The organism is Blautia sp. MCC270, assembly GCF_018785605.1.
Lineage (GTDB): Bacteria > Bacillota > Clostridia > Lachnospirales > Lachnospiraceae > Blautia_A > Blautia_A fusiformis.
Window position 1 is genome coordinate 57,672 of record NZ_WQQD01000016.1, and the last position, 57,671, is coordinate 115,342.

Annotated in this window: 50 protein-coding genes and 1 other annotated feature (2 of these 51 cut by a window edge); of the genes, 42 read left to right on the top strand and 8 right to left on the bottom strand. The window is 45.3% G+C overall.

From position 1 onward, the window contains the following. On the top strand, positions 1–994 hold the 3' portion of the coding sequence (ftsH, locus tag GPK58_RS05680) for an ATP-dependent zinc metalloprotease FtsH (protein ID WP_118369181.1). The gene continues 872 nt to the left of window position 1, outside the view; 994 of the gene's 1,866 nt are visible here — the last part of the coding sequence; the start codon falls outside the window, past its left edge; it ends in the stop codon at positions 992–994. Positions 995–1,261: 267 nt separating this feature from the next. On the opposite strand, the gene GPK58_RS05685 is transcribed toward ftsH, so the two are convergent. After that, entirely contained in the window at positions 1,262–2,131 is an 870-nt protein-coding gene (locus tag GPK58_RS05685) for a DegV family protein (protein ID WP_215638340.1), read from the bottom strand. A 194-nt stretch (positions 2,132–2,325) separates the two neighbouring features. Here GPK58_RS05685 and GPK58_RS05690 point away from each other — a divergent pair, with 194 nt between their 5' ends. The 10 genes from GPK58_RS05690 to GPK58_RS05735 all read left to right on the top strand — a co-directional run bounded on the left by GPK58_RS05690 (position 2,326) and on the right by GPK58_RS05735 (position 13,078). Then, positions 2,326–2,709: an anti-sigma factor family protein gene (locus GPK58_RS05690; protein WP_022427101.1), complete on the top strand. Its 384-nt coding sequence runs from the start codon at positions 2,326–2,328 to the stop codon at positions 2,707–2,709. A gap of 2 nt (positions 2,710–2,711) precedes the next feature. After that, positions 2,712–5,351: a DNA polymerase I gene (gene polA / locus GPK58_RS05695; RefSeq protein WP_215638341.1), complete on the top strand. Its 2,640-nt coding sequence runs from the start codon at positions 2,712–2,714 to the stop codon at positions 5,349–5,351. Then, the gene (gene coaE / locus GPK58_RS05700) at positions 5,352–5,951 is read left to right on the top strand and encodes a dephospho-CoA kinase (RefSeq protein WP_015525251.1); all 600 of its coding nucleotides are present in this window, start codon (positions 5,352–5,354) and stop codon (positions 5,949–5,951) included. Beyond that, positions 5,938–6,735, top strand: coding sequence for an MBL fold metallo-hydrolase (locus GPK58_RS05705; RefSeq protein WP_015525250.1), 798 nt, complete (start codon positions 5,938–5,940; stop codon positions 6,733–6,735). Before coaE ends, GPK58_RS05705 begins: the two co-directional genes overlap by 14 nt. A 13-nt stretch (positions 6,736–6,748) precedes the next feature. Continuing rightward, positions 6,749–7,021 (top strand): ACT domain-containing protein, encoded by a 273-nt coding sequence (locus GPK58_RS05710; RefSeq protein ID WP_015525249.1) that lies wholly within the window; start codon positions 6,749–6,751, stop codon positions 7,019–7,021. A gap of 70 nt (positions 7,022–7,091) precedes the next feature. Continuing rightward, positions 7,092–8,456 (top strand): PFL family protein, encoded by a 1,365-nt coding sequence (locus GPK58_RS05715; RefSeq protein WP_015525248.1) that lies wholly within the window; start codon positions 7,092–7,094, stop codon positions 8,454–8,456. A gap of 58 nt (positions 8,457–8,514) precedes the next feature. Continuing rightward, positions 8,515–8,765, top strand: a binding site (T-box leader). A gap of 132 nt (positions 8,766–8,897) precedes the next feature. Further along, positions 8,898–9,923, top strand: a complete 1,026-nt coding sequence (locus GPK58_RS05720; RefSeq protein WP_215638342.1) for an ABC transporter substrate-binding protein — start codon at positions 8,898–8,900, stop codon at positions 9,921–9,923. Between the two features lie 72 nt (positions 9,924–9,995). Continuing rightward, complete coding sequence (locus tag GPK58_RS05725) at positions 9,996–10,907, top strand: ABC transporter permease (RefSeq protein WP_092070086.1); 912 nt, start codon at positions 9,996–9,998, stop codon at positions 10,905–10,907. Positions 10,908–10,910: 3 nt separating this feature from the next. After that, positions 10,911–11,699 (top strand): ABC transporter ATP-binding protein, encoded by a 789-nt coding sequence (locus tag GPK58_RS05730; RefSeq protein ID WP_015525247.1) that lies wholly within the window; start codon positions 10,911–10,913, stop codon positions 11,697–11,699. Positions 11,700–11,917: 218 nt separating this feature from the next. Then, entirely contained in the window at positions 11,918–13,078 is a 1,161-nt protein-coding gene (locus GPK58_RS05735; RefSeq protein WP_015525246.1) for a pyridoxal phosphate-dependent aminotransferase, read from the top strand. A 75-nt stretch (positions 13,079–13,153) separates the two neighbouring features. Here the strand turns inward: GPK58_RS05735 and GPK58_RS05740 are convergent, their stop codons facing one another. Beyond that, the gene (locus GPK58_RS05740) at positions 13,154–14,428 is read right to left on the bottom strand and encodes a tRNA(Met) cytidine acetate ligase (RefSeq protein ID WP_215638343.1); all 1,275 of its coding nucleotides are present in this window, start codon (positions 14,426–14,428) and stop codon (positions 13,154–13,156) included. A gap of 399 nt (positions 14,429–14,827) precedes the next feature. On the opposite strand from GPK58_RS05740, the gene pta reads away from it, so the two are divergent. The 7 genes from pta (at position 14,828) to GPK58_RS05775 (ending at position 22,229) form a co-directional block, all read left to right on the top strand. Further along, positions 14,828–15,835 carry a phosphate acetyltransferase gene (pta, locus tag GPK58_RS05745; protein ID WP_015525244.1) on the top strand — a complete coding sequence of 336 codons (1,008 nt, stop codon included), beginning with the start codon at positions 14,828–14,830 and terminating at the stop codon, positions 15,833–15,835. 27 nt (positions 15,836–15,862) lie between these two features. After that, on the top strand, positions 15,863–17,053 hold the full coding sequence (locus GPK58_RS05750; protein WP_118369303.1) for an acetate/propionate family kinase: 1,191 nt from the start codon (positions 15,863–15,865) through the stop codon (positions 17,051–17,053). A gap of 251 nt (positions 17,054–17,304) precedes the next feature. Beyond that, the gene (locus GPK58_RS05755) at positions 17,305–17,832 is read left to right on the top strand and encodes a YceD family protein (RefSeq protein WP_021652543.1); all 528 of its coding nucleotides are present in this window, start codon (positions 17,305–17,307) and stop codon (positions 17,830–17,832) included. 3 nt (positions 17,833–17,835) lie between these two features. Continuing rightward, the gene (rpmF, locus tag GPK58_RS05760) at positions 17,836–18,018 is read left to right on the top strand and encodes a 50S ribosomal protein L32 (RefSeq protein WP_015525241.1); all 183 of its coding nucleotides are present in this window, start codon (positions 17,836–17,838) and stop codon (positions 18,016–18,018) included. Between the two features lie 96 nt (positions 18,019–18,114). Then, positions 18,115–19,482: an MATE family efflux transporter gene (locus tag GPK58_RS05765; protein ID WP_021652545.1), complete on the top strand. Its 1,368-nt coding sequence runs from the start codon at positions 18,115–18,117 to the stop codon at positions 19,480–19,482. A 235-nt stretch (positions 19,483–19,717) separates the two neighbouring features. Next, entirely contained in the window at positions 19,718–20,320 is a 603-nt protein-coding gene (locus GPK58_RS05770; protein WP_129975058.1) for a hypothetical protein, read from the top strand. Between the two features lie 40 nt (positions 20,321–20,360). Further along, complete coding sequence (locus GPK58_RS05775; RefSeq protein WP_173741176.1) at positions 20,361–22,229, top strand: GHKL domain-containing protein; 1,869 nt, start codon at positions 20,361–20,363, stop codon at positions 22,227–22,229. Here the strand turns inward: GPK58_RS05775 and GPK58_RS05780 are convergent. After that, positions 22,168–22,896 (bottom strand): LytR/AlgR family response regulator transcription factor, encoded by a 729-nt coding sequence (locus tag GPK58_RS05780; protein WP_114002550.1) that lies wholly within the window; start codon positions 22,894–22,896, stop codon positions 22,168–22,170. The genes GPK58_RS05775 and GPK58_RS05780 overlap by 62 nt on opposite strands. A gap of 455 nt (positions 22,897–23,351) precedes the next feature. On the opposite strand from GPK58_RS05780, the gene GPK58_RS05785 reads away from it, so the two are divergent. The 12 genes from GPK58_RS05785 (at position 23,352) to GPK58_RS05840 (ending at position 41,502) form a co-directional block, all read left to right on the top strand. Beyond that, complete coding sequence (locus GPK58_RS05785; protein ID WP_022427037.1) at positions 23,352–25,187, top strand: ABC-F family ATP-binding cassette domain-containing protein; 1,836 nt, start codon at positions 23,352–23,354, stop codon at positions 25,185–25,187. A gap of 230 nt (positions 25,188–25,417) precedes the next feature. Beyond that, positions 25,418–26,464, top strand: coding sequence for a phosphate acyltransferase PlsX (gene plsX, locus GPK58_RS05790; RefSeq protein WP_173739437.1), 1,047 nt, complete (start codon positions 25,418–25,420; stop codon positions 26,462–26,464). Between the two features lie 48 nt (positions 26,465–26,512). Next, a complete protein-coding gene (locus GPK58_RS05795; protein WP_021652554.1) occupies positions 26,513–26,761 on the top strand; it encodes an acyl carrier protein in 249 nt (82 codons plus the stop codon). Further along, positions 26,751–27,431 (top strand): ribonuclease III, encoded by a 681-nt coding sequence (rnc, locus tag GPK58_RS05800; RefSeq protein ID WP_114002548.1) that lies wholly within the window; start codon positions 26,751–26,753, stop codon positions 27,429–27,431. The genes GPK58_RS05795 and rnc overlap by 11 nt, the downstream gene beginning before the upstream one ends. Before the next feature lie 13 nt (positions 27,432–27,444). Continuing rightward, positions 27,445–31,005, top strand: a complete 3,561-nt coding sequence (smc, locus tag GPK58_RS05805; RefSeq protein WP_173760451.1) for a chromosome segregation protein SMC — start codon at positions 27,445–27,447, stop codon at positions 31,003–31,005. Between the two features lie 18 nt (positions 31,006–31,023). Beyond that, positions 31,024–31,962: a signal recognition particle-docking protein FtsY gene (ftsY, locus tag GPK58_RS05810; RefSeq protein WP_015525230.1), complete on the top strand. Its 939-nt coding sequence runs from the start codon at positions 31,024–31,026 to the stop codon at positions 31,960–31,962. 6 nt (positions 31,963–31,968) lie between these two features. Continuing rightward, complete coding sequence (gene ilvA, locus GPK58_RS05815) at positions 31,969–33,180, top strand: threonine ammonia-lyase (RefSeq protein ID WP_015525229.1); 1,212 nt, start codon at positions 31,969–31,971, stop codon at positions 33,178–33,180. A gap of 107 nt (positions 33,181–33,287) precedes the next feature. Further along, on the top strand, positions 33,288–35,126 hold the full coding sequence (gene glmS / locus GPK58_RS05820) for a glutamine--fructose-6-phosphate transaminase (isomerizing) (RefSeq protein ID WP_022427034.1): 1,839 nt from the start codon (positions 33,288–33,290) through the stop codon (positions 35,124–35,126). Between the two features lie 383 nt (positions 35,127–35,509). Beyond that, the gene (locus tag GPK58_RS05825; RefSeq protein WP_110103255.1) at positions 35,510–37,363 is read left to right on the top strand and encodes a DNA cytosine methyltransferase; all 1,854 of its coding nucleotides are present in this window, start codon (positions 35,510–35,512) and stop codon (positions 37,361–37,363) included. 252 nt (positions 37,364–37,615) lie between these two features. Then, a complete protein-coding gene (locus GPK58_RS05830) occupies positions 37,616–39,424 on the top strand; it encodes a Na/Pi cotransporter family protein (protein ID WP_044962146.1) in 1,809 nt (602 codons plus the stop codon). A gap of 315 nt (positions 39,425–39,739) precedes the next feature. Next, complete coding sequence (locus tag GPK58_RS05835) at positions 39,740–40,546, top strand: alpha/beta hydrolase (protein ID WP_015525224.1); 807 nt, start codon at positions 39,740–39,742, stop codon at positions 40,544–40,546. A 131-nt stretch (positions 40,547–40,677) separates the two neighbouring features. Further along, positions 40,678–41,502: a TrmH family RNA methyltransferase gene (locus GPK58_RS05840; RefSeq protein ID WP_114002543.1), complete on the top strand. Its 825-nt coding sequence runs from the start codon at positions 40,678–40,680 to the stop codon at positions 41,500–41,502. Positions 41,503–41,525: 23 nt separating this feature from the next. On the opposite strand, the gene GPK58_RS05845 is transcribed toward GPK58_RS05840, so the two are convergent. Then, the gene (locus GPK58_RS05845) at positions 41,526–42,863 is read right to left on the bottom strand and encodes a PucR family transcriptional regulator (protein ID WP_215638344.1); all 1,338 of its coding nucleotides are present in this window, start codon (positions 42,861–42,863) and stop codon (positions 41,526–41,528) included. Positions 42,864–43,031: 168 nt separating this feature from the next. Between GPK58_RS05845 and GPK58_RS05850 the strand changes: the two genes are divergently transcribed. From GPK58_RS05850 to queA, 8 genes are read left to right on the top strand one after another with little or no spacing between them, the layout of a single operon-like run. After that, positions 43,032–43,331, top strand: coding sequence for a hypothetical protein (locus GPK58_RS05850; protein WP_215638345.1), 300 nt, complete (start codon positions 43,032–43,034; stop codon positions 43,329–43,331). Then, positions 43,297–43,620 (top strand): YlxM family DNA-binding protein, encoded by a 324-nt coding sequence (gene ylxM / locus GPK58_RS05855; protein WP_015525222.1) that lies wholly within the window; start codon positions 43,297–43,299, stop codon positions 43,618–43,620. The genes GPK58_RS05850 and ylxM overlap by 35 nt, the downstream gene beginning before the upstream one ends. Positions 43,621–43,623: 3 nt before the next feature. Continuing rightward, positions 43,624–44,976 carry a signal recognition particle protein gene (gene ffh / locus GPK58_RS05860; RefSeq protein WP_015525221.1) on the top strand — a complete coding sequence of 451 codons (1,353 nt, stop codon included), beginning with the start codon at positions 43,624–43,626 and terminating at the stop codon, positions 44,974–44,976. 45 nt (positions 44,977–45,021) lie between these two features. Next, entirely contained in the window at positions 45,022–45,267 is a 246-nt protein-coding gene (rpsP, locus tag GPK58_RS05865; protein ID WP_015525220.1) for a 30S ribosomal protein S16, read from the top strand. 55 nt (positions 45,268–45,322) lie between these two features. Beyond that, a complete protein-coding gene (locus GPK58_RS05870; protein ID WP_015525219.1) occupies positions 45,323–45,553 on the top strand; it encodes a KH domain-containing protein in 231 nt (76 codons plus the stop codon). Positions 45,554–45,612: 59 nt separating this feature from the next. Continuing rightward, positions 45,613–46,119: a ribosome maturation factor RimM gene (gene rimM / locus GPK58_RS05875; RefSeq protein ID WP_059085894.1), complete on the top strand. Its 507-nt coding sequence runs from the start codon at positions 45,613–45,615 to the stop codon at positions 46,117–46,119. Then, positions 46,120–46,872, top strand: a complete 753-nt coding sequence (gene trmD / locus GPK58_RS05880) for a tRNA (guanosine(37)-N1)-methyltransferase TrmD (protein WP_015525216.1) — start codon at positions 46,120–46,122, stop codon at positions 46,870–46,872. A 2-nt stretch (positions 46,873–46,874) separates the two neighbouring features. Further along, the gene (gene queA / locus GPK58_RS05885) at positions 46,875–47,900 is read left to right on the top strand and encodes a tRNA preQ1(34) S-adenosylmethionine ribosyltransferase-isomerase QueA (protein WP_015525215.1); all 1,026 of its coding nucleotides are present in this window, start codon (positions 46,875–46,877) and stop codon (positions 47,898–47,900) included. A gap of 99 nt (positions 47,901–47,999) precedes the next feature. Here queA and GPK58_RS05890 read toward each other — a convergent pair whose 3' ends face one another. Continuing rightward, positions 48,000–49,319: a CapA family protein gene (locus GPK58_RS05890; RefSeq protein ID WP_215638346.1), complete on the bottom strand. Its 1,320-nt coding sequence runs from the start codon at positions 49,317–49,319 to the stop codon at positions 48,000–48,002. A 153-nt stretch (positions 49,320–49,472) separates the two neighbouring features. Here GPK58_RS05890 and GPK58_RS05895 point away from each other — a divergent pair, with 153 nt between their 5' ends. Further along, positions 49,473–50,318, top strand: a complete 846-nt coding sequence (locus GPK58_RS05895) for a deoxyribonuclease IV (protein ID WP_092069943.1) — start codon at positions 49,473–49,475, stop codon at positions 50,316–50,318. Between the two features lie 3 nt (positions 50,319–50,321). Further along, a complete protein-coding gene (locus tag GPK58_RS05900; protein ID WP_215638347.1) occupies positions 50,322–50,858 on the top strand; it encodes a ribonuclease domain-containing protein in 537 nt (178 codons plus the stop codon). Positions 50,859–50,939: 81 nt separating this feature from the next. On the opposite strand, the gene GPK58_RS05905 is transcribed toward GPK58_RS05900, so the two are convergent. From GPK58_RS05905 to GPK58_RS05915, 3 genes are all read right to left on the bottom strand, one after another. Then, on the bottom strand, positions 50,940–51,926 hold the full coding sequence (locus GPK58_RS05905; RefSeq protein ID WP_015525211.1) for a 2-hydroxyacid dehydrogenase: 987 nt from the start codon (positions 51,924–51,926) through the stop codon (positions 50,940–50,942). 240 nt (positions 51,927–52,166) lie between these two features. Beyond that, a complete protein-coding gene (aroA, locus tag GPK58_RS05910; RefSeq protein WP_215638348.1) occupies positions 52,167–53,441 on the bottom strand; it encodes a 3-phosphoshikimate 1-carboxyvinyltransferase in 1,275 nt (424 codons plus the stop codon). A gap of 71 nt (positions 53,442–53,512) precedes the next feature. After that, the gene (locus GPK58_RS05915; protein ID WP_173722148.1) at positions 53,513–54,604 is read right to left on the bottom strand and encodes a prephenate dehydrogenase; all 1,092 of its coding nucleotides are present in this window, start codon (positions 54,602–54,604) and stop codon (positions 53,513–53,515) included. Between the two features lie 404 nt (positions 54,605–55,008). Here GPK58_RS05915 and GPK58_RS05920 point away from each other — a divergent pair, with 404 nt between their 5' ends. After that, positions 55,009–55,731 (top strand): phosphatase, encoded by a 723-nt coding sequence (locus GPK58_RS05920; RefSeq protein WP_215638349.1) that lies wholly within the window; start codon positions 55,009–55,011, stop codon positions 55,729–55,731. A 149-nt stretch (positions 55,732–55,880) separates the two neighbouring features. Then, positions 55,881–57,671 carry the 5' portion of an elongation factor G gene (locus GPK58_RS05925; protein ID WP_022426499.1) on the top strand. Its footprint extends 300 nt past the window's final position, so only the first 1,791 of its 2,091 coding nucleotides appear in the window; the start codon lies at positions 55,881–55,883; its stop codon lies off the right edge, out of view.

The following is a 57,671-nucleotide window of genomic DNA, read 5'->3' on the forward strand; positions in this document are numbered from 1 at the left end:
GCAGACACTGAACCAGCTTTTGACAGAGATGGACGGTTTTGACGGTTCCAAGGGTGTTGTGATCCTGGCAGCTACCAACCGACCGGATTCCCTTGACCCTGCACTTCTTCGTCCGGGACGTTTTGACAGAAGGATCCCGGTTGAGCTTCCGGATCTTCAGGGGCGTGAGGAAATCCTGAAGGTTCATGCCAAGAAGATCAAAATTGCGGATACAGTCCGGTTTGATGAAATTGCCAAGGCGGCAGTCGGTGCCTCCGGTGCGGAGCTTGCCAATATTGTCAACGAGGCAGCTCTCCGTGCAGTCCGCGACGGACGGAAATTTGCCACACAGGCGGATTTTGAAGAAAGCATCGAAGTTGTTATTGCCGGATATCAGAAAAAGAACCGTGTACTTTCCAATAAGGAAAAGCTGATCGTTTCCTATCATGAGGTTGGTCATGCACTGGTTGCTGCCAAGCAGACAGATTCTGCACCGGTCCATAAGATCACGATCATTCCACGTACCTCCGGTGCACTGGGATATACCATGCAGGTAGATGAGCAGGAACATTTCCTGATGACTAAGGAAGAACTGGAGAATAAGATCGCTACATTTACAGGCGGCCGTGCAGCGGAAGAGCTGATCTTCCATTCCATTACTACCGGTGCCTCCAATGATATTGAGCAGGCGACTAAGATTGCCAGAGCGATGATCAGCAGGTATGGTATGAGTGATGATTTTGACATGGTTGCCATGGAAAATGTAAGCAATCAGTATCTTGGCGGAGATGCAAGTCTAACCTGTTCCTTTGAGACGCAGACGCTTTTGGATAAGAAGGTTGTGGAGCTTGTAAGACGGGAGCATGAAAAGGCTACGAAGATCCTGACAGATAACATCGGAAAGCTCCATGAGATTGCCAAGTATCTGTATGAGCATGAGACGATCACCGGTGAGGAGTTTATGAAGATCTTGAATGAAGCGCCGGTGGAGATTGAGAATACACAGGAAAATTAAATATGTTGGCGGGAGGGACGCCGAAGGGAATACTTCTGTAAGGTCTTCGGCTTCCGTTGGGCGTTAGTTCTAAGGCCCTGAAAATCTGCTAAAACCATTAAAAAAAGTTCGGAACTCGCGGCTTGTTGCCGCTCAGACAGCCGAACTTTTTTTTATAACGCAGATTTCCAGAACCTAAGGACTAGCAGCCCTCCTCCAGAGACAGAGCCATACAGAAGTATTCCCTCCGGCTGTGCTCTGGCCATGTGGATTGCTTCTGACTAGTCTTTACCATATTTCCGGGTGTACCTTGGAACAGGTGAGTGCCAGACTTCCGGGGCCGATGTGGCAGGAGACGCTCAGGGAGAGAGGGAAGATGTTGACTTCACCGATATTCGGGAAGGTGGTGAGGACTTCTTTTCGGAATTCTTCGGCTGCTTCCAGGTTGTGGGAGTGGATGACATCCAGGTTGATCTTTTCTCCAAAGCGGTCTGCAATGTCATCTTTGATGGCTTTAGTCATAGTGTTTTTTGCCTGGGTCATGGTGCGGGCCTTGGAGAAGGCGTCCAGCTTTTCGCCCTGGATCTGCAGAACCGGTTTCAGACGGAGCATGGTTCCGATGGCTGCAGCTGCAGGAGTGATGCGGCCGCCCTGTTTCAGGTACTTCAGAGTAGCTACAGTGATATAGATGCTGGAGTCGAAGCGGGTTTCTTCCAGCCAAGTTCCAATCTCATCGGCAGAGAGACCGTTTTTAGCCTGCTGGATAGCCTCGATGGCAGAGTAACGTAAGGTTCCGGAGATCCTCTGGTTGTTTACGACACGTACACGGCCATCATAGTCTTCTGCAAGCATGCGGGCAGTCTGCATGGAACTGGAGAGACCGCTGGACATGGGGATATGTACGATCTCGTCGTAGTCTTTGAGCAGCTTGTCCCAGAGGGTAGTGACGGATTCCGGTGTGGGCTGGGATGTGGAAACTTTGCAGCCTGGATTTTGTTCAAGATGCTGAAAGAACTCTGATTGGTTCATGTCAATGTCTTCCAGATATTCCTTATCATCTATAAAAAACGGCATTGGAAGCATGTAGATGCCAAGGTCTTTTACCTGAGCGGGAGACATGCCGCAGTTACTGTCTGTAACGATTGCTATAGATTTCATAATGGTGATCCTCCTTGCCTGGATTTTCATATTTGGTCAGTTTTTCTGTTTTCTGACCGGGACATCTCAAGTATACCACAGGAAACCGCCCTTGTCATTCAACGTTTAATTCGCTATAATGATATAATATTCTGGGAAATATTTCCCCAGTCTGGGGCAAATTGTGAAGCGGGATCTCAGAAGAGGCTTATCATATGGGAGAATCCGCTGCTTTGAAAGAGAGGGAAAATATGAACTGTCGTATTGCAGAGGGAATGGTTAATAAATATATCGATCATACGTTGCCGTTGAATGATCTGGAGGATTTTCTGGAGCATATTGAGAAGTGTTCCTCCTGCTACGATGAGCTTGCCACATATTTCATTGTACATAAGGCCATGCAGCAGCTGGATGAGAAACAGGAAGATACTGTTCTGGATTTTAAGGAGCTTCTGGAAGAGGATATCCGAAAATCCAGAAGGTATATCCGAAAAAAGAAATTTCACAGAGCGATCGCTGCAGTGGCAGTCTGCGTTCTGATCGCGGCACTGGTGGTCTTTCTTGTTTTTGTGATCCTGGAACTGAAGGAGGGAATTTGATTTTGAGTGAAAAAATATTACTGATCGATGGTCACAGCATCCTGAACCGTGCGTTTTATGGTCTGCCGGATCTTACCAATGCAGAAGGACGTCATACAGGAGCGGTATATGGATTTCTGAATATTATGTTCAGGATCATGGAGGAAGAGAAGCCGGAGTATCTTACCGTTGCATTTGATCTGAGTGCACCTACGTTCCGGCATAAGAGATATGAAGCCTATAAAGGCACCCGAAAACCCATGCCGGAGGAGCTTCGGGAACAGGTTCCGCTGATTAAGGAGATGCTTTCTGCCATGGGAATCAACATCATGTCTCTGGAAGGCTATGAAGCAGATGATCTTCTTGGTACGGTCGCCAGAAGAAGTGAAGCAAAGGGGATGGATGTTACCATTCTTTCCGGAGACCGTGATCTTCTTCAGCTTGCCACAGATAAGGTGCTGATCCGGCTTCCGAAGACTGTCCGGGGAAAGACAACCATTGAAAACTACCATACAGCGGAAGTTCTTGAGAAATATCAGGTAACGCCGCCGCAGATCATAGAACTGAAAGCACTGATGGGTGACAGCTCCGATAATATTCCGGGAATCCCGGGTGTTGGAGAGAAAACCGCGACCAAGATGGTCGTGCAGTTCGGTTCCATTGAGAATGCTCATGAGCATCTGGAAGAGGTAAAGCCTAATAAGGCGAAAGAATCTCTCCGCGAGCATTATGATCTGGCACAGCTTTCCAAAGAGCTTGCAACCATCAACACAGATAGTCCGCTGGAATTTTCCTACGAAAAAGCGAAAGTGGAAAATCCCTATACTCCGGAGGCATATGAATTGTGTAAACGCCTGGAATTTAAGAACATGCTGAACCGTTTTGATCCGGCTACGACAGCAGATTCCTCCATGGAACTGGAATTTTTTACCTGTAATGATCTTTCCGGTGTGGAGGCACTGTTTGAAAAAGCAGCGCAGAAAGATCAGGTGGGTATTTCTGTTCTTGCAGATCTGGATCAGGTGTATACCGTGGGACTGGTCCTGGATGAAAAAGAAATCTATCAGATTCCGGTGGGAGGACTTCTCACAGGGGATTACCTTTGCGGAAAACTGAAAACTCTGGCGGACAGTACGGTGCTCTGTGCTATGGATATTAAATCAGTTCTCAAGCATGTTTCCCTTGATGATCCGAAGAAGGTTTTTGATGCGGGGGTTGCTGCATATCTTCTGAACCCGCTGAAATCTTCCTATTCCCATGATGACATCGCCAGAGAATATCTGGATGGTATGATGCTCCCCTCAAAGGAAGACCTTCTTGGAAAGACTTCTCTGAAAAAGGCCTGGGAAGAGGAACTGGAATGCCTTGGAAATTATGCCTGCTATCAGGCGTTTGTGCCCTGCATGGCCCGAAAGGTTCTTCTTGAAAAATTGGATGAAACAGGCATGCGTAAGGTTTATGATGAGATCGAGCTTCCTCTTGTCTTTACCCTGGATTCCATGGAAAAATGGGGGATTTCCGTTAAGGGTGAAGAGCTTAAGAGCTATGGTGAAAAACTTAAAGTCCGTATCCAGGAGCTGGAAAAAACCATCTGGCAGGAAGCAGGGGAGGAGTTTAATATCAATTCCCCGAAACAGCTGGGTGTGATCCTTTTTGAAAAGCTGGGACTTCCAGGTGGAAAGAAGACCAAGACTGGCTATTCCACAGCGGCGGATATCCTGGATAAGCTGGCGCCGGATCATGCCATCGTAAAAGATATCCTGGAGTACCGTCAGCTGACCAAGCTGAAATCCACTTATGCAGATGGTCTCGGAAATGTGATCGGAGAAGATGGAAGGATCCACTCTACTTTTAATCAGACGATCACAGCAACCGGTCGTATCAGCAGTACAGATCCAAATCTTCAGAACATACCGGTCCGTATGGAGCTGGGCAGGCTGATCCGTAAGGTTTTTGTGCCGGAGGAGGGATTTGTATTTCTGGATGCTGATTATTCCCAGATCGAGCTTCGTGTGCTGGCACATATGTCCGGTGATGAAAAACTGATCCAGGCTTATCGTGAGGCGGAGGATATCCACCGGCTCACCGCATCCCAGGTGTTTCATGTGCCGCTGGATGAAGTGACATCTCTTCAGCGAAGAAATGCCAAGGCGGTAAATTTCGGAATCGTTTATGGGATCAGTTCCTTTGGACTGAGCCAGGATCTAAGTATTACCAGAAAAGAGGCAGCTGCCTATATTGAGAAATATTTCGAGACCTATCCGAAGATCAAGGGCTTTCTGGACGGTCTGGTAAAGGATGGCAAGGAACACGGTTATGTGACAACTATGTTCGGCAGACGAAGGCCCGTGCCGGAGCTGAGATCCAGTAATTTCATGCAGCGCTCCTTCGGAGAACGTGTAGCCATGAACTCTCCGATCCAGGGTACTGCAGCAGATATCATCAAAATAGCCATGAACCATGTTTATGAACGAATGAAAAAAGAGGGATTGCGTTCAAGACTGGTGCTGCAGGTTCATGATGAGCTTCTGATCGAGACAAAGAAAGAAGAGATCGAGGAAGTTTCTCGTATTCTGGAAGAAGAGATGAAGGGAGCTGCAGACCTTGCAGTGGAACTTGACGTAGATATGCACCAGGGTGACAGCTGGTATGAGGCGAAATAAATGAGAGTGATCGGAGTAACCGGCGGAGTAGGGGCCGGAAAAAGTACAGTACTTGGAATCCTGGAAGAAGATTTCCAGGCATATGTGATCCAGGCAGACCAGCTTGGTCACATTCTGATGGAACCGGGGGAAGAATGTTACGATGCGGTGATCGCATTGTTTGGAAAAGAAATCATAAAAAAAGATAAAACTATTGACCGGAGACGGATTTCTGATGTAGTATTCACAGATAAGGATATGCTTTTGAAATTAAACGGGATCATCCATCCGGCTGTAAAGCAGAGAATCCTAGATCTTCTTGGAGAACAGAAGGAAGCCGGAAGAGAGATCTGTGTTGTGGAAGCTGCTCTTTTTCTGGAAGAGAATTATCAGGAATTCTGTGACGAAGTCTGGTATGTGTATACAGAGGAGGAAATCCGGATCCGTCGTCTGATGGAAAGCCGTGGCTATTCCAGAGAGAAATCTCTTGGCATTATCCGAAACCAGGTATCTGACCAGGTTTTCAGAGAACATACGGATTATGTGATCGAGAATAATGGAGATCTGAAGGGTACCCGGAGACAGATCAGAGAAGGGATAGAGAGAAATGAGACTTTGTAGTATTGCCAGCGGAAGCAGCGGCAACTGTATTTATGTGGGATCTGAGGAGGCACATGTTCTGGTAGATGTGGGGATCAGCGGGAAGAGTATCGAAAAAGGCCTGAATTCCCTGGATCTTACCGGGAAAGATGTGGACGGTATCCTGATCACACATGAACATTCCGACCATATCAAGGGACTGGGAGTGATCTCCAGAAAATACGGAATTCCCATCTATACCACAGGTGGAACCGCAGATGCCATGCTTCGTATGAAATCCCTTGGAAAAATGCCGGAGGGACTGATCCACGAGATCCGGGAGGATGAGCCTTTTGGGATCAAGGACCTGACGGTAAATCCTTTTACCATTCCCCATGATGCTGCACAGCCGGTGGGTTACCGCCTGGAATGTGGAGAGCATTCTGTGGGCATTGCCACGGACCTTGGAAAATATAATGATTACATTGTAAAAAATCTGGAGAATCTGGATGCGGTGCTTTTGGAAGCAAATCATGACATCCGCATGCTTCAGGTTGGAAAATACCCTTATTATCTCAAACAGAGGATTCTGGGAGACCGTGGACATCTCTCCAATGAGAATGCAGGACGTCTGCTCTGTCGGATCCTCCATGATAATTTGAAGGCGGTTTTTCTTGGCCATTTAAGCAGAGAAAACAACTATGAAGAACTTGCCTACGAGACTGTGTGCTCGGAGGTGACACTTGGTGACAACCCGTACCGTTCCAGGGATTTTAAGATCCAGGTAGCGAAGAGGGATCACATATCAGAAATAATCACAGTGTAGAAAGGAAAAAACGATGAAGAAGACAATTATCACAGTAGTAGGAAATGACACAGTAGGAATTATTGCAAAGGTTTGTACATATCTTGCAGAGAATCAGGTTAATATTCTGGATATTTCTCAGACCATCGTTCAGGGTTACTTCAACATGATGATGATCGCAGACACAGCAAAATGTGAAAAGGATGGCGGTGAACTTGCAAAAGAGCTTGAGAATCTGGGTAAGGAGATCGGTGTTGTGATCCACTGCCAGCATGAAGATATTTTTAACATGATGCATCGAGTATGATCAAGCAGCGAATGCGGATTGCGAATGCATATGATATCTACTTTACATCAATCATCAGGGAGAAAATAAAATGATCAATATTTTTGAGGTAAACGAGACAAATAAAATGATCGAGCAGGAGAATCTGGATGTGCGTACCATCACCATGGGGATCAGCCTTCTGGACTGTATCGATCCTGACCTGGATGCACTGAATCAGAAAATATACGAAAAGATCACCACAAAGGCCAGAAATCTGGTAGCTACCGGTGATGAGATCGCAACCGAGTACGGTATCCCGGTTGTAAATAAACGAATTTCCGTAACACCCATTGCTCTGGTTGGCGGGGCTGCATGTAAGAAACCGGAGGATTTTGTGACCATCGCAAGAACGCTGGATAAATGTGCCAAGGAAGTTGGCGTTAACTTTATCGGCGGATATTCTGCACTGGTAAGCAAAGGAATGACTCCGGCAGAGGAGCTTCTTATCCGCTCCATTCCTCAGGCAATGGCAGAAACAGAGCGCGTCTGCAGTTCTGTAAACGTTGGTTCCACCAAGACCGGTATCAACATGGATGCCGTAAAGCTGATGGGCGAGATCATCCTCGCAACAGCAGAGGCTACTAAGGACCAGGATTCTCTTGGATGTGCCAAGCTGGTAGTATTCTGTAACGCACCGGATGATAACCCGTTTATGGCAGGCGCGTTCCACGGTGTCACAGAGGCGGACTGCATCATCAACGTAGGTGTCAGTGGCCCTGGCGTTGTAAAGAAAGCTCTGGAGCAGGTTCGTGGCGAGGACTTCGGAACTCTCTGCGAGATGATCAAACGTACCGCATTCAAAGTTACACGAGTTGGACAGCTGGTTGCACGTGAGGCATCCAAGCGTCTTGACGTGCCGTTTGGTATTGTGGATCTTTCTCTTGCACCGACACCGGCTATCGGTGATTCCGTAGCTGAGATCCTGGAAGAGATCGGCCTTGAGAGAGCCGGTGCACCTGGAACAACTGCAGCGCTTGCACTTCTCAACGACCAGGTGAAGAAAGGCGGCGTTATGGCAGCAGCTGCTGTGGGCGGATTAAGTGGTGCCTTTATTCCTGTCAGCGAGGATCAGGGAATGATCGATGCGGTAAACGAGGGAGCGCTTACTCTGGAGAAGCTGGAAGCCATGACCTGTGTATGCTCTGTTGGTCTGGACATGATCGCAGTTCCGGGAGATACCAAGGCGACTACACTGGCAGGTATCATTGCAGATGAGTCTGCTATCGGTATGGTAAATCAGAAGACAACTGCAGTACGTCTCATCCCGGTTATCGGTAAGGGTGTGGGCGAAACGGTTGAGTTCGGAGGTCTTCTTGGCTATGCTCCGATCATGCCTGTAAATTCCTTCTCCTGTGATGCATTTGTACAGAGAGGTGGAAGGATCCCGGCACCGATCCACAGCTTTAAGAATTAATTTTATTTTTGGGCTTGACAGACTCACGTTGATGTGCTAAAGTAAACACAACTTAAAAAACAAACCAGTGAGAAAGAGAAGTAAACATTTCAGGAAGCTTCACAGAGAGCGGTGATGGTGGAAATCCGCAGGGGACCAGATGTTGAATGGACTTTCGAGGGCGGCCCGAACTATTTATCTGTACAGTAGGCGCCGACGGGAACCGAACCTGTTACCAATGAGGAGTGTATGTTAGTACACCGGAAAGTGGACGATTCGTCAATTTGAGTGGTACCGCGATAATAAAGAACTTTTATTACCGTCTCAAGCATGATATAAGCTTGGGGCGGTTTTTGTGTTACAGGAAAAGCGATTCTGTCGCATGAAAGTTGTTCCGGAAAAGCAGACCGCAAGGTGTACAAAAGGTAATCATAAGCGGAAATAAGAAGGGAGAACAAAACCATGAAAAAAAGAATGTTAGTGATCGCAGCAGTAGCAGCAACAACTATGATGATGACAAGCCCGGTTATGGCGGAGGATTTTAAAGTGGGCATCTGCAATTATGTAGATGATGCTTCCCTGAACCAGATCGTAGACAACATCCAGTCCCGTCTGGAGGAGCTTGGCAAAGAAAAGGGTGTCACATTTGATGTGTCTTATGATAACTGTAATGCAGATGCCAGTGTTATGGAACAGATCATTTCAGATTTTCAGGCGGATAAGGTTGATCTGATGGTTGGTGTGGCTACACCAGTAGCAATGCGTATGCAGTCCGCTACAGAGGGAAGCGATACACCGGTTGTTTTCTCCGCAGTATCTGATCCGGTTGGCTCCGGTCTTGTAGATTCTCTGGGTGCTCCTGGTGCAAATATCACAGGAACTAGCGATTACCTGGATACTTCTTCTATCATGAAGCTGATCCAGGCACAGAATCCGGATGTAAAGAAGATCGGTCTTCTCTATGATGTCGGACAGGATTCCTCCACAACAGCGATCCAGGAAGCAAAAGATTATCTGGATAAAGAGGGAATCGAATATGTAGAGCGTACCGGAACCACTACCGATGAAGTCCAGCTCGCAGCAGATGCACTGATCGCTGACGGTGTGGATGCCGTATTTACACCTACGGACAACACCATCATGACAGCAGAACTTTCTATTTATGAAAAATTCATCGACGCAGGAATCCCGCACTACACAGGTGCCGACTCCTTTGCATTAAATGGTGCCTTTGTAGGATATGGTGTTGATTATGCAAATCTGGGACAGAAAACAGCCGATATGATCGCTGACATCCTGATAGATAATGCGGATCCGTCTAAGACAGCTGTTGAAACCTTTGACAATGGTACTGCAACAGTTAATACAGAAACCTGCAAGGCACTTGGACTTGATTTCGATACCGTAAAGAAGGCATTTGAGCCTCTCTGCACACAGGTAAATGAGATCACAACTGCAGAAAGCTTTGATGAAGTAGAATCAAAATAAATTAACCGCTCACTTTTGTGAGCAGTTATGAAATAAATCCAATTGGAGGAAATCACTGTGACGATTGCAACTATGCTCTCCCTCGGGGAGACTGCCCTGAAGCTTGGACTGATCTGTTCTCTGACAGTTCTTGCTTTGTTCCTTAGTTATTCCATGCTGAATGTCTGCGACCTTTCTACAGATGGCTGCTTTACCTTCGGGGCCGCTGTAGGAGCCGTAGTTGCTGTAAGCGGACATCCGTTTCTGTCCATTGCGGCAGCCATGGCAGCAGGTGTTACATCAGGATTTGTAACGGCTATCCTGCAGACGAAGCTGGGAGTAGACAGCCTGCTTGCAGGTATCATTGTAAATACGGCGTTATATTCCGTAAATATCGCGGTCATGGGAGGGTCATCCCTGATCAATATGAATCGGACGACCACAGTATTTACCATGATGAAGGATGCGCTTGCAGGTACACCGTTAAAAGGCAGGGAAGATATCCTCATTGCAGCCATCGCAGTGATCCTCGTGATCGTATTTCTGGTATTCTTTCTGAAAACAAGACTTGGCCTTGCGATCCGGGCAACCGGAAATAATTCTGATATGGTAAAATCTTCCTCCATCAATCCGGTCTTTACAACTGTGATCGGCCTTTGCGTGGCAAATGCATTTACCGCACTTTCCGGATGTCTTCTGTCTCAGTCACAGAAATCCGTAGATATCAACATCGGTCAGGGTATGGTCACCATCGCACTGGCATCCTTGCTGATCGGAGGTACTCTTCTCGGACATGGAGGAATTTTTGTGAGAGCGGTGGGAATGGTGCTTGGTTCCTTTATCTTCCGCCTTGTGTATACCATCGCACTTCGTTTCAACATGCCGGCATTTATGCTGAAACTGGTATCTTCTGTGATCGTTGTTCTTGCAATTTCCGGTCCGTATCTTAAGAAACAGTGGCCGCAGATCCGAAGAAGAATGACTCATACAAAAGGGGGAAGATGATCTATGTTAAAAATCAGCCATATTTCAAAAACATTTAATCCGGGAACCGTAAACGAAAAAAAGGCAATCACAGATCTTTCCCTGGAACTGAAAAAAGGCGACTTTGCTACGATCATCGGTTCCAATGGTGCAGGAAAATCAACACTTTTTAATGCAATCTGCGGTGATTTTCTTACAGATGCCGGTTCGATCGAGCTGGATGGCAGGGATATCACATTTATGCCGCAGCATGCACGCGCAAAAGAGATCGGACGTCTTTATCAGGATCCGATGCGTGGTACTGCACCGGGAATGACGATCGAAGAGAATCTTGCACTTGCAGCCGGCAAGGGTGGGTGGCTTTCTCGCACGACCCGGCAGGAAAAAGAGCGTTTTCGTGAGGAATTAAAGAAGCTGGACATTGGGCTGGAAGAGCGGATGAGCCATCCGGTAGGTCTTCTTTCCGGTGGACAGAGACAGGCGCTGACGCTTTTGATGGCAACCATGAATCCGCCGAAATTACTTCTTCTGGACGAGCATACTGCAGCCCTTGATCCGGGAACTGCTGAGAAAGTCCTTAATCTCACCAGACGGATCGTGGAAGAAAATCAGCTGACCTGTCTGATGATCACACACAATATGCAGTCAGCAATTGATCTTGGTAACCGTATCCTGATGATGGACTCCGGCAATATCGTGCTGGATATCGGAGGGGAAGAGAAGAAGGATATGACCGTGGATGGCCTTCTTGAGAAATTTAAAACGGGAGTGGGCAAGGCTTTGGATAATGACCGTATTCTTTTGTCTGAATAAACGGAATAAATAATGAAGAACCGTTACCGATCGTGTGTAAAGTGGAAAATGAATAGCTGCTTTACACAGGTGATGGTTCTTTTTTTATGAAAATTCTTGAGTATGTCACGTTACCGTGATAAAATAAATGAAATCACTTTGTGATTTCATTTATGAGCAAGTAGCGAAGCGGATTGCGAATATCCGTTTGATTTTATTATGGAAGAGGGACGAATGATATGCAGTTTTCAAAAAGACTGGACCGATTTGGAGATGAAATTTTTGCTGCTCTGAACAACCGGCGTATGGAGCTGGAAGCACAGGGCATGAAGATCTATAACATGAGTGTGGGAACTCCGGATTTCAAGACTCCGGAATATATCAAGAAAGCTGTAGCGGAAGCAGCTATGGATGACAACAACTGGAAATACAGTCTCCGTGATCTGCCGGAGCTTCTGGATGCAGTCTGTATTTATTATAAGAAACGTTTTGATGTGGAACTGACACCGGACATGGTAATGACTGTTTATGGAAGCCAGGAAGGAATGGGGCATCTTGGCATGGCGCTTTGTGATGAGGGAGATACAGTACTTCTTCCGGATCCGTGCTATCCCGTATTTGCAGCAGGAAGTCTGATGGCAGGAGCAGTTCCTTACTATTATCCGCTGGTTGCAGAGCATGATTTCCTTCCCTATGTAAAGGGAATTCCGGAAGAAATAGCGAATAAGGCTAAATATATGGTAGTATCCCTGCCGTCCAACCCGGTAGGAAGCATTGCCACTCCGGGACTTTACGAAGAAATCGTGGAATTTGCGAAAAAATATGATATTCTGATCATTCATGATAATGCGTACAGCGATATTATTTTTGACGGGGCATTTGGAGGAAGTTTTTTGGCTACTCCGGGAGCGAAAGATATTGGAGTGGAATTTTTCAGTCTTTCCAAATCCTTCAATGTTACAGGCGCAAGACTTAGTTTTCTGGTAGGCCGGCCGGATGTGATCGCAGCGCTTCGCAAATTGAGAAGCCAGATCGACTTCGGCATGTTCCTGCCGCTTCAGAAAGCAGCTATTGCAGCACTTCAGGGACCGCTGGATAGCGTAAAAGAACAGTGTCAGAAGTACCAGGAGAGAAGAGATGCTCTCTGCCAGGGACTTCGTGATATCGGATGGGAACTTCCAAATGGAAAAGGCACCATGTTTGTCTGGGCGAAGATCCCGGGTGGCCGCACCGACAGCATGGCATTCTGTATGGAACTGATGGAAAAGGCCGGCGTCATCGTGACTCCGGGAGCAAGCTTTGGTCCCCACGGAGAGGGCTACGTACGTTTCGCCCTGGTACTTCCGCCGGAGAAGATCCGGGAAGCAGTGGAAGCGATCCGAAAAAGCGGATTAAACTGAATAACTGAAAGTTGTTCAAAATCCGATCTCCAGCCATGAAAAGATTACTTATCAGCGTTCAAGCCGCTGTGGATCTTAAATGATCCGCAGCGGCTTTTTCATCTCGTGGATGAAAGGCTGACCTGTTTTGTGGCAGAGAAGCATTTCGTAAAGATTGGAAGCCGCACAGGTTTCATTAAAAAGTCGAAGCGCAGTTTCATCGAGGATCGCAGATGCATCGGCGGCTTTGGTGATCAGCGGGATCGAGGAGTTTTTCTTGATCTGGCTGAGAAGCGGAGCGCTGTTTTTTTGAAAGCCAAGTACCCGGGCATAGGGAATGTGTCCGGGTGCTTTTGTTTTTTGGTCAAGAAAGATCCGGACAAGGCTGCGGCAGATAGCAGAACGGGTAATATCCCGTGTTTTCAAAAGATCCGCAAACTGGGAAAAACCTTCATATTGATTTCGGGATTTCAGGATACGCCGGATCAGTGCATCCGAAAGCTCCGGATACATTTTTAAAGTTTCTTCGGATTCCAGAAGCAGTTTGTAATGCAGAGGAAGATCCAGTGCTGAGTCAGAAAGCCATGCTCCTTTTTTGAGAGAATCCAGGAATCCGGGAAGGGAAGCAGAAGGGATCAACCGGGAAAGATCAGCAGACTGCACAGTTCCTTCGGATTTTTTCATAAGGCTCCGGATGCCGGAAGCAGAGGGAAATTCTTCGTCGGAAAGAAGAGAAAAATCCGTATCATGATAACCACTTCCCTTTCTTAAAAGTGCGTGAGGAAGGATACGGCTGTTAAGACGGAGAAGCGCTTTGCAGTATTCGATTCCCAGGATGTTATTGGGAGAAGAAAGAATGAGTTCAATATGTTCTGATGAAACGCCGAATGTGTTATGCACGGAAGTGGCTTTTTCTCGCATGTAACGGATCAAAGCACTGCTTCTTGCAGCAGGAAAACTCATTCCGGTACGAAGATTCTGCTGAAGGAGTTTGCGGTATTCAAACGGTTCCTTTACAAGAATCTGTGCAATATTCATAAGAGTCTCTGTATCTCCGCATTCACTTCCGAAACATAGCTCATCTACAACACCAAGCCCGTCAAGAAGGCTTACGCCACCTGCGGCAAATCCTTCCGCACTGGCCGTTGCTGTCTGTACCGGCATTTCCAGGATCAGATCGGCGCCTCCGAGAAGAGCCATCTCAGCCCGGAGATGTTTTTCCATAAGGGCAGGAGCCCCTCTTTGGACAAAATCCCCGCTCATGGCGATCACAATATAATCAGCACCAAGGATCTCCCGGGCATAGCGGATCTGGTATTCGTGACCTTTGTGAAATGGGTTATATTCTGCAATGATTCCAACAACTTTCATATAAAAAAGTACCTGCCATTTCTGAAAATTATAATGGTGCTATTTTAACATAAGCAATGTAAAAAGTTAAGCGGCATTCGAAATCTGTTTTGCTGCCATAAAACCGAATGTTGCTGTCCGCTCTGGGCCCGGCAACACCCTTTGTGAGATACAGAAATCACGCAAATTTATGATCATGCGCCGAAATCCTCGGGCTATCTGTGATTTTTATTCACAAAAAACACATCGCAGAACATTGTCGGTAAACAGTAACAATTGCACTTCAAAAAATACGCAGTATAGCCATTTTCTGACAATGAAACGCTTGAAAAGAAAAGGGTAAGGGGGTATAATAAACATAGTGTAGTGCCCGAACAGACACTAGCGTTTTTGTTACATCAAGAAAGGAGCCATTTAATCATGGGATTTGTTGAACTGCTTAAAAAAAGAGCAAAAGAAAGCGTAAAAACAATTGTACTGCCAGAGACAGAGGATATGAGAACTCTTGAGGCAACTGACAAGATTCTGAAAGAGGGAGTTGCAAAGATCATCCTCATCGGTAATGAGGAAGAGATCAACAAGAAAGCTGCAGAGGGCGGCTTTGATATTTCCGGTGCACAGATCGTAGATCCGGAGAAATCTGACAGAACTCAGGCATATATTGATAAATTTGTAGAGCTGAGAGCAAAGAAGGGAATGACACCTGAGAAAGCGAAAGAGATCCTTCATACTCAGTACCCATACTATGGCGTAATGATGGTTAAGATGGGGGATGCAGACGGTATGGTATCCGGTGCATGCCATTCTACAGCAGATACACTTCGTCCATGCCTTCAGATCCTGAAGACAAAACCGGGAACCAAGCTTGTATCCGCATTCTTCCTGATCGTTGTTCCGGATTGCGAGTATGGTGCAAACGGTGCATTCGTATTTGCTGATTCCGGTCTGAACCAGAACCCGACTCCGGATGAGCTTTCTGCGATCGCAGCATCTTCTGCTGAGTCCTTTAAGCTTCTTGTTCAGGAGGAGCCGATCGTAGCTATGCTTTCCCACTCCACTAAGGGAAGTGCAAAGCATCCTGACGTAGATAAAGTCGTAGAGGCTACAAGAATTGCCAAAGAGGAGCATCCGGAGCTTAAACTTGACGGAGAGTTCCAGCTTGATGCAGCTATCGTTCCAAGCGTAGGCGCATCCAAAGCACCGGGAAGCGAAGTAGCAGGTAAAGCTAATGTACTGGTATTCCCTGACCTTGATGCAGGTAACATCGGATACAAGCTTGCTCAGCGTCTTGGTAAAGCAGAAGCATACGGACCTGTTACACAGGGTATCGCAAAACCTGTAAACGACCTGTCTCGTGGATGCTCTGCAGATGATATCGTAGGTGTTGTAGCGATCACAGCAGTACAGTGCCAGGCAGAGGATAAATAATTATTAAAAGATCAGGAGAGTTAAATCATGAACGTATTAGTTATCAACTGTGGAAGTTCTTCATTAAAATATCAGTTAATCGATTCTGAGACAGAGAATGTACTTGCAAAGGGTCTCTGCGAGAGAATCGGTATTGACGGAAGACTGGTATACCAGAAAGCCGGATGTGACAAAGAGATCACAGAGGCAGCTATGCCAACACATAAAGAAGCGATCCAGATGGTACTGGATGCTCTTACAAACGATAAAACAGGTGCAATCGGAAGCCTTAAAGAGGTTAATGCGATTGGACATCGTGTCGTACACGGAGGCGAGAAATTTGCTTCTTCTGCAGTGATCACAGACGAGATGATCAAAGCAGTAGAAGAGTGCAATGACCTTGCACCGCTCCACAACCCGGCTAACCTCATTGGTATCCGTGTATGTGCAGAGCTTATGCCAGGCGTACCGCAGGTAGGCGTATTTGATACCGCTTTCCATCAGACAATGCCTGCTAAAGCATATCTCTATGGACTTCCGCTTGACTTCTACAAGAAATATAAAGTAAGAAGATACGGTTTCCACGGAACATCCCACAGCTTCGTATCCAAGAGAGCTGTTGATTTCCTTGGCCTTGACAAAGACAACTCCAAAGTTATCGTCTGCCACCTTGGAAACGGATCTTCCATCAGCGCAGTTGTAAATGGCAAATGTGTAGATACAACAATGGGTCTTACACCACTTGAAGGTGTTGTTATGGGAACTCGTTCCGGTAACATCGATCCGGCTATCATGGAGTTCATTGCTAAGAAAGAGAACCTGGACATTGAGGGCGTTATGAACGTACTCAACAAGAAATCTGGTCTTCTCGGACTTTCCGGCGGACTTTCCAGCGACTTCCGTGACCTCAACGAGGCAGCTGAAGGCGGAAACGAGGATGCAGCTAATGCCATCGACGTTCTCTGCTATGGCATCGCTAAATTCGTAGGCGGATATGTTGCAGCAATGAATGGTGTTGACGCGATCGTCTTCACAGCAGGTATCGGTGAGAATGCGATCCCGGTACGTGAGAAGGTTGTCAGCTATCTCGGATACCTTGGCGTAACACTTGACAAAGATGCTAACGGACATCGTGGCGAGGAAATCGTGATCTCCACACCGGATTCCAAGGTTAAGGTTGCAGTTATCCCGACAAACGAGGAGCTTGCAATCTGCCGTGAGACTGTAGCACTGGTATAATCAGCTGTTTCAGTACCGGTACAGAACCGTTCGGGCATGATCGGTAATCAGGCAGAATTATATATTACTGTGGATCAGCAGTATACATTCGGGGGGCGGACAATTAAAGGTCCACCCCCGTAATTTACCCCGAATTTCTGATTAAGCCAACAGTAATAAAAAATTAAAAAAATGTAATATTTTCCCGAAAATAACGTTGACAAATCACAAGACCATATGTATAATGGATTGAGTGTGGATAGGAGAGACTTATGCAGATTCATTTATTAGACATTTCTTCCTGTGATGGCAAGACGATCCAGGAATCAGTTATTCCTGAACTGGAGAAGATTGATTTTCAGATGGGAAGTTTTCCGGTACTTGCGAAGGAACCGGTAGAGCTTACGATCACCAATACCGGTGATAAGGTTCTTGAGCTTACAGGAACCGGTAAGATTACAGTGGGCATTCCCTGTGACCGCTGTCTTGAGACAGTAGCCGTCGAGATACCGCTGGAATTTAAGAAGAAGCTTGATATGAAGCTTTCTGATGAAGAGCGTGTCAATGATCTGGATGAAAGCAGCTATCTCACAGGTATGAACCTGGATGTGGACCGGTTGGTCTATCTTGAGGTATTGATATGCTGGCCTTTAAAGGTCTTATGTAAAGAAGACTGTAAAGGTATCTGCAGCCGCTGCGGGAAGAACCTAAACGAAGGTCCCTGCGGATGCAAGGAGGAGCCTAAGGATCCCCGCATGGCAGCTATCAGTGATATATTCAGTAAATTTAAGGAGGTGTAACCTATGTCCATTTGTCCTAAGAACAAATCTTCCAAAGCTAGACGTGACAAGAGAAGAGCGAACTGGAAAATGAGCGCTATGAACCTTGTTAAATGTAGCAAATGTGGAGCACTTATGATGCCACACAGAGTTTGCAAAGCTTGCGGAAGCTACAATAAGAAGGAAATCATCAAAGTTGAGGACTAATTTTAATTAGACAGTCAATATATGATGCGAAAAGAGTCTGGTATGCTGAGATAAGTATACCGGCTTTTTTTATACTCTGGGGGGAAATAAAAAAATATGAAACAGAACAAGAATCAGAAAAATACCGCCGTGAACCAGATCACAGAGGGTGTGATCTGGAAGCAGCTTCTGATATTCTTTTTTCCGATTTTGTTTGGAACTCTGTTCCAGCAGATCTACAATACTGCCGATACAGTTGTAGTAGGCCGCTTTGTGGGAAAAGAAGCATTGGCAGCAGTAGGAGGCTCATCCAGTATGATCGTGAATCTCATCGTAGGTTTTTTTGTAGGTTTATGTTCCGGTGCGTCTGTAGTGATTTCTCAGTTTTACGGAGCGAAAGACCACAAAAACCTTAAAAAAGCACTTCACACATCCATGATCTTCTGCCTGGCTGCCAGTATTATTGTGGGAACAGCAGGTTTTATCCTGGCTGAGCCGATCCTTCACCTGATGAAAACACCGGCAGAAGTAATACCGGATTCTGTGTTGTACCTGCATATCTATTTTGCGGGAACATTTTTTAATCTGGTCTATAATATGGTATCCAGTATCTTAAGAGCAGTGGGGGATTCCAAAAGACCGCTCTATGTGCTGATCATTACCTGTTTGTTGAATATTTTGCTGGATGTTGTATTTGTAGTGATCTTCCATATGGGAGTCCTCGGTGTTGCACTTGCAACAGTCAGCTGCCAGGCAGTCAGTGCCATCCTTGTAACCTGGTTCCTGATGCGCGCAGAGGATATTTATCGTCTGGAATTTCATGAGATTCGTTTTGATCTCCGGTCTTTGGGGGCAGTTCTCAGGATTGGACTTCCGGCAGGACTGGAATCGGTGATGTATAATATTGCCAATCTCACCATTCAGATTTTTGTCAATGAACTGGGGACTGACACAGTTGCAGCCTGGGGAACTATGGGAAAGATTGATGCGGTGTTCTGGATGGTATGCAATGCTTTTGCCATCTCAATTACCACCTTTGTGGGACAGAATTATGGTGCCGGAAAATACCACCGCATGCGAAAAAGTGTCCGCGTCTGTATGGTGATGGCATACATTTCGGCGTTTATTGTAAGCGGAGCACTTATTCTGTTCGCAAATCCGATCTACCATTTGTTTACAACAGATCAGGTGGTTGTAGACATTGGGGTGCATATGATCCGTTTCCTGATTCCGTCCTATGCTATTTATGTTGTGATCGGAATTCTTTCCGGAGCGCTGCGTGGTGCCGGAAGAGTACTGGTTCCTATGATTTTGACCTGTGGAGGAGTCTGTCTTTTACGTATCATCTGGTTGTTTGCTTTTGTAAGATCTCATCCGGGGATCGACAGTATCATGCTCAGTTATCCGGTGTCCTGGATAATTACTGCGGTACTGTTTGTCATCTATTATTTTCGGCGATTTCCAGGTATGCAGAAAAAGAAATAACGATATATGAAAAGGTGCTGATTCTGTGCAATAGCAGTGATCAGCACCTTTGTTTTGTTCGAAAGATGTCGATTTATTACGTATAGATTTGATTGCCTGAAAGCTGAAAAAGAGGTATTCTGGATGCAGATAGATGAAACATATGTAATGGGGATGACCAGATATGTATAATCTGCAAAAAACAATACGATATGGTTTTTGGTTGATACTTGAAGTTATTGCGCTGTGTGTCGGTATGATTTATAGCACGAGGACTGTACGGGCTGAACCTGAAGTACAGCAGCCGGCCAGAAAAGTAACAGAAGTTGTTACTGAAAAATGGACTGTGATCAGTGGAAAACGTCTGGATCTTATCCTGAAATATATGGGAGATATAAATTTTGAAAAAGAAGGAATCAGTCTTCGTATCCCTGCTTCTGTGGCACAAAGCTGGAAGGTAGCAGAGAATGGTACAATACAGGCACTGGTACAAAAGGTTTCCAATCATTCATATGAAATAAAGATCTATAAAGGCACTCAGAAGATCACGGATATTCCGGGGAGCCGGATCATGATACCGGTAAAAGAGATGTTTCCCAACGGAGATCCGGAAACTATGGAAATTACGGATTCCCGAGGAAGAAAACTAAAGACATTCCTGGATAAAAAGCAGGATCTTCTGATCGTTGACACGGACGAGACAGGAATCTTCTGCGTAAGAGGTCGGAAAATAGATGATATAGAAGAGAATCCTTTTGCAGTGGCAGTCCTGACGACAGCAACAATGATAACAGTGCTGATCGTAGGAATCCGAAGCAGATCCGGAAAGCGAGGTGACAGTCATAAAGGAGAAAAGTAGGCAATGGACCCTGATCTTTGGACTTACTGTGGTGTTATCTATGACTGCTTTTTTTATGATGTATCTCATAAATAATGAATATACAGCGAAAGGCGAGCAGCCCATTCAGGGAATCCTTTGTCTGGATGATAAAGATGCGGCGGCAAAGCTACATTATCTTGCCAGGGAATGGCAATATTTTCCGGGAAAGCTGCTTACACCTGAGATGCTGAAAAAGGATCCAGGATATTACAGTTGTTATATTTCGATCGGAGAACGTAATGAAATGGAACTGGGGAATAAAGAGGCTTCTACGTATGGATGTGGGACATACCGGATGTTTCTGATCCTGCCCGAAGAGGAAAAAATCTGGGCGATATCTATGGCGGAGGTTTTTTCCGCATACCGAATCTATATCAATGGAGAACTGGCCGGGGAAGTGGGGGATCCTGACGAAAAAACCTATATGGACCGGGTCATGAACCGTGTTTTTACGTTTCAGGGATCCGGGGTTGTAGAGATTGTCATAGCAGTAGCAGACAAAAGCCATATCAGATCCGGAATCCAGGCTATTCCGGTTTTGGGATCTCCGGTCCGTGTAAGCATACAGAGAGGACTGCGGGTACTCGGAAGCGGCTGTGCCATTGCGTTCTGTATCTGTATCATGTTTGGGACTCTTATGGTACATGTCAGAACCAGGACAAAAGAATTTGCTATTTTTAATCTGGTCTGTCTCTGTGTGGCAGGATATTCGTTATGCTCCCTGGTACAAAATTTTTTTCTTCTTCCCACGAGGCCCTGGTATGCCCTGGAAACTATGATCTATTATCTGATCCTTTCCTGCATGATCCGGCTTGAGGATTGTATTATAGGAAAAAAAAGGGGCATATATCTGTTTCTTTTGATCGATCTCTGGATCGTAGTAGCTTTCTTTCTGGAGATTTTTGCGGATATACTTCCTTCAGCCAGGCTTCTTTATGATGTTGTCTGGATCAGTGAGGCAGTCAAATGGGTGGCAGCGATCTATATGCTGCTCAATACTTTTGGAGAAACAGATTGCAGATATGGAAAGATCGTTTTGGTGGGAACAACGATTTATGCCTGTTCCCTTGTGGCAGATCGGATAGGGTATCTTTATGAGCCGATTTTGGGAGGAGGTTTCCCGGAGACAGGTGGGCTGATACTGACAGCTGCGTTTGGCTGTGTTCTGTGGAGAGACCTGTCAGAAGCATATAAGATCCGTCTGACTTATGAGGTATACAGTCATCAGACTGAACTTCGTCTCCTTGCCCAGAAAAATCATTACGACCGATTAAAAGAACAGATGGAAGAAACCAGCCGTGTCCGTCATGATATGCGTCAGCACCTTCGTGTTCTGTCTGCATTACTGGAACGTGAGCAGTATGGAGAAATGCAGAAATACCTTTGCCGGTATACCCGTGAATTTCAGGAACGTTTGCCCTATCATTCTTACTGTAAAAATCAGGTTGCCGATGCGATCTTACATTATTATGAAGAACTATGCAGAAAAAACGGGATCGTTTTTCAGTGTCAGGTAGAAGCACCGGAAAAAACAGGGATCCAGGATACAGATTTTTGTCGTCTCTTTGGAAATCTTCTGGAAAATGCCATAGAAGCGGCACAGCTTTGTCCGAAAGGCAGTTCCAGATTTGTCCGTGTACAGATACGTACCAGAAGTAATAAACTTCTTATAAAAGAAGAGAACAGCTGTACAGATCCCTTACGCAGAAATAAAACAGGATTTTTTTCAGGTAAGCATTCCGGACAGGGGATCGGAACTGCGTCGATCATGGAAATTGCAGCACGTTATGGAGGATTTGCGGATTTTCAGTCTGAAAATGGCATTTTCAAAGCTGAGATATTTCTTCATCTGACGCAAAGAGATACTGAAGATAGGCTTTACGGATAGCAGAAGAGCCACGTTTCCGGATCTGGACGACCTCTCCGTTGTCCAGAAGGAAGCCTTCTTCAGAAGCTTCCTGTATACGATCCATATTAACGACACAGCCACGATAACAGGAGAGAAAATTAGGACAGTCCCGGATCTGCTCCTCAAATTTGTGAAAGGTAAGATAAGAACGGACCGGACCGGCGTCGGTATGAAGGCACACTGCATTTCGGAATGTATCTGCATATAAAATACTGCGCAGAGGGACCCGGATGGGAACCCGGTCAGAAACGACTTCAATGTAACGGGATGCCAGTAAATGCCTGGATTGAAAGGAATCCAGAATGGAACAGAGTTTTTCTGGCTGAAATGGTTTCAGAAGATAATAGGAGGCTCCTACATCATAGCTTTCCACAGCAAAATCACTGCTGGTAGTGACAAAAACAAGGATGCAGTTATCGGACTGTCTTCGGATCCTGCGCGCAGCTTCCATACCTGTCATTCCGTCCATATAAATATCCAGGAACAGGATCTGAAATTTTCCGGGCTGATAATCTTCAAAAAATTCTTCTGCGCTGAAAAAATGACAGATTTCTGCCCGGATCTGTTTTTTCTCAAAATAGGAAACAGCGATATTCTTCAGGGCTTCTGCATCCGTTGAGATGTCATCAATAATTGCAATATTCAAAATAATATAACCTCCGGTTTATAAAAGAGTAGTAAAAATAGTATATCATAACTTTTATGTATATCCAATATCGGATTTTAGCCTGAAATGACGTATTGTGTAGAAAATTATCAGGAATGAACGTGCTTTTAGCAGATATTTAACATAAAAATGTCATATTTCATGGAAACTGTCGTTTTGTCACAGGTCTGTTGTCATTTCCTGATAATTTTTTTACAATAGCGTCAAAAGATACGAAAGGCGGTGGATATACGAAAAATAAGGGCAGCAGCTGGCGACACCAGAAACTGTTGACCAAGATCCAGATAAAAAACAATCCCCCAAGAGGGCTGTACTTCTAGATTTGAGGTACAGCCCTTTCCCCTGTCATAACAGTGATTCTTGACGGAATCGTGGAAATTCGCTATCATGGAAATGATTTTTATATACTTTGGAAGAAAACGGAGAAAATGCGCATGAACATTCTTAATATAGAACATATCCACAAAATTTTTGGAGATAAGGTGATATTTGATGATATCTCCTGCGGCATCGATCAGGGAGAAAAAATAGGTATCATCGGTGTAAACGGAACCGGTAAAACTACTTTGCTCCGCGTGATCGCTGGAGAGGAAGAACCGGACGAAGGGCAGGTGATCACCCAGAACGGGATCCGGATCAGCTGGCTTCCCCAGACTCCGGAATTTCCGCAGCATATGACCATTCTGGACTATGTGGCAGAAGGCAAATGGCAGAAGGACTGGAGTACCGAAAGTGAGGCCAGACGCATGCTGAATACACTTGGTATTACCGATCAGAATATCAATATGGATAATCTTTCCGGTGGTGAAAAGAAAAGAGTGGCGCTGGCAAGGATGCTTTTAAATCCGGCTGACATTCTGATCCTGGATGAGCCTACCAACCATCTGGACGGAGAAATGGTCATATGGCTGGAAGATTTTCTCCGGAATTTTCGTGGGACGGTGATCATGGTCACTCATGACCGTTATTTCCTGGATCGTGTGGCAAACCGGATCCTGGAGATCAGCCACGGAAAATTATATTCCTATGCAGGAGATTATTCCAGATTTCTGGAGCTGAAAGCGCAGAGAGAGGAAATGGAGCTTGCCAGTGACCGGAAGCGCCGCAGTGTACTTCGGATGGAACTGGAATGGGCAGCAAGAGGCTGTCGTGCCAGAAGTACAAAACAGAGAGCAAGGCTTGACCGTTTGGAAGCACTGAAGGCGGGAAAAACCCCGCTGAAAGAGCAGAATGTGGAAATGGATTCCATTGAGACCCGTATGGGAAAGAAAACCATAGAGTTTCATCATGTAAGTAAAACCATCGAAGGTCGTCTTTTGATCAATGATTTTGATCATATTGTTCTTCGTGATCAGCGTCTCGGGATCATCGGGCCAAATGGCTGCGGTAAGTCCACACTTCTTAAAATGGCAGATGGACTGATCTTGCCGGATTCCGGAGAGATTCAGATCGGAGAAACGATCCGTATCGGGTATCTTGCACAAAACGTTCCGGATATGGATGGAAGACAGCGAGTGATTGATTATATCCGTGAGGTGGCGGAATATGTTCCGACAAAAGAAGGAAGGATCACAGCTTCCCAGATGCTTGAGAGATTTCTTTTTGATCCGGCCATGCAGTACACCCCGGTGGAGAAGCTTTCCGGAGGTGAGAAGCGAAGACTGTATCTTTTGAAGGTTCTGATGGAGGCGCCAAATGTTCTTCTTCTTGATGAGCCCGGAAATGATCTTGATATTCCCACCATGACCATTCTTGAGGACTATCTGGATTCTTTTTCCGGCATCGTGATCACAGTGTCCCATGACCGCTATTTCCTGGATAATGTGGTGAACCGTATTATGGCATTTGAGGGAGATGGCCGGCTTGTCCAGTATGAGGGCGGTTATACGGATTATCTGGAAGCAAAGGAAAGAAAGGGACAGTCTCTGGAAACGCGTTCAGATATGAATGGCGGTACAGTACAGGGAGAAACAGCTGAGCCTGAGAAAAAGAAATCCGCTGCAGATACCTGGAAACAGAACCGGAAACAGAAACTGAAATTCACCTATAAAGAACAGAAAGAATTTGACACTATTGACGATGACATCGCAGCATTGGAAGAACGTCTGGAGCAGATCGACAAAGAGATGGCTGCCAATGCCACAAATGCGGGAAAACTCAGGGAGCTTTCCGACGAGCAGCAGGAAATCCAGCAGAAGCTGGATGAAAAAATGGATCGCTGGGTATATTTAAATGATCTTGCAGAACAGATTGAAAATCAGAAAGAGTAAAAGATATTGACTTCTCAGGCAAAACTCTAGTATCATAAATAACGGTACGTTAACCGGATAAACTGCGAAGCAGTTATTCGGTTATGAGTAGGTAGCGAATGCGGATTTCGAATATCCGCTTAACTTTTGGTACTCTGCAATGAAAATCCTTATACGGATGTGTATGAGGATTTTCACTACAGTGTACCATATGCATTCCGAAAAGATTTCGGACAGAGAAAGGACAACATATGTCAGAAATGGTAAAAGTCGTTGTAGATGCAATGGGTGGTGACAATGCTCCCGAGGAACCGGTAAAAGCCGCAGTGGAAGCTGTGAAAGAAAAAGAGAACATCCAGGTTATCCTTACAGGAGTACAGGATGTGATCGAAGCAGAGCTTCGGAAATACCCGGATTATCCTAAGGACAGGATTCGTGTGGTGCATGCGTCTCAGGTGATCGAGACTGCGGAACCTCCGGTCATGGCTATCCAGAAAAAGAAAGATTCCTCTATTGTAGTGGGATTAAATCTTGTAAAAAAACAGGAGGCCGATGCCTTTGTTTCCTCCGGAAGCACCGGTGCGGTACTGGTAGGAGGCCAGGTGATCGTAGGCAGGATCAAAGGGATCCGGAGACCACCTCTTGCTCCGCTGATCCCTACGGCAAAGGGCGTTTCCCTTCTGATCGACTGTGGTGCCAATGTAGATGCGAGACCAGATCATCTGGTACAGTTTGCGCAGATGGGTTCCATCTATATGGAAAATGTAGTGGGTATTAAGAAACCGAGAGTTGCTATTGTTAATAACGGTGCTGAGGAAGAAAAGGGCAATGCGCTGGTAAAGGCTACCTTCCCTCTGTTAAAAGCATGTAAGGATATTAATTTCATCGGAAGTATTGAGGCGAGAGATATCCCGTCAGGTTATGCAGATGTAGTAGTGTGTGAAGCTTTTGTAGGAAATGTGATCCTCAAGCTTTATGAAGGTGTTGGAGCTACTTTGATATCTATGATCAAAAAAGGTATGATGACAAACATTCGCAGTAAAATGGGAGCTCTGATGGTAAAACCTGCTCTTAAGGAAACCTTAAAATCATTTGATGCCAGTGAATATGGCGGAGCACCGCTTCTTGGTCTGAAAGGTCTTGTGGTCAAAAGCCACGGAAGTGCCAGAAGCGTAGAAATCCGTCATGCGATCTTTCAGTGCGAGCAGTTTAAGGAAGAGAAGATCAATGAAAAGATCGAGGAGTTTATAGCAGCTGAGCAGAAAGCACAGGCGGAAGAAAAAAGCGAAAAAAAATAAAACCGGGATTGCCGGAAATATTACAGACAGAACAGGAGGCGAACAGTCGTGGAACTGGAAATGCTGAAGACCATCATCGAAAAAACTCTGGGAAGAAATATGGATGCCATTACAGAAAAAACTACCTTTGTGGATGATCTGGGAGTGGATTCTCTGGATTTTTTTCAGATTCTTATTGATCTGGAGGAAACTTTTGATGTTCGTATCGCCCCGGAGGAAGCCGAGGAGATCGTTACTGTCGGCGATGCAGTGGAGACTCTTCGCCGGGTAACGAAGGGAAGAAGAAATGGAAAATAATTTAAAAAAGCTGGAGCAGACTATCGGATACCAGTTTACCGCAAAATCTTTACTGGAGCAGGCAATGACACACAGCTCCTATGCCAACGAAAAACACCTTGGAAAGCTTGGATGCAATGAGCGTCTGGAGTTTCTTGGAGATGCGGTGCTGGAGCTGATCAGCAGTGATTTCCTGTACAAAAAATTCCGGAATAATCAGGAAGGTGAGTTGACCAAGAAACGTGCCAGCATGGTATGTGAAAAGAGTCTTGCCTACTGTGCAAGAGAATTCGGGCTTCCGGAGTTTATCCTCCTTGGAAGAGGTGAGGAAATGATGGGCGGTCGTAAAAGAGATTCCATCGTTTCTGATGCCCTGGAATCTCTGATTGGGGCTATGTATCTGGACGGTGGATTTGAACCGGCACAGGCTTTTGTTATGAAATTTATCCTGAACGATCTGGAGGATAAGAGGATTTTTTATGACAGCAAGACAGTGCTTCAGGAAATGGTACAGGAAGGCGGAAATCATCCGGTGGAATATCGTCTTCTGAAAGAAGAGGGACCGGACCACAGCAAGAGCTTTACTGTGGAGGCACTGATCAATGGAAAAAGTATGGGAACCGGAACCGGCCATACAAAAAAGGCAGCAGAACAGGCTGCAGCCCTAGAGGTAATACGCAGTATAAAATAACAGCAGGTGGCCAATGTATCTGAAAAATATAGAGGTGCAGGGATTTAAATCCTTTGCACAGAAAATAAATTTTGAATTTCATAACGGGATCACCGGCATCGTAGGACCTAACGGCAGCGGAAAAAGTAATGTTGGCGATGCAGTCCGCTGGGTTCTGGGAGAACAGAGCGCCAAGCAGCTTCGAGGCGGGAATATGCAGGATGTTATCTTTTCAGGAACGGAGCTTCGCAAGCCTCTGAGCTTTGCGTCCGTGGCTATTACACTTGATAACAGTGATCACAAGCTCCCGGTGGATTTTGAAGAAGTAACCGTTACCAGAAGACTGTATCGTTCCGGTGAGAGCGAATACCGCATCAACGGCAGCTCCTGTCGTTTAAAGGACATCAATGAGATGTTCTATGATACCGGTATCGGAAAAGAAGGATATTCCATCATCGGACAGGGTCAGATCGATAAGATCTTAAGTGGAAAACCCGAAGAACGCCGAGAGCTTTTTGACGAGGCAGCCGGGATCGTCAAATTTAAAAGACGAAAAAATACCACACTGAAGAAGCTTGAGGAAGAACAACAGAATCTGGTCCGTGTCACGGACATCTTAAGTGAGCTGACCAAGCAGCTGGAACCGCTGGAACGTCAGTCTGAGACTGCAAAAATATATCTGGCAAAAAGAGAAAATCTGAAAGAGCTGGATATAAATATGTTCCTCCTGGAATATGAACACACCGGAAATCTGATCCGCGAGCTGGAAGAAAAAACCAGGATCGCAGAAAATCAGTTAAAAGAAGCCCAGAATGCTCATAGTCGTACCAAGGATGAATATGAACGTCTGGAAAAAATACTGGAAGAGCTGAATGAGCGGATGGAGGCGTTGCGGGAAGAAAGCCGGGATCGTGCTATCCGTAAACAACAGCTGTCCGGTGAGATCAATGTTCTTCATGAACAGATCCTGGCAGGAGAGCAGAATGACAGTCATTATCGCAGCCGTCTTTTAGCAGTTCAGGAAGATACGGAGAAAAAATCTGCAGACCAGGAAGCTCTGGAAGAGCAAAAAGCAGATCTTCAGGCAAATTTACGGGAGATCGACAGAAAACTTGCTGACGAGCAGAAAAAAATGGACAATATCCAGAGCAGTATCGAAGAATGCACCCAGGCAGTGGAAGATGGTAAGAATGAGATCATTGAGATCCTTAATTCCCGTGCAAACACCAAAGGTAAGGCACAGCGTTTTGATGCCATGAAGGAGCAGCTGGATATCCGGAAAGCCGGGATCAGTCAGAGGATCCTTTCCCTGAAAACCCAGGAAGAGGAGCAGCAGTCAGCGATCGATCAGGCACAGAAGGAATACGACACTATCACGAAGGCCATTCAGGAAACCAGAGAAGAAGGCAGCCGTCTTACAAAAGAGATACATGCCATCCAGGAAACCCTTAAACAGCAGAATACACAGCTGGAAAAGGAACAGACGTCCTATCATAGAGAGGCATCCAGACTGGAATCCCTCCGCAATATCACAGAACGTTATGATGGATATGGAAACAGTATCCGCCGTGTCATGGAACAGAAGAATCATGTTCCTGGGATCCGTGGCGTAGTGGCGGATATCATTCACGTTGAAAAAAATTATGAGATCGCTATTGAGACAGCTCTTGGAGGAAGTATTCAGAATATCGTTACGGATAACGAGCAGACTGCTAAGCAGATGATCGAATTCCTGAAGAAAAACCGGTATGGTCGTGCGACTTTTCTCCCGTTAAACAGCATTTCTTCAAGAGGCGAGTTTAATCAGAGAGGTGCTTTGAACGAACCGGGAGCTATTGGTCTTGCCAGTGGTCTGGTAACTGCAGAGAAGGAATATGACGGTCTGATCGGGTATCTTCTTGGCAGAGTGCTGGTGGTGGATCATATCGATCATGCTATTGCCATTGCCAGAAAATACCGACACAGTATCCGTATGGTAACGTTGGAGGGAGAATCCTTAAGTCCAGGCGGTTCCATGACCGGTGGAGCTTTTAAGAACAACAGCAATCTTCTTGGGCGTCGTCGTGAGATCGAGGAACTGGAAAAGAAGGTAAAAGAGCTGGCAGCCGGGTATCATGAGATCCGACAGTCCATGGAAGATAACCGCAGCAGAAGAAATGAGATGCGTGATACTGTGGCGGCGCTGCAGCAGAAATTTCAGGAACAATCCATTCAGCAGAATACAGCCAGGTTGAACATTGAACAGCTGGAGAAAAAAGCGGAGGAGATCCGCGGCGGTTATACCAGGATCGAGAGGGAGCAGGAGGAGATCCGTCTTCAGGCAAGAGACATGCAGGCAGATAACATAAAGATCACGCAGGAACTTGAAGCATCCAAAAGGGATGAGGAAGAGCTGGAAACGTTTATCGAGACCCGGCAGAAGGAGCTGGAGGACTGGAAAAAGGACGAAGCGGAGACTTCAGAGAAGCTGGAAAGGATCCGTCTTGACGCATCTGCATCCCAGCAGAAGGAAAACTTCATAAAGGAAAATCTGCGGCGTCTGAAAGAGGAGATCGAAGTTCTTTCGAAAGAGAGGGAAGAAATTCTGGATTCTCTGGAAAAGGGCAGCCAGGAAACTGCAGAAAAGAGAAAGACGATCGACAAGGTCCGTAAGGAGATCGAAGGCTTTGCCGCAAAAGAAGAGGCGGCTGCAAAACAGCTGGAAAAATGGCAGCAGGAAAAGGAAGAACGCACAAAAAGCCATAAGGAGTTTTTTGAAAAGCGTGATGAGCTGTCTGGCCAGATCAGTCTTCTGGACAAAGAATGCTTCCGACTGAAGACTCAGGCAGAAAAGATCGAAGAGAACCGGGAAGCAAGGATTTCCTATATGTGGGAAGAATACGAGATCACTCCGAATAATGCCTTGCAGTACAGGAAAGAAGAAATGAATGACAGGCATGTGATGAAGCAGCAGATCCATAAATTAAAGGACGAGATCCGAGCTCTTGGCTCTGTCAACGTCAATGCCATTGAGGATTACAAAGAACTTCTGGAACGGCATACGTTCTTAAGCGGTCAGTACAACGATCTTTTGGAAGCGGAAAAAACGCTGGAACAGATCATCCAGGAGTTGGATGAGGGCATGCGGAAGCAGTTTAGCGAAAAATTCGGAGAGATCCAGAAAGAATTTGATAAAGCCTTCAAAGAACTGTTCGGCGGAGGCCGGGGAACTCTGGAACTTGCGGAAGACGAGGATATCCTTGAGGCAGGGATCCGGATCATTTCCCAGCCGCCCGGAAAAAAACTTCAGAACATGATGCAGCTTTCCGGTGGAGAAAAAGCACTGACAGCCATTGCACTTCTTTTTGCTATCCAGAATCTGAAGCCTTCACCATTCTGTCTTCTGGATGAGATCGAGGCTGCACTGGATGATTCCAATGTAGGACGTTTTGCGGGATATCTTCAGAAGTTGACGAAGAACACACAATTTATTATAATAACACATAGACGTGGTACCATGAATGCAGCAGACAGGCTTTATGGAATTACCATGCAGGAAAAAGGGGTATCCACGCTGGTATCCGTAGATTTAGTAGAGAACCAGCTTACCCAGTAGCAGAGGGGATGAATCAGTATGGCAGAAGAAAAAAAAGGATTTTTTAAACGTCTGGTAAGCGGACTTACCAAAACGCGAGACAATATCGTTGCCGGCTTTGATTCCATTTTCAGCGGTTTTTCCAGTATTGATGATGATTTTTATGAAGAACTGGAAGAGATCCTGATCATGGGAGATATCGGCATTAACGCAACCACCTCCATTCTGGAGCATTTAAAGGAGCAGGTTGCTGAGCAGCATATCAAGGAGCCGTCCCAGTGCAAACAGCTTCTGATCGACAGCATCAAAAAACAGATGCAGGTAGAAAGCACAGAATATGAGTTTGAGAACCGGAAATCCGTGATCCTTGTGATCGGTGTCAACGGAGTAGGTAAGACTACCTCTGTAGGCAAACTGGCCGGTAAATTAAAGGATCAGGGAAAAAAGGTCATCCTCGGAGCAGCAGATACCTTCCGTGCGGCAGCCGGAGAGCAGCTGACACAGTGGGCTAACCGTGCAGGCGTTGAGATCATTGGCGGCCAGGACGGAGCAGATCCGGCATCTGTTGTCTATGATGCCGTGGCAGCAGCCAAAGCCAGAAATGCAGATATTCTGATCTGCGATACCGCAGGAAGACTTCATAATAAGAAAAACCTTATGGAAGAGCTTCGCAAGATTTACCGTATTCTGGAACGTGAGTATCCGGAAGCATATTTGGAAACGCTGGTAGTTCTTGACGGAACCACGGGCCAGAATGCGCTTTCCCAGGCAAGACAGTTTGCCGAGGTCGCAAACGTTACCGGAATCATTCTTACCAAACTTGATGGTACAGCCAAGGGCGGAATCGCAGTAGCGATCCAGTCTGAGCTTGACATACCAGTAAAATACATCGGAGTAGGCGAAAGTATCGATGACCTGCAGAAATTTGATGCAGACGCATTTGTAAACGCCCTCTTTGACGTAGAAGAAAGGAGCTAAATACAAATGCTTACATTAGAGAGCTTTGAGGAAGCGGCAGCAAAAGTAAAAGAAGTGACACAGGAAACAAAGCTGATATACAGCAGTTATTTCTCAGATATGACGGGAAATAAGGTTTATCTGAAGCCAGAGAATATGCAGCGTACCGGTGCATATAAGGTGCGTGGCGCATATTACAAGATCAGCACACTTTCTGACGAAGAGAGGAACAAAGGGCTGATCACTGCATCTGCAGGAAATCATGCCCAGGGTGTTGCTTATGCTGCACATAAATATGGAGTAAAAGCAGTCATTGTCATGCCAACTACCACACCACTGATCAAGGTAGAGCGCACCAAGAGTTACGGTGCGGAGGTTATCCTTCACGGCGACGTGTATGACGAAGCCTGCGCACACGCACTTGCCCTTGCAGAAGAAAAAGGATATACCTTTATCCATCCATTTGACGATCCGGCAGTAGCAACCGGTCAGGGAACTATCGCCATGGAGATCGTACAGGAACTTCCGCTTGTAGATTACATTCTGGTACCGATCGGAGGGGGCGGACTTGCTACAGGTGTCTCTACACTTGCGAAGCTTCTGAATCCACACATCAAAGTCATCGGTGTTGAGCCGGCAGGCGCAGCATGTATGAAGGCATCCCTGGAGAAAGGGGAGGTCGTAACGCTTCCTCACGTAAATACTATCGCAGATGGTACTGCAGTACAGACTCCGGGAAAAAATATCTTCCCATATATCCAGGAAAATCTGGACGATATCATTACCATCGATGATGATGAGCTGATCGTGGCTTTTCTTGATATGGTAGAAAACCACAAGATGATCGTAGAGAACTCAGGACTTCTTACTGTAGCAGCTCTCCGTCATCTGGATGTAAAGAATAAGAAGATCGTTTCCATCTTAAGCGGTGGAAATATGGATGTGATCACCATGTCATCGGTTGTACAGCACGGACTGATCCAGCGTGACCGTATCTTTACCGTATCCGTACTTATTCCGGATAAGCCAGGTGAACTGGTACGTGTTGCAAGTGTGATCGCTGAAAATCAGGGTAATGTTATCAAACTGGATCATAACCAGTTTGTAAGTACCAACCGAAATGCAGCCGTAGAACTTCGGATCACTATGGAAGCATTCGGAACAGATCATAAGAATCAGATCGTTGCAGCTCTGGAAAAAGCGGGTTGCAAACCGAGAGTGGTACGTGCTATACTGTAGGACGTGTTATATTGCAATAACTGAAACTTCTGACCGGACTGTTGCATATGATGTAACAGCCCGGTCTTTTGCGAAAATACCTGCATAGACAGAAAGGACAGATAAATATGTGTGGAATTGTAGGATTTACAGGTAGACACCAGGCAGCTCCGATCCTTTTAGATGGACTCTCCAAGCTGGAATACAGAGGATATGATTCCGCTGGAATCGCCGTACGTGACGGCGAGGACGAGACGGAAGTGATCAAAGCCAAGGGAAGACTGAAAGTTCTGTCAGAAAAGACAAACGGCGGAGAGACTGTACCGGGAACCTGTGGTATCGGTCATACCAGATGGGCAACTCATGGTGAACCTTCTGAGAACAATGCACATCCGCATATGACAGACGACGGTAATATCGTAGCAGTCCACAACGGCATCATTGAGAACTATCAGGAACTGAAAAATAAGCTCACCCGTAAAGGCTATACTTTCTATTCTGAGACCGATACTGAGGTAGCAGTCAAGCTGATCGATTATTATTACAAGAAATATGAGGGAACACCGGTGGATGCCATCACACATTCCATGGTACGTATCCGTGGTTCCTATGCCCTTGCGATCATGTTCAAGGATTATCCGGGTGAAATATATGTAGCCAGAAAAGACAGCCCCATGATCCTTGGAGTGGCAGAAGATGAATCCTTTATCGCTTCTGACGTACCGGCGATCCTGAAATACACCCGCAATGTATATTATATCGGCAATCTGGAGATGGCGCGTGTGAAAAAAGGCGAAGTCACCTTCTACAATCTTGATGGAGATGAGATCGAGAAAGAGCTGAAAACCATTGAATGGGATGCAGAAGCAGCGGAAAAAGCCGGATATGAGCATTTCATGATGAAAGAGATCCATGAACAGCCAAAGGCAGTACTGGATACGTTGAATTCCGTGCTCAAGGATGGAAAGATCGACCTCAGTGAAGTTGGCCTGGAAGAAGAAAGCATCCGGAACATCCAGCAGATCTATATCATAGCCTGCGGCTCCGCTTATCACGTAGGAATGGCAGCACAGTATGTGATCGAGGATCTTGCACAGATCCCGGTAAGGGTAGAGCTTGCTTCCGAATTCCGTTACCGAAAAATGGCTCTTAACACCAACAGCCTTGCAGTGATCATCAGCCAGTCCGGTGAAACAGCAGACAGTCTTGCAGCACTTCGTAAATGCAAGGAAAATGGTATTCGTACACTGGGAATCGTTAATGTAGTGGGATCTTCCATTGCACGTGAGGCTGATAATGTATTTTATACTCTGGCCGGACCGGAGATTTCTGTAGCTACTACCAAGGCGTACAGCACACAGCTGATCGCAGCTTATACACTGGCGATCCAGTTTGCAATGGTAAGAGGAACGATCACAGAAGAAGCCTACAGCAATTATATCAGTGAACTGCAGACACTTCCGGATAAGATCTGTAAGATCCTGGAAGATAAAGAGCGTATCCAGTGGTTTGCCTCAAAACAGGCAAATGTAAAAGATGCTTTCTTTGTAGGAAGAGGAATTGATTACGCTATCAGCCTGGAGGGCAGTCTGAAGATGAAAGAGATCAGTTACATTCATTCTGAAGCCTATGCTGCCGGAGAGCTGAAACACGGAACGATCTCCCTGATCGAAGACGGGACTCTTGTGATTGGTGTGCTGACCCAGCCGGATCTCTACGAAAAAACTGTCAGCAACATGGTTGAGTGTAAGAGCCGCGGCGCCTACCTTATGGGCCTGACCACATTTGGCAATTACAATATCGAGGATACCGCAGACTTCACCGTCTACATCCCGAAAACAGACCCGCACTTTGCAACATCCCTGGCAGTGATCCCGCTTCAGCTTCTGGGCTACTACGTAAGCGTAGCCAAAGGCCTGGATGTGGATAAACCACGAAATCTGGCGAAGAGCGTGACAGTGGAGTAAAAAATATATATGGACTATAGAGAAAGCCTCAGAGTATGTATATGCGAAAATACTCTGAGGCTTTTTTATAAAATCTTTACGCAAAAATAGTTTCATGGTATCATATAGACATATGATGCTGTGAAATTATTTTGCTTTTCAGGGGATATTAAGAAGGGGTGACGGGTACATGCTTATGCCGGTAGTGCCAGAGAGGAGATTGAACTGAAACCAGAGTGCCCGGACAGCCATAGAGCAGATAAAGGAGAAAAATTATCCGGAGTCTTTACAGAAATGTACAGGGAATATCCTGGCTTGTGGGGATCAATTATAACAAACCAATCAACAGTGGTAAGCTTTTGGAGCTGCTGTCACAGTACAAATAATAAGATAGGAAAAAATATATGAAGAATACAGTGGTGATCTTTAATGCCGGTATCGGTGCGCTGACTCTTGGTTTTCAAAATGCCGGTTATGAGATTTTGAAAGCATATGAGCCGGACAGAAAAGTGATAGAGATCTATCAGGAAAATATAAGTCAAAATGTAACTGCATGCAGCCTTTCTTCCATAGATCCTGCCACAGTTCCGGACAGTGATGTCTGGGCTTTTGATCTGACGCAGTCGAAAGCAGAAGAGGTGTTTTATAGTTTGACCCTGGTGCAAAGAAGACGACCGCCGGCCATTCTTTTTGTTATGAAAAAGCAATTATGGAAAGGGTTCATAAAGGAGCACATTTTTCAGCTGCAAGAATATGGATACCATATCACGCATAAAAATATCCAGAGTTCGGAGGTTACTGCATTTCCGCTGCGGGAAGAATTTGCATATATTGTTTCAAAAAGAGTGAATGCTTCGGATATGATCATGCCGGTGCAGGTCCATAAGAGTAGTATCCTGTTGGATGGCTGGGTGGAAATGAATCCACAGGATTCCTGGTATTACAGAATTGATTTTGCGAAAGAGAAGATTGATGCTTCGCATGCCGGTGACAGCGTTTTGTGTTGGGAAAAAGGCGGTTATCGGGAATCCGGGCAGGTTCGTCTGAATCTGATAAAAATGCCGCTGATCCGTATCCATGGCGTCTATCATAAGATCACACACAAAGAAATAGCCAGATTAAAGGGATTTCCGGAAGATTTTCCACGTTCTGTGCCAAACAAAAGCCGGATGTACAGAAGCCTGATATATGCGCCGAACATAAAAGTGACAGAACAGGTCGTTCGCAATCTCTGCGTAGAACCCTATATAAATTCAGAGGGTGATGTGCAGATGAAAAACTGGGAAAATATGGCCCGCTTTAAGCAGCTTTTTGAAAAATACCTTACATATAAAGGGGTTTCTTTCCAAAGCGATGAATGGGTCTTTATGACCAGAATGTACAGTGATTCCAAAGAAATCGCTACACTTAAACGGTTGCAGAGTTATAGCCGTCTGGTTGGAAAAGCAGTGTCAGATCAGAAAAAGGATCTGCCATTACAAAATATCTGTGTAGTGGCGAATCTGGTCTCTGATGAGACTAAGAGAAAGTACGAAGAGGCGAAGCTTGGATATGTCTGGGACATCCGAAATGTGCTGTGGCTCTTTGAGGACTATCCGGAACTGAAGAACGAACTGATCTCGATTCTGAATTATTCGGTGGAAAACATAGAACCGGAGAGACCGGAGCCTTTTATCTTTGAGGAAAGCAGCCAGATGGAGAATACGGATCCGGAATCGGTTGCTGACAGCTATATAGCGCAGTTAAAAGTGTTGGAGACCGGTAGTGCAGCTTTCAAGAAATATGAGGAACTTTGTGTTTCTATTCTGAAATATATCCTTGGAGAATATCTGACTTTGTGGGAGCAGCAGAAGACAACAGAGGAAGATCTGTATCGTTTTGACATGTGCTGTAAGATCAAAAACGGGGTGACACAGGATTTTTTTGACACGATCTGTAAGTATTTTTCTACGAAGTATATCGTGTTCGAGTTTAAAAACTATGAAAAGCCTATTACTCAGAGGGAAATTTACACTACAGAAAAATATCTGTACGAAAAAGCTCTCCGTAAAGTTGCGATCATTATTTCCAGAAAAGGAGCGGATAAACATGCGAAAATGGCTGCACGGGGAAGTCTACGGGAAAGCGGGAAACTGATCATCTGCCTGTCCGATGAAGATTTGAAAGCGATGCTCCAGATAAAAAAAGAAGGGGAAAAAACAACGGGAGGGTATTTGGAAGATATTTTGGATGATATGCTGATGCGCCTGGAAAAATAGAAAATTTTGTGAAAAATCACTCAAAAATCCCCATTTCGAGGGCAGAGTTTTGGAAGATAATCCGCTGCCTTCGAATTTTTTCATTTTCGAAATAAATCTGTTGTTGTAATATGGAAATTGATGTGGCATAATAAATGGGAAAATGTTAAAAATAAGAAAAATCCAGATTAAGGAAATGTAAAGTCGCATTTTCAGGATAACATGGCTCCTGACAGGTTATGACAGGAAGCGAGTATGACAAAGGAGAAAATTATGGCAATTTTTTCAATGATCTTATCTTTGTTGTGTGGAGTATCATTATTTTTGTTTGGTATGTCCCTAATGGGCGATGGTCTGAAGCTGGCAGCAGGTAATAAGCTGGAAGCATTTCTTTATAAGATGACCAATACTCCGCTGAAGGGTGTCGCACTTGGTACTGGTGTTACCAGTGTGATCCAGTCGTCTTCTGCGACGACAGTTATGGTGATCGGTTTTGTAAACTCCGGTATGATGAAACTGAAACAGGCGATCGGTATCATCATGGGAGCCAATATCGGAACCAGTATTACTGGCTGGATCTTATGTCTTTCTTATATTGAAGGATCTAATGGAATCGCTAGTGTTCTTTCCACAGCAACTATTTCTGCTGTTGTGGCTGTAGTTGGTATTATTTTCCGTATGTTCTGTAAGCGTACCTTACATAAGAACGTGGGAAATATCATGCTTGGTTTTGCGATCCTGATGACAGGTATGCAGATGATGAGTGGTGCGGTATCTCCATTGCGTGAGAGTCCGATGTTCATCAAGATGCTGACTATGTTTTCCAATCCGATCGCAGGTATTCTCGTAGGTATCGCTTTTACTGCGGTACTCCAGAGTGCGTCTGCAACAGTCGGTGTGCTCCAGGCTCTTTCCGTAACCGGTATCCTGACATTTGCAAGTGCATTTCCGATCGTTCTTGGTATCGGTGTTGGTGCTGCATGTCCAGTTCTGATCTCAGCCATCGGAGCAAATAAGAACGGTAAAAGAACGGCTCTTGTATATCTGATCAATGACTTGTTTGGTCTGATTCTCTGGTCTGTGATCTTTTATACCGTGAATGCGTTTGTACATTTTACATTTATGGATATGACCATGACACCGGTAGCGATCGCACTTTTGAACACAGTTTTCCGTCTGGCAACGGTTATCGTGCTGTTCCCGTTTATTTCAAAGATCGAGAAGCTGGTATGCTGGCTTGTTAAGGATAACAAAGAAGATCTGGAAGATGAGGCAGACTTTGATCTTCTGGAAGAGCGTCTTCTGAATTACCCGGCCCTTGCTATCGCACAGTGTCACCGTGTAATGAACGGAATGTCCAAGAAGCTCCGTAAGAATGTCAACAGAGCCATGAATCTTCTGAATGATTATCAGCAGGATAAGTATGATAAGGTTCAGCGAAAAGAGGATCTGATCGACAAGTATGAAAGTCGTCTAGGAGAGTATCTGATCCAGCTGACAAAGAGAGAGATGAATTCTGCACAGACAAGACAGACTTCACTGTATCTGCATACGATCAATGACTTTGAGCGTATCGGTGATCATGCTTCTTACATTGCTCATATGTCCAATGAAATGCATGATAACCATACGAATTTTTCACAGGAAGCCTGGGATGAGCTGAATGTTGTTATGGAGGCAGTTCGTGAGGATATCAATATAACCTGCAATGCTTTCATGAAAGACGATAAAGAAATGGCACAGAGAGTAGCACCTCTCGGAGCTGTGATCACAGGACTTTGTGATGTACTGAAGATGCGTCATGCAGAGCGACTGAGCCAGGGCAAATGCGGACTGGAAGAGGGAACGGTATTTAGTGATATCCTCAACAGTTTCTGTCGTATCGCAACTCACTGTGCAAGTGCTATGGTGGCACTTATGAAGAGCGGAGAGACAGGATCTGATCTTCATATTCACGATTCCAAGATCTATCCCACAAACAGTGCGGACTACTACCAGTATTTCAAGGAATACGGACAGAAATATGATATTGGAAATCAGGAAGGCCATATGCTCAGCATGGAGCCGGAAGAAGTAGAATAAGAAATTCAGGCAGCGGAAATGTAGATATTCCGCTGCCGTTTTTGTTAGGGATTTGCCCTAACAATGAAAAAAGAAGGGGCTGTCGCACTAATTTTTTAGTGCGACAGCCCCTTTGTACTGAGGTGATTATAGTTCAGAGAACAAAATATGTCACTCCTCTATTTTTCATTACTTTTTGTAAAAATCATATAATTGCTGATAATTAGTAATAGGGGTTATCAAAATACAGATTTCATGATATGATAAACCTATCAGATAGCGTGAGACATATAATGGGGATATGTATCTCGCAGCAAGAAAAGGGAGGTTTTTATTATGGGTGAAAGTATGATCACATCGTTTGACGGAACGAAACTGTATCTGAAAAAAGAAACGGCAGCAGACAATAAAGCGGTGATCGTGATTGTCCACGGACTCTGTGAGCACCAGGGCAGGTACGATTATTTTGCGGAAAAACTTCATGAGGCGGGAATAGGAACCTATCGTTTTGATCACAGAGGACATGGACGGTCTGAGGGTGAAGAGACTTTTTATTCAGATTTCAATGAGCTTCTGGACGACACCAACGTAGTTGTGGATATGGCAATTGAGGAAAATCCGGATATTCCGGTATTTCTTCTGGGACACAGCATGGGCGGATTTACGGTTTCTCTGTACGGAGCCAAATATCCGGACAAAAAACTCCGGGGGATCATTACCAGTGGTGCGCTGACCGCAGATAACGGCAATCTGATACGTGGTGTGCCGGGAGAAATGGATGTACATACGCGCCTTGCCAATCAGCTGGGGTCAGGTGTATGCTCTGTACAGGAAGTGGTAGACTGGTACGGAAAAGATCCATACAATAAACAGTCCTTTACAGCGGGGTTATGCTATGCGATCTGCGACGGACTTGACTGGTTCAAAGAGAAAAAAGCAGAGTTCCATTATCCGGTCCTTATGACACACGGCGAGAAAGACGGTCTGGTAAGTGTACAGGATACCTATGATTTCTTTAAAGAAGCAGGATCAAAAGACAAGCAGATGAAGATCTACGGCGGACTTTTTCATGAGATCCTGAATGAGTATTGTAAAGATGAAGTGATCGGGGATATGATCCGGTGGATGGAAGTGAGGATCTGAATATAAACAAATTGTTTTACAAGTAGCAGCAAAGCCAGGTGGAAACATATAGCACCTGGCTTTCTTTTGCAAAGAGATTCTGTTACAATAGCAGGATGAAAACAAGAAGACAGAACAGGAGAAAAATAACCATGTCAAATATCATAGAAATCACAGATTTCAACGCTTCGGAGCTGGATGTATATGCCAGGATCTCGGAGATACAGCTTTTGAACCGGGCAGAACCGGAGAAGGGGATCTTTATTGCGGAGAGCCCGAAGGTTATTGAGAGAGCTTTAGATTCCGGGTGCCAGCCGATTTCTTTTCTGGTGGAACATAAACATGTTGAGGGTGAGGCAAAAGAACTGATCCGTCGTTGTGGAGACATCCCGGTTTATACGGCAGAATTTGATGTGTTGACGCAACTGACCGGATTCAAGCTGACAAGAGGAATGCTCTGTGCAATGCGCCGGCCGGCGCTTCCTGATATAGTCGATGTATGCAAAAATGCCCGCAGGATCGCAGTTCTGGAAAATGTGGTAAATCCTACTAATATAGGCGCGATCTTTCGTTCTGCGGCGGCTCTTGGAATGGATGCGGTACTGCTGACACCGGGATGCAGCAATCCATTGTACCGCCGTGCGATCCGTGTCAGCATGGGAACTGTATTTCAGATACCATGGACTTTTTTTGATGAAAAAACAGAGTGGAAAACGGAAGGAATCCGGTCTCTGAAAGCGATGGGATTTAAGACGGCAGCCATGGCTCTTAGGGAGGATTCCTTTGATATTGATGATCCTCATCTGATGGCAGAAGAAAAACTGGCAGTAGTTCTTGGAACAGAGGGGGATGGCCTTGCTTCGGAGACCATTGCGGATTGTGATTATACAGTATGTATTCCAATGGCACACGGTGTGGATTCACTGAATGTGGCGGCAGCCAGTGCAGTTGCATTTTGGCAGCTGGGAAAACGCTAAATATTTAAGAGAGTTCCTGTTTTTTATGATCTTGCATTCCGGTTTTCTTCTTCCATATCCATCAGATGAAAAGAAAGCAACAGATACAGGATCTCGTTTCTGTCTGTAAGATCTGAGTCCAGAAAAGCTTTGATCTTATCCAGACGATAAAGAAGAGTACTTCTGTGGATAAATAAAGCGCTGGCAGTATGAGAAATGTTCTGGTTGTGCTCCAGAAAACAACGTAGTGTTTCATAGAGATGAGATTGCTTTGCCTCATCCTTATATTTCATTGACAGAAGCTTTTCGTGACAGACCATGTAAGCAGGAAGCTTTTTGGTTGCCTGTTCCAGAATATAGGGCAGAGCGATGGAGTCAAAATAATGGATACTTTCTGCGGGATTTTTGCGTTTTCCAACCTGCAGGGTAACAGAAGCCTGCGTGTATTGCCGGTGGAAATTGAAATGTCCAAGCATCTTCCGGCTGTATCCGGCGCTTAACATGCTGCTTTTGATAAAGCCCTCGATCTTATCGGAAATCTCATGGATAGTCAGAGTGCAGAGATCCAGATTGATAAAAAGCACAGCATTGCCTTTATGTTCCGTGGCACAGGTGGCAGGAATTGTATTTTCCAGATAGTTACAGATGGCATTAAGGGTCAGATTTTTCTGGTCGATCAGCCCGGTCTGGATCAAAATACATTGATATATATGGGAAGAAAGCCACCCTACATTTGTCAGCTGCTGACTGACTTTTACATAATCAGCTCCGGGATCAGTCAGAATGGACATAAAAATCTGATGCAGAGGAAAAGCTTTATCCCGGCTGTGCATGATTCCTGTGGAAAGTGCATGGGATACCATCTGGGAAAGGTACTCCAGAACAAAACCAAACGTATCATCCAGGGGAACCTCACCTTCGGAAAACATCAGCCTGTATACTGCTTTATCATTATTGGAGATATTTACGCAAAGAGAAGGAGCAGTAAGGCCATTTCCCGGATAATAAAAATATCCGGTTTTATAAAAAGCCTCTTCGTAATGAGAATCCTGCTTCAGGCTGTCCACAATAGCCCAGGAATTTTCAGTGGAACCCAAAACAGAATTGGAAAGATCACTTAGATTCCAGTCTCTGGAGGCAATGATAGTAAAATCCATACCGATCAGCATCATTGGATTGGGAATAATGGAAGCTGTAAGATCCAGAAGCTCCTGGATAGATGCGTTCCGGAGACGGGAATCCATCAGGGACTGATTCCACTGATCATAGAGGATAAAAATATCCTGAATCCTGTTAAAGACAATATTGACCGGAATATCTTCAGGGATGATACACATGTTTGGCTGAGTTAATTCGTAGTTCTGATAGATTTTTCCAATCATCAGGAACAGAATATTTTTGGGATGATGAAAAGTGAGCTGAAAATCCGGATCTGTGATAAGGTAAACACGCCCATCTTGAAGAGAGGTGTTCTTTTCAAAGCGGGAAGGGCAGGAAAGGGTGGGGAATGTATCCAGCCTGGATGTATGCAGGGGAAAAGATTTCTGTAAATGATAGCAGATGAGTTTTGCACTGAGTTTCAAGGAAAATTCTCCTTCCTATATTTTGTAGGAAAAAACAGGAATAATAGCCATATTATGTGGAATTTTGATTCTTTTGATTTACAGTATAATAGAATCATAAGGAAAAAACAAGTGCAGAAACAAGCCTTTTATATTGGGGTGTGGCAAAACAAGTGCGGAAAAAATAAATTTGTAAAGCAAAAACCCTTGACAGGTATGATGGAATCGTGTATGATAGCCAAGGTGATTACAGATGGAGAAATTTGTAGAGCAGACATTTTTATTTGATTTTTATGGAGAGCTTCTGACAGAGAGGCAGCGGCAGGTGTACACCAGTGTGGTATTTGAGGATTATTCCTTAAGTGAGGTTGCTGAGGAACTTGGCATCAGCAGACAGGGTGTGCATGATATGATCAGACGGTGCAATCGGACGTTGGAAGAATATGAAGAGAAGCTTCATCTGGTCGAGAAATTCCTGAACATCCGCAGTCAGGTCATAAAGATCCATGAACTGGCTGACAAGTACCACGCCGAAGATATTGCGGCGATTTCCAATGTGATATTAGAGGAGTTATGATCAATGGCATTTGAGAGTTTAACAGATAAACTGCAGAATGTATTTAAGAAGCTGAAGGGCAAGGGCCGTCTCACAGAGGCTGATGTCAAGGTAGCACTGAAGGAAGTTAAGATGGCGCTTCTGGAAGCGGATGTTAACTTTAAGGTCGTTAAGCAGTTTACGAAATCCGTTCAGGAAAAGGCTATCGGACAGGATGTTATGAATGGTCTGAATCCGGGACAGATGGTGATCAAGATCGTAAATGATGAGCTGGTCAACCTGATGGGAAGTGAGACAACAGAGCTTCCGATCAAACCGGGAATGGATCTTACCGTTCTTATGATGGTCGGTCTTCAGGGTGCAGGTAAGACAACGACGGTTGCCAAGCTGGCAGGCAAACTGAAATCCAAGGGAAAGAGACCACTGCTTGTGGCCTGTGATGTTTACCGTCCGGCAGCGATCACACAGCTGCAGGTAAACGGTGAGAAACAGGGCGTCGAGGTCTTTTCCATGGGAGATAAGCAGAATCCCGTGGATATTGCAAAAGCAGCTATCGAGCATGCGAAATCCAATCAGCAGAATGTTGTGCTCATCGATACAGCAGGACGTCTTCACATTGATGAGGATATGATGCAGGAGCTTGAGGATATCAAAGCGAATGTGAATGTAGATGCTACAGTGCTTGTAGTTGATGCCATGACAGGACAGGATGCAGTAAATGTGGCGCAGAACTTTTCTGATAAAGTCGGCATTGATGGTGTGATCCTGACTAAGATGGACGGTGATACACGAGGCGGCGCTGCGCTTTCCATTAAAGCCGTGACCGGCAAACCGATCTTCTATGTTGGTATGGGAGAGAAGCTTTCAGATCTGGAACAGTTTTATCCGGAACGTATGGCTTCCAGGATCCTTGGAATGGGCGATGTAATGAGTCTGATCGAGAAGGTGGAAGCATCTGTGGATCAGGAACAGGCTCAGGAGATGCAAAAAAAGCTGAAGAAAATGGACTTCGACTTCAATGATTATCTTACCAGCATGGAGCAGATGAACAAGATGGGTGGTATTTCCAGTATCCTGAACATGCTTCCCGGAATGGGCGGTAAGATGAAGGATATCGAGGGTATGATCGATGAGAAGGCTATGGACCGTACCAAGTCCATCATTCTTTCCATGACACCTCAGGAGAGAAGTAACCCCAACATTTTGAACATCTCACGCAAGAACCGTATCGCCAGAGGCGCCGGAGTGGATATTACAGAAGTAAATCGTCTTGTGAAGCAGTTTGAGCAGAGCAAGAAGATGATGAAACAGATGCCGGGATTAACAGGCGGCAAGATGAACATGGGAAAAAGAGGCGGCTTTAAGCTTCCCTTTTAATAAATAACAATAAATTTTCAGAAAGATAATTGGAGGAAAACAAAAATGGCAGTTAAGATCAGATTAAGAAGAATGGGACAGAAGAAAGCACCTTTCTATAGAATCGTAGTAGCAGATTCTCGCTGCAAACGTGACGGAAGATGCATCGCAGAGATCGGAACATATGATCCGAACCTTGACCCAAGCGTATACAAAATTGATGAAGAGGCAGCAAAAAAATGGCTTGCAGCTGGTGCTCAGCCTACAGAGGTAGTTGCTAAGCTTCTTAAACTTGCCGGAATCGAGAAATAATACCTGACAGATTTGGATCTGTGGCCTCAATGAGGCAGGAGCAAGGAGGTATGTAATGAAACAACTTGTAGAAGTAATTGCAAAATCTCTTGTTGAAAATCCGGATGAAGTAGTCGTTACTGAGACTGAAAAAGACGACGCGATTGTTGTTGAACTGAAGGTCGGACCGGCCGATATGGGTAAGGTTATCGGAAGACAGGGCAGAATTGCCAAGGCAATCCGTACTGTTGTGAAAGCGGCTTCTTCAAAAAGCAGCAAAAAAGTGATTGTAGATATTCTGCAATGAAAAAGAGACAGGAGCTGTGGATTCCATGGCTCCTGTTTTTACTCTGAAAGGGAGCAAAAATGGAAGATTTATTAAAGGTAGGAGTTATTACAACGACCCATGGCGTCCGTGGTGAAGTAAAAGTTTTTCCGACAACGGATGACGCAGAGCGTTTTCTTGATATTGAATATGTGCTTCTGGACACAGGAAAAGAGCTTCGCAGACTGAATATTCAGAATGTAAAGTTTTTTAAAAATCTTGCGATCCTGAAGTTTGAAGGCATTGACAACATCAATGATATTGAAATGTATAAGGGCCGTGAGCTTTGGATCCCACGTGAAGAGGCACAGGAGCTTGGCGAGGACGAATATTATGTGGCGGATCTCATCGGAATGGAGGTACTTCTGGAGAATGGGGAGAAATTCGGAGTGCTCCGTGATGTGATGGAGACCGGCGCCAATGATGTTTATATTGTAGATCGTGTGGATGGCGAGGAAATCCTGCTTCCTGCGATCCATGACTGTGTTCTTGATGTGGATGTGGAAAAAAATACCATGACTGTACATTTGATGAAAGGGCTTGTTTAAATGAATTATCATGTACTTACATTATTTCCGGAAATGATCGAGAACGGAATGAACACAAGTATTACAGGCCGTGCCATTACAAAGGGACTGTTATCACTGGAAGCGATCAATATACGGGATTTTGCATTCAATAAGCACCAGAAGGTAGATGATTATCCTTATGGCGGCGGAGCCGGAATGCTGATGCAGGCGGAGCCGGTATATCTGTCTTATGAATCCATTGCAGAACGTATTGGAAGGAAACCCCGCGTGATCTTTCTGACTCCTCAGGGAAAAACCTTCAATCAGGATATGGCAAAAGAGTTTGCCCTGGAAGAAGACCTGGTTTTCCTCTGTGGTCATTATGAGGGAATTGATGAGCGTGTTCTGGAAGAAATCGTAACAGACTATGTTTCCATTGGTGATTATGTACTTACCGGTGGAGAACTTCCGGCTATGGTCATGATGGATTCTATTTCCAGAATGGTACCAGGTGTTCTGAATAATCAGGAATCCGGTGAGACGGAATCCTTTTCCGGGAATCTTCTGGAGTATCCCCAGTACAGCCGCCCGGAGGAATGGCATGGCAAAAAGGTTCCGGAGGTGCTGCTTTCCGGACACCATGCCAATGTGGATAAATGGAGAAGAGAGCAGTCTATCATCCGTACAGCCAAATGGAGGCCGGATCTTTTACCAAAAGCTGATCTGACCAACAAAGAGTGGAACGAGGTCCGCAGGCTTCGCAAACAGTGGAAAGAGGAAGTGGAAAAATAATTATGAAAACATCAGATTTTTATTATGATCTACCGCAGGAACTGATCGCTCAGGATCCGCTGGAGGACAGAAGTTCTTCCAGACTGATGCATCTGTCCCTGAAAGATGGAAGTATCGAACATCGTCATTTTACCGATATACTGGATTACCTGCATAAGGGAGACTGTCTTGTGATCAATGATACCAAGGTTATCCCGGCACGTCTTTATGGTCACAAGGAAGAAACAGGAGCGCTGATCGAGATCCTGCTTCTGAAACGCCGCGAAAATGATATCTGGGAGTGTCTTGTAAAGCCGGGAAAAAAAGCACGTCCCGGTGCAAAGATCACTTTTGGTGACGGTATCCTGAAGGGTGAGATCATTGATATTGTAGATGAGGGAAACCGTCTGATCCAGTTCCATTATGAGGGGATTTTCGAAGAGATCCTGGATCAGCTGGGAGAAATGCCGCTGCCGCCGTATATTACCCACAAGCTGAAGGATAAGAACCGTTATCAGACTGTATATGCAAAGAATGAGGGATCTGCTGCCGCACCTACCGCAGGACTTCACTTCACGCCGGAGCTTCTTGAGAAAGTAAAGGAGAAGGGTGTGAATATTGCACATGTAACTTTACATGTAGGTCTCGGAACCTTCCGCCCGGTAAAGGTAGATGATGTAGAAAAGCACCACATGCACTCGGAGTTTTATATTGTGGAAGAAGATCAGGCAAAACTGATCAATGATACAAAGAAAAACGGCGGAAGAGTGATCTCTGTAGGAACTACCAGCTGCCGTACCCTGGAGTCCGCAGCCGGAGAGGATGGAATCGTGAAGGCCGGAAGCGGATGGACAGAGATCTTTATCTATCCTGGATATAAATTCAAAGCTATCGATGGACTGATCACCAATTTCCATCTGCCGGAGTCCACGCTTCTGATGTTAGTTTCAGCCCTTGCCGGAAAAGAACATATTATGGCTGCTTATGAGGAAGCTGTGAAGGAAAGATATCGTTTCTTCAGTTTCGGAGATGCCATGATGATCGAATAAGATTTAAAATTACTTTTTATATAAATAATATCCCAACGGATCGTAGCATGGAAACATGCAGAACAGGATCTGTTGGGATATTATTTTTTGTTATGCTATTTATTCTTCACTGTCAGAGCCTTCCGATGTAGCGGATGAAGAATCCGCGGCAGGAATCGCAGCACTGCATTCCTCTATCTTGGATTTGATCCTGGATGCCTCATCTCCGGATGCAGGAGTTGGCTGATAATTGTTGTAGCCATCTGCGGAAGAAATAGAACAGGGAATGATATTGGTCACGTTATCAGCCTGTACGCCTTCTGAGGTGACAGTGAAGGTCTGCTGGAAGATCATGGTGTCCATATCACTTGGAGAACTGTTTCCTCCAAAACAGAAATTGCCAAGACTGTAGACGATGTTTTTTCCTTTATAGGTTTCGATTCCCTGGAGTACATGCGGATGATGGCCGCATACCAGATCTGCACCTTCATCGATAGCAAGACGGCCAAGGGTCATCTGATTGGTATCGGGAACGGTTTCGGTCTCATTGCCCCAGTGGAAGATCACAACTATAAGCTCTGCTCCATCTGCTTTGACCTTTGCGATATTATCTTTCAGCTGCTGTTCGCGTCCAAGATGATCCTTCAGCTCGTAAATTCCGACAAGACCAACTTTGATTCCCTTGATGTCCATAACCGCAGTATCATCATAACCGAAGTGTGTAATGCCTGCATTATCCAGAGCAGTCAGAGTATCCGTGTAGCTCTGCTCTCCGTAATCATGGCTGTGATTGTTTGCAGTGTTTACGGCTTCAACGGAACCGCTGGTGAGTATCTGAGCATATTCGGCGGGTGCTTTAAATGCAAAGGTTTTATCTTCTCTGGCATCGGAATCGGTGAGGGTTCCTTCAAAATTGGCAATTGTCAGGTCATCTGCCTCAAAGATGCTTTTTACATTTTTAAAGAAATAATCTTTGCCGTTGTTATCGTAGTATGCGTTCAGACTTGTGTCATAATCAAAGGTCTCATCGGTACCCAACGTGCAGTCCCCGACTACGCTGAGCGTCAGTGAAACGGGATCTTTCACAGCAGCAGCTTCTTCTTTTGCCTTTTTTGCGGCTTCCTCTTCCTGTGCCTTCTGCAAAGCGGCGGCTTCTGCAGCTTTCCGGGAAGAAATGCATGCACGTGCGGAAAAAATGATCACAAGAACAAGTATGATCAGGATCCCGCCAGCTACAAGAAACATTTTCTGACGGCGTACCTGGTAATATCTGGATTTTTTGCTGATGTCATTCCTGCGAGTCCCAGTGGAATGTGAACGGGAATTACGGGATGCAGAACCAGAATGCTTCCGCCGTGCTTCCCGTGCTCTGGCGGCTTCTCTGCGTGCCTGCTCTGGATCATGGCCATGAGGCGGCCGCCTTTGATTGTCGTTTGCCATTCTTTTTCTCCTTCGTATGTAAAGATATCTTTATTATAGAAAGAATGGTAAGTATTGTAAAGAAAGAATCGCGGACTTTTCAGAAAAAGAAGTTTTTGATATAATAATTAGGCCAAAAGGCAGAAATATAAACTACAGGGAGATGGTGCTGGTATGATATTATATATCGGAAATCATACAAGTTCGTCCAAAGGCTATGCTGCCATGGGGCGTCAGATGCTGAAAAACGGTGGAAACACGTTCGCTTTTTTTACCCGCAATCCCAGAGGAGGCAAGGCAAAAGAGATCGATCCTGCAGATGTGGAAAGATTTCTGGAGCTTTCCAGGGAAAATCATTTTGGAAAGCTGGTGGCACATGCACCGTATACCATGAATGCCTGTGCCGCAAAAGAAAATCTGAGAGATTTTGCAAGAGAGATCATGGCAGATGATCTGAAACGTATGGAATATACACCGGGAAATTATTATAATTTTCACCCGGGCAGTCATGTAGGGCAGGGAACTGAGACGGGAATTACCAAAATTGCGGAAATCCTCAATGATGTCCTTACAGAAGAACAGAGTACGACCGTCCTTCTGGAAACTATGTCCGGCAAGGGTTCAGAAGTAGGAGCAACGTTTCAGGAGCTTCGTGATATCATTGACAGGGTGGAAAAAAATAATAAACTGGGTGTCTGCCTGGATACCTGTCATGTATGGGATGGCGGTTATGATATTGTCCATGATCTGGATGGTGTTCTTGATGAGTTTGACCGGGTGATCGGCCTTTCCAGATTGAAGGCTGTTCATCTTAACGACAGTATAAACGGACTGGGCAGTCATAAGGATCGTCATGCAAAGATCGGCGAAGGTCAGATCGGCCTGGATGCACTTGTGAATGTGGTGTGCCATCCGGCTCTTGAGGGAATTCCCTTTATTCTGGAGACACCAAATGATGATGAAGGATGGAAAAGAGAAATTGCACTTTTACGAGAACGATATTCCATGAAAGGAGATTGATCCATGAAAAAGTTCAGATATTTTATCCTGGTGCTTGCCGGGGTGGCAGCGATGATGCTGGGAGGATGCAAAGATAAGGAAAAATACGACGAATCTGCTTTTCAGGATGACCTGGAACCTCTGAGTGAGGATGAAGTGGAGGCCATGGACCAGAATGGTGACGATGAGATGGCAGTAGCTGATGAAAGCGACCTGGAGCAGCTGCAGGATTCTGAAAATGCTGCAGGAGCAGGAGATACAGATGGGTCCGATTCATCGGATGCAGCAGACTCGCAGAGCGAAAAGAAACTGGATGAAAATGGCACCTATACAGATAAAGATGAAGTGGCCCAGTACATTTATGAGTATGGCCATGTACCCTCCAATCTGACTGCTGCAGACTATGATAATGCAGACAGTATGCTTCCGGTAGAGGATGGCGTCACCTATCAGCAGTGCAGCCTTGATGATGCAGGGAAACAGAAGCTGATCTTCACTCAGGATGCAAAGCGCATTTATTACACAGACGATGACGGACAGTCTTTTGACGAGATCTATTAAAATCAAAAGAACAAAATAATCCCCCGGATACAGATAAACGATCAGTATCCGGGGGATTTTGCATGTCAGGGTTGAGACTGATCAGTGGACCAGATTTTTCATTTCAGCTCCATCCATAAAAGTTTTTGCGTTTTCCAGGGTTGTCTCCGCAATATTGGTCAGTGCTTCTACCGTAAAGAATCCCTGATGTGAGGTCATGGTCACATTTGGGAAGGACAGAAGACGCTGGATCGTGGAAGTAGGAAGAATGCTGCTTGACATGTCTTCATATACATATGCAGATTCTTCTTCGTAAACATCCAGACCAACGGCGAAGAATTTGTGATCACGGATACCTGCGATCAGGTCATCGGTTTTGATCAGTCCACCTCTGGAGGTATTTACAAGGATCACACCATCTTTCATTTTTGCAATCGTTTCGGAGTTGATCAGATGCTCTGTTTCCGGAGTCATCGGACAGTGCAGACTGATCAGATCACTGGTGGAAAGGAGTTCGTCCAGTGAAACATACTCCAGAAAGTCAAGATTTTTATTAGGGAAAAGATCATAAGCAATTACCTTCATGCCAAAGCCGCGGCAGATTTTTGCCATTGCCTGACCGATTTTTCCGGTGCCGATGATGCCGGCAGTTTTCTGATAAAAGTTGACGCCCATGAGACCGTTCAGTGCAAAGTTATTTTCACGGCATTTGATATATGCCTTGTGGGTGTGCCGGTTGGCGGTAAGGGCCAGTGCCATGGCGTGTTCGGCAACTGCTTCCGGAGAATAACCGGGAACACGTGCCACCTGGATCCCACATTTTGCTGTAGTTTCCAGATCAACATTATTGTATCCGGCACAGCGCATCAGAATCAGTTTTACACCCTGGCGGTGAAGCTCCTCAATGACCGGTGCGCCGAGATCTGCATTTACAAATGCACAGATGGCATCGTAGCCGTGGGCAAGAGCTGCGGTTTCTTCATGGATATTTGCTTCAATGAATTTAATTTCAATACCTGGATAAGATGGAAGCAGCTTCTCAAAAAATTCCCTATCGTAGCTCTTGGTGTCATAAAACAAAATTTTCATAATCGTTGCTCCTCTCTGGAAATAATTATTTTCCGAAAAAATAATACCATAATAGTAGGAATTTGGAAAGTGGGAAAAACGATAAAATTTATCAAAAAAATGGTTTCATTTTGGAATTATGATATCCATAATAAATAAAAATTATACGAAATACAAAAAAAGAGAGCATTTTATGCACTGTCATCTGATGGAACAGATGTTGTGATACATGAAAATGCTCTCTGTCTGGATATAAGATAATTATTTTGCCAGACTATAAAGATCGGAATAGAATTCCGGATAGGAGATGTTGACACATTCTCCGTTTTTGATGGAAAGTGTTCCCTCACAAAGCAGTCCTGCTACTGCAAAAGACATGGCTACACGGTGATCCAGATGAGAATCGATCTCTGCGCCATGAAGGGCTTTTCCACCATGAATGATCATGCCATCTTCGGTTTCCTGGATATCTGCGCCCATTTTCCGAAGATTTTCCGTCATAACCTGGATGCGGTCGGATTCTTTGACACGAAGCTCCTGTGCATCCCGGATAACAGTGGTTCCTTCTGCAAAAGCTGCCATAACGGCGATCATCGGAAGTTCATCGATCAGAGTAGGAATGATCGCGCCTTCTATTGTGGTCCCGTGAAGCGCAGAGGAGCGGATCAGAAGATCGGCAGTAGGTTCGCCCTCTGTGGTTTCATTAAGAAGAGTGATATCTGCTCCCATGGCCCTGCACACACGGAGGATGCCGTCACGGGTCGGGTTGATCCCCACATTTTTCAGAAGAATCTCACTGTTGGGGACAAGAAGACCTGCTGCGATAAAATAAGCTGCAGAAGAGATATCTCCCGGAACCAGGATCTCACGTCCGTAAAGAGATGGGTCCGGTTTGATGGATGCTGTTGTTCCTTCTGCGGTTACATTGGCACCAAAGTAATTCAGCATGATCTCCGTGTGATTTCTGGAAAGGACCGGCTCTGTTACACGGGTAATGCCGTCAGAGTACATTCCGGCAAGAAGTACGCAGGATTTTACCTGGGCAGATGCTACCGGAGAATTGTAGTGGATGGCATGGAGCTTTTTTCCGGAGATCTTAAGCGGTGCACATCCGTTTCCGTTGAGACTTACGATATCGGCACCCATTTGGAAAAGCGGAGTCATGATCCGTTTCATAGGGCGTTTCTGGATGGAAGCATCGCCGGTAAGCTCTGATACAAAGTCCTGTCCTGCAAGGATCCCGGAGATGAGGCGGGTGGTAGTACCGCTGTTACCGACGTCAAGAGTCTCTGACGGAGCACTGAGACCATGGAGACCTTTTCCGTGGACCAGGATCTCTCCTTCTGTATTTTCAATGTTAATACCCATTTTCCGGAAACAGGAAATAGTGGAGAGACAGTCTGCACCCTCCAGAAAATTTGTGATCCGGGTAGTGCCTTCTGCAAGAGAGCCGAACATGACAGCTCTGTGAGAAATGGATTTATCTCCGGGAATGGCAAGAGAGCCGGATAATTTTTTTGCTTTTTTGATTTCCATATTAGTACCTGCCTGTATTGTTATTTTTAAAATTCATGGCAGCAGATCGGATATCTGCTGCCGTTTATATATCAGCGTTCGCAGATCTTGTAATTACGTTTTGTAAGAAGCACTTTAGCCTGCTCCAGAGCTGCGTCTGTATAAAATTCGATCTTCAGAACGCCATCTTCAAATTCTCGGTTGTGGATAATACCGATATTTTTGATGCTGACCTTTTCGGTTGCAAGGATGGTTGCGATGGTTGCAATGGCACCGGCCTCATCTGCCACATCGATATAAAGGACATAGGAGCGGGGGATCAGGCTGTTGTCTACAATGTCAATGGAGTCACGGTAATCCTTGGAGCTTGCAAACATGTCAAAGATGTTGTCAGCTTCTTTGTTGTCAATGGAACAGCGGATCTGGATCAGCATACGGATAAATTCATCCAGAACCGTGGAAATGTTTTTCTGATTTTCCAGACAGATCTGTTCCCACATAACCGGTGAAGAAGAGGCAATACGTGTGATATCACGGAAACCGCCGGCTGCGATCATTTTCATATACTGGGCGTCGTTATCCAGAAGATTTACAAGATTTACAAGAGCGGAGGCTACGATATGAGGAAGGTGGCTGACTCCTGCCGTGATGAAATCATGTTCTTCTGCAGTGATAACAAGGGGGATCGCACCAAGAGAGGAGATCAGTTCTGTGAAATCAGAAATCTTTTCCAAAGCAACTTCTCCTCCCGGAGTGATGATATAATAAGCATTTTCCAGAAGATGATCACTGGAATTGGAAAAACCGCTGCGTTCGGAGCCTGCCATAGGATGACCGCCGATGAAGCGTCCTTCAAGTCCGAGCTCGGTTACTTTTTCGTGGATAACGCTTTTTACACTGCCTACATCTGTGAGGATACAGTTCTTTCCAAGAGAATCTTTGATCTTTTCCATGTATTCCACATTAAATTCTACAGGTGCACAGAGAAAAAGATAATCACAGTTATATAACTGCTCATCGTCAATATCACAGATCCCGTTGATCACGTTTAAATTAACTGCCTCTGCCAGAGCACTTCTGTCTTTGTCAAAGGCAAGCAGGCGATAATCCGGGTGAAATTTTCGTATGGTTCTGGCAATGGAGCCGCCGATCAGTCCAAGGCCGATAAAACCTATGGTTTTCATAGTACTTCAGAGTCCTTTCAAGTTACTTTTTACTTTTATTCTTTAATAGTGTAAATCACGACTATATTGTAAAAGAAAGTGTGAAAAATGTCAACAAATGTTAGCGGAAACAGGAAGGCCATTTTTGTAGCTGTTTACCGTAATGTTTTGCGAACAGGGAAGAGTAATAGAAAGTTACTGTTCATTGGTAATATTCCGCGAGGTGTTTTTTGTGAGCGAAGGTCACGGAAAACCCGAGACATACCGCGCGAATTTATGCGATCAGCATAAATTCTGTGCATCGCGAAGCGTGTTGCTGAGAACGGAGTGAACAGTAACAATAGAAAAAGGCTTGAGAAATCGGAGATTTCGGACGTATAATATAATAAGAAAAAAACAATATAAGATACAGAGGAGAATTTATCATGAAATATCAGTCAGTTATGGATCTTCACACACATACCGTAGCCAGCGGACATGCATACTGCACACTTCGCGAGATGGCCAGGGCTGCTTCCGATAAAGGTCTTGAACTCCTGGGAATCACAGAGCATGCACCGAAAATGCCCGGAACCTGTCATAAGTTTTATTTCCAGAATATAAAGGTAGTACCCCGTGAAATGTACGGGATCCAGCTGCTTCTGGGTTCGGAGGTAAATATCCTGGATGCGGCGGGAACGGTAGATCTTGAGCAGAAAACTCTGGAGAAGCTGGACGTGGTCATTGCAAGTCTTCATGTTCCATGCATCAGACCAGGCAGCAGACAGGAGAATACGGAGGCCTATCTTAATGCTATGAAGAATCCGTGTGTCAATATCATCGGACATCCGGATGACGGAAGATACGAGGTTGACTATGAGGCGCTTGTACAGGGAGCCAGAGAATACGGTAAAGTCCTGGAGCTGAACAATCACTCCATGGACCCTGACTGTAACCGTGAGAATGCAGTGGAGAATGATACCATCATGCTGGAATACTGCAAAAAATATCGGGTACCTGTGGTTATGGACAGTGATGCCCATTTTGACCTTCTGATCGGGGAATTTGATCTTGCCAGAGACCTTCTGACCAAACTGGATTTTTCGGAAGAGCTGGTACTGAACCGTTCTGTGGATGCCGTGAAAAAGTATGTAAACCGGAAATTCTGAAAGATAGACGACTGTTCTGTGTTAATTGACGGTAATACGAAAAACTTTCTGAAAAAAAGTTGTCAAAATTGAATAAAATACTTGAAATTTGCATGGAAATTTAGTAAAATGTGAACATATTAAGTAAGACAAACAGGGAGGTATTACATATGGACGTTTTCAGAACAGACCGAATCAGAAATGTAGTCCTATTAGGTCATGGTGGCGCAGGCAAAACAACACTGGCTGAGGCAATGGCTTATCTGGCAGGTATGACCAGCAGACTCGGACGTGTTGAGGATGGCAATACTGTCAGCGATTATGACAAGGAAGAAATAAAGAGACATTTTTCCATCACAACTTCTTTGATTCCGGTACCATGGGATAAGATGAAAGTAAATGTGCTGGATACACCTGGATATTTCGATTTTGTGGGAGAAGTAGAGGAAGCAGTCAGTGCCGCAGATGCAGCGATCATCGTTGTTTCCGGTAAGGCCGGTGTTCAGGTAGGAACACAGAAGGCATGGAATCTCTGCGAGAAATATAAACTTCCGCGTATGATCTTTGTTACAGATATGGATGTGGATGATGTCAGCTATCGTGAGGTTGTGGAAGAGCTGACAGAGCTGTATGGCAAGAGAATCGCTCCCCTTCATTTTCCGATCCGTGAGGACGGCAAGTTCGTAGGATATGTCAATGTTGTGAAACAGGCCGGAAGAAGATACATTGACAAGGCCGGCAAGGAAGAATGCCCGGTTCCTGATTACCTGACCGAATACCTGGAGAAATACCATGAAACTCTGATGGAGTCTGTTGCAGAGACCAGCGAAGAATTTATGGATCGTTATTTTGAGGGAGATACCTTCTCCGTAGCAGAGGTTTCCGCCGCTATTGCAACCAATGTACAGGATGGAAGTATTGTTCCGGTATGCATGGGATCACCGGTGAACCTTCGCGGTGTATCTAACCTTCTGGATGATATCTGCGGTTACTTCCCAAGCCCAAGCGGACGTTCCTGCAACGGTATCGCACAGAAGACCAACGAGATCTTTGAGGCCAATTATGACTTTGCCAAGGCAAAATCCGCCTATGTATTTAAGACCATCGCGGATCCGTTCCTTGGTAAATATTCTCTGATCAAGGTATGCTCCGGTGTGCTGAAATCCGATGATACACTTCTTAATGTAGAGAAAGGAACAGAGGAGCGTGTAAACAAGCTTTATGTCATGGAAGGTTCCAAACCGATCGAAGTTCCGGAGCTTTTTGCAGGGGATATCGGTGCCATTGCCAAGCTTGGCAGTGTACAGACCGGTGACAGCCTTGCAACCAAGGCGAATCCAATCCTTTATCCAAAGGCTATACTTTCCACACCATATACATATAAGAGATTTAAGGCAGTGAAAAAGGGCGACGAGGATAAGATCGCACAGTCCCTTGCCAAGATGATGACAGAGGACAGAACACTGAAGGTTGTCAATGACAGTGCAAACCGTCAGAGCCTGATCTACGGTATGGGTGATCAGCATCTTGATATCGTTGTCAGCAAGCTGAAGGAGCGCTATAAAGTGGATGTGGAGCTTTCCAAACCGAAGGTTCCGTTCCGTGAAACACTCCGTAAGAATTCAGATGTAGAAGGCAAACATAAGAAACAGTCCGGCGGACACGGACAGTATGGCCACGTTAAGATGCGCTTTGAGCCATCTGGCGATCTGGAGACACCTTATGTATTTGAGCAGGTAGTTGTAGGTGGTGCAGTTCCGAAGAACTACTTCCCGGCTGTTGAGAAGGGACTTCAGGAATGTGTTCTCAAGGGACCTCTGGCTGCATATCCGGTTGTTGGTGTGAAGGCAACCCTTTACGATGGATCTTATCATCCGGTAGATTCTTCTGAGATGGCATTTAAGATGGCAACTATCCTTGCCTTCAAGAAGGGCTTTATGGAAGCGTCTCCTGTACTTCTT

What these genes read in the sequence shown, in the direction of transcription:
- GPK58_RS05685 (WP_215638340.1), bottom strand. Translation starts at nt 2,131, where the DNA reads ATGAAATCTATAGCAATCGTTACAGACAGTAACTGCGGCATGTCTCCC.
- GPK58_RS05690 (WP_022427101.1), top strand. Translation starts at nt 2,326, where the DNA reads ATGGGAGAATCCGCTGCTTTGAAAGAGAGGGAAAATATGAACTGTCGT.
- coaE (WP_015525251.1), top strand. Translation starts at nt 5,352, where the DNA reads ATGAGAGTGATCGGAGTAACCGGCGGAGTAGGGGCCGGAAAAAGTACA.
- GPK58_RS05705 (WP_015525250.1), top strand. Translation starts at nt 5,938, where the DNA reads ATGAGACTTTGTAGTATTGCCAGCGGAAGCAGCGGCAACTGTATTTAT.
- GPK58_RS05710 (WP_015525249.1), top strand. Translation starts at nt 6,749, where the DNA reads ATGAAGAAGACAATTATCACAGTAGTAGGAAATGACACAGTAGGAATT.
- GPK58_RS05715 (WP_015525248.1), top strand. Translation starts at nt 7,092, where the DNA reads ATGATCAATATTTTTGAGGTAAACGAGACAAATAAAATGATCGAGCAG.
- GPK58_RS05720 (WP_215638342.1), top strand. Translation starts at nt 8,898, where the DNA reads ATGAAAAAAAGAATGTTAGTGATCGCAGCAGTAGCAGCAACAACTATG.
- GPK58_RS05725 (WP_092070086.1), top strand. Translation starts at nt 9,996, where the DNA reads ATGCTCTCCCTCGGGGAGACTGCCCTGAAGCTTGGACTGATCTGTTCT.
- GPK58_RS05730 (WP_015525247.1), top strand. Translation starts at nt 10,911, where the DNA reads ATGTTAAAAATCAGCCATATTTCAAAAACATTTAATCCGGGAACCGTA.
- GPK58_RS05735 (WP_015525246.1), top strand. Translation starts at nt 11,918, where the DNA reads ATGCAGTTTTCAAAAAGACTGGACCGATTTGGAGATGAAATTTTTGCT.
- GPK58_RS05740 (WP_215638343.1), bottom strand. Translation starts at nt 14,428, where the DNA reads ATGAAAGTTGTTGGAATCATTGCAGAATATAACCCATTTCACAAAGGT.
- pta (WP_015525244.1), top strand. Translation starts at nt 14,828, where the DNA reads ATGGGATTTGTTGAACTGCTTAAAAAAAGAGCAAAAGAAAGCGTAAAA.
- GPK58_RS05750 (WP_118369303.1), top strand. Translation starts at nt 15,863, where the DNA reads ATGAACGTATTAGTTATCAACTGTGGAAGTTCTTCATTAAAATATCAG.
- GPK58_RS05755 (WP_021652543.1), top strand. Translation starts at nt 17,305, where the DNA reads ATGCAGATTCATTTATTAGACATTTCTTCCTGTGATGGCAAGACGATC.
- rpmF (WP_015525241.1), top strand. Translation starts at nt 17,836, where the DNA reads ATGTCCATTTGTCCTAAGAACAAATCTTCCAAAGCTAGACGTGACAAG.
- GPK58_RS05765 (WP_021652545.1), top strand. Translation starts at nt 18,115, where the DNA reads ATGAAACAGAACAAGAATCAGAAAAATACCGCCGTGAACCAGATCACA.
- GPK58_RS05770 (WP_129975058.1), top strand. Translation starts at nt 19,718, where the DNA reads ATGATTTATAGCACGAGGACTGTACGGGCTGAACCTGAAGTACAGCAG.
- GPK58_RS05775 (WP_173741176.1), top strand. Translation starts at nt 20,361, where the DNA reads ATGACTGCTTTTTTTATGATGTATCTCATAAATAATGAATATACAGCG.
- GPK58_RS05785 (WP_022427037.1), top strand. Translation starts at nt 23,352, where the DNA reads ATGAACATTCTTAATATAGAACATATCCACAAAATTTTTGGAGATAAG.
- plsX (WP_173739437.1), top strand. Translation starts at nt 25,418, where the DNA reads ATGTCAGAAATGGTAAAAGTCGTTGTAGATGCAATGGGTGGTGACAAT.
- rnc (WP_114002548.1), top strand. Translation starts at nt 26,751, where the DNA reads ATGGAAAATAATTTAAAAAAGCTGGAGCAGACTATCGGATACCAGTTT.
- smc (WP_173760451.1), top strand. Translation starts at nt 27,445, where the DNA reads ATGTATCTGAAAAATATAGAGGTGCAGGGATTTAAATCCTTTGCACAG.
- ftsY (WP_015525230.1), top strand. Translation starts at nt 31,024, where the DNA reads ATGGCAGAAGAAAAAAAAGGATTTTTTAAACGTCTGGTAAGCGGACTT.
- ilvA (WP_015525229.1), top strand. Translation starts at nt 31,969, where the DNA reads ATGCTTACATTAGAGAGCTTTGAGGAAGCGGCAGCAAAAGTAAAAGAA.
- glmS (WP_022427034.1), top strand. Translation starts at nt 33,288, where the DNA reads ATGTGTGGAATTGTAGGATTTACAGGTAGACACCAGGCAGCTCCGATC.
- GPK58_RS05825 (WP_110103255.1), top strand. Translation starts at nt 35,510, where the DNA reads ATGAAGAATACAGTGGTGATCTTTAATGCCGGTATCGGTGCGCTGACT.
- GPK58_RS05830 (WP_044962146.1), top strand. Translation starts at nt 37,616, where the DNA reads ATGGCAATTTTTTCAATGATCTTATCTTTGTTGTGTGGAGTATCATTA.
- GPK58_RS05835 (WP_015525224.1), top strand. Translation starts at nt 39,740, where the DNA reads ATGGGTGAAAGTATGATCACATCGTTTGACGGAACGAAACTGTATCTG.
- GPK58_RS05840 (WP_114002543.1), top strand. Translation starts at nt 40,678, where the DNA reads ATGTCAAATATCATAGAAATCACAGATTTCAACGCTTCGGAGCTGGAT.
- GPK58_RS05845 (WP_215638344.1), bottom strand. Translation starts at nt 42,863, where the DNA reads ATGATTGGAAAAATCTATCAGAACTACGAATTAACTCAGCCAAACATG.
- GPK58_RS05850 (WP_215638345.1), top strand. Translation starts at nt 43,032, where the DNA reads ATGATAGCAGATGAGTTTTGCACTGAGTTTCAAGGAAAATTCTCCTTC.
- ylxM (WP_015525222.1), top strand. Translation starts at nt 43,297, where the DNA reads ATGGAGAAATTTGTAGAGCAGACATTTTTATTTGATTTTTATGGAGAG.
- ffh (WP_015525221.1), top strand. Translation starts at nt 43,624, where the DNA reads ATGGCATTTGAGAGTTTAACAGATAAACTGCAGAATGTATTTAAGAAG.
- rpsP (WP_015525220.1), top strand. Translation starts at nt 45,022, where the DNA reads ATGGCAGTTAAGATCAGATTAAGAAGAATGGGACAGAAGAAAGCACCT.
- GPK58_RS05870 (WP_015525219.1), top strand. Translation starts at nt 45,323, where the DNA reads ATGAAACAACTTGTAGAAGTAATTGCAAAATCTCTTGTTGAAAATCCG.
- rimM (WP_059085894.1), top strand. Translation starts at nt 45,613, where the DNA reads ATGGAAGATTTATTAAAGGTAGGAGTTATTACAACGACCCATGGCGTC.
- trmD (WP_015525216.1), top strand. Translation starts at nt 46,120, where the DNA reads ATGAATTATCATGTACTTACATTATTTCCGGAAATGATCGAGAACGGA.
- queA (WP_015525215.1), top strand. Translation starts at nt 46,875, where the DNA reads ATGAAAACATCAGATTTTTATTATGATCTACCGCAGGAACTGATCGCT.
- GPK58_RS05890 (WP_215638346.1), bottom strand. Translation starts at nt 49,319, where the DNA reads ATGGCAAACGACAATCAAAGGCGGCCGCCTCATGGCCATGATCCAGAG.
- GPK58_RS05895 (WP_092069943.1), top strand. Translation starts at nt 49,473, where the DNA reads ATGATATTATATATCGGAAATCATACAAGTTCGTCCAAAGGCTATGCT.
- GPK58_RS05900 (WP_215638347.1), top strand. Translation starts at nt 50,322, where the DNA reads ATGAAAAAGTTCAGATATTTTATCCTGGTGCTTGCCGGGGTGGCAGCG.
- GPK58_RS05905 (WP_015525211.1), bottom strand. Translation starts at nt 51,926, where the DNA reads ATGAAAATTTTGTTTTATGACACCAAGAGCTACGATAGGGAATTTTTT.
- aroA (WP_215638348.1), bottom strand. Translation starts at nt 53,441, where the DNA reads ATGGAAATCAAAAAAGCAAAAAAATTATCCGGCTCTCTTGCCATTCCC.
- GPK58_RS05915 (WP_173722148.1), bottom strand. Translation starts at nt 54,604, where the DNA reads ATGAAAACCATAGGTTTTATCGGCCTTGGACTGATCGGCGGCTCCATT.
- GPK58_RS05920 (WP_215638349.1), top strand. Translation starts at nt 55,009, where the DNA reads ATGAAATATCAGTCAGTTATGGATCTTCACACACATACCGTAGCCAGC.